This is a genomic window from Nocardia asiatica NBRC 100129 (assembly GCF_000308415.1).
In the GTDB taxonomy this organism is placed as follows: Bacteria; Actinomycetota; Actinomycetes; order Mycobacteriales; family Mycobacteriaceae; genus Nocardia; species Nocardia asiatica.
This window is the reverse complement of sequence record NZ_BAFS01000023.1, coordinates 1-51,580: the sequence shown is the minus strand read 5'-3', so window position 1 is coordinate 51,580 and position 51,580 is coordinate 1. Positions and strand designations below refer to the sequence as shown.

The 51,580-nt window shown below is 68.3% G+C and carries 53 protein-coding genes and 1 pseudogene; 36 read left to right on the top strand and 18 right to left on the bottom strand.

Going from position 1 to position 51,580, the window contains the following annotated elements; all coding sequences use genetic code 11:
* The first annotated feature begins 342 nt into the window (after nt 1-342).
* Complete coding sequence (locus tag ON27_RS44260; protein WP_218002952.1) at nt 343-492, top strand: hypothetical protein; 150 nt, start codon at nt 343-345, stop codon at nt 490-492.
* A 66-nt stretch (nt 493-558) separates the two neighbouring features.
* Here ON27_RS44260 and ON27_RS02850 read toward each other — a convergent pair whose 3' ends face one another.
* Nucleotides 559-2,208, bottom strand: a complete 1,650-nt coding sequence (locus ON27_RS02850) for an acyl-CoA synthetase (RefSeq protein ID WP_043718849.1) — start codon at nt 2,206-2,208, stop codon at nt 559-561.
* A gap of 60 nt (nt 2,209-2,268) precedes the next feature.
* On the opposite strand from ON27_RS02850, the gene ON27_RS02845 reads away from it, so the two are divergent.
* Entirely contained in the window at nt 2,269-3,051 is a 783-nt protein-coding gene (locus tag ON27_RS02845; protein WP_043718846.1) for a crotonase/enoyl-CoA hydratase family protein, read from the top strand.
* A 76-nt stretch (nt 3,052-3,127) separates the two neighbouring features.
* Here ON27_RS02845 and ON27_RS02840 read toward each other — a convergent pair whose 3' ends face one another.
* Nucleotides 3,128-3,547: a VOC family protein gene (locus tag ON27_RS02840; RefSeq protein WP_043718843.1), complete on the bottom strand. Its 420-nt coding sequence runs from the start codon at nt 3,545-3,547 to the stop codon at nt 3,128-3,130.
* A 180-nt stretch (nt 3,548-3,727) separates the two neighbouring features.
* Between ON27_RS02840 and ON27_RS02835 the strand changes: the two genes are divergently transcribed.
* Nucleotides 3,728-4,729, top strand: coding sequence for a sigma-70 family RNA polymerase sigma factor (locus tag ON27_RS02835; protein WP_043718840.1), 1,002 nt, complete (start codon nt 3,728-3,730; stop codon nt 4,727-4,729).
* Nucleotides 4,730-4,935: 206 nt separating this feature from the next.
* On the opposite strand, the gene ON27_RS02830 is transcribed toward ON27_RS02835, so the two are convergent.
* Nucleotides 4,936-6,474: an acyl-CoA synthetase gene (locus ON27_RS02830; protein ID WP_245559761.1), complete on the bottom strand. Its 1,539-nt coding sequence runs from the start codon at nt 6,472-6,474 to the stop codon at nt 4,936-4,938.
* A gap of 40 nt (nt 6,475-6,514) precedes the next feature.
* Nucleotides 6,515-7,552 (bottom strand): LLM class F420-dependent oxidoreductase, encoded by a 1,038-nt coding sequence (locus ON27_RS02825; RefSeq protein ID WP_043718835.1) that lies wholly within the window; start codon nt 7,550-7,552, stop codon nt 6,515-6,517.
* A gap of 159 nt (nt 7,553-7,711) precedes the next feature.
* On the opposite strand from ON27_RS02825, the gene ON27_RS02820 reads away from it, so the two are divergent.
* The 5 genes from ON27_RS02820 to ON27_RS02800 are packed head-to-tail and all read left to right on the top strand — an operon-like array spanning nt 7,712 to nt 12,174.
* Nucleotides 7,712-8,632 (top strand): Zn-ribbon domain-containing OB-fold protein, encoded by a 921-nt coding sequence (locus ON27_RS02820; protein ID WP_051046155.1) that lies wholly within the window; start codon nt 7,712-7,714, stop codon nt 8,630-8,632.
* 12 nt (nt 8,633-8,644) lie between these two features.
* On the top strand, nt 8,645-9,673 hold the full coding sequence (locus tag ON27_RS02815; RefSeq protein WP_043718829.1) for a thiolase family protein: 1,029 nt from the start codon (nt 8,645-8,647) through the stop codon (nt 9,671-9,673).
* Nucleotides 9,670-10,836 carry a thiolase family protein gene (locus tag ON27_RS02810; protein ID WP_043718822.1) on the top strand — a complete coding sequence of 389 codons (1,167 nt, stop codon included), beginning with the start codon at nt 9,670-9,672 and terminating at the stop codon, nt 10,834-10,836. Before ON27_RS02815 ends, ON27_RS02810 begins: the two co-directional genes overlap by 4 nt.
* Nucleotides 10,837-10,841: 5 nt before the next feature.
* Entirely contained in the window at nt 10,842-11,726 is an 885-nt protein-coding gene (locus tag ON27_RS02805) for a TIGR03619 family F420-dependent LLM class oxidoreductase (protein ID WP_043718876.1), read from the top strand.
* Nucleotides 11,727-11,754: 28 nt separating this feature from the next.
* The gene (locus ON27_RS02800) at nt 11,755-12,174 is read left to right on the top strand and encodes a nuclear transport factor 2 family protein (RefSeq protein ID WP_043718821.1); all 420 of its coding nucleotides are present in this window, start codon (nt 11,755-11,757) and stop codon (nt 12,172-12,174) included.
* A 53-nt stretch (nt 12,175-12,227) separates the two neighbouring features.
* On the opposite strand, the gene ON27_RS02795 is transcribed toward ON27_RS02800, so the two are convergent.
* Nucleotides 12,228-13,529, bottom strand: coding sequence for a cytochrome P450 (locus ON27_RS02795; protein WP_051046154.1), 1,302 nt, complete (start codon nt 13,527-13,529; stop codon nt 12,228-12,230).
* 102 nt (nt 13,530-13,631) lie between these two features.
* On the opposite strand from ON27_RS02795, the gene ON27_RS02790 reads away from it, so the two are divergent.
* Both ON27_RS02790 and ON27_RS02785 read left to right on the top strand, forming a co-directional pair.
* Nucleotides 13,632-14,795 carry a steroid 3-ketoacyl-CoA thiolase gene (locus ON27_RS02790; protein ID WP_043718819.1) on the top strand — a complete coding sequence of 388 codons (1,164 nt, stop codon included), beginning with the start codon at nt 13,632-13,634 and terminating at the stop codon, nt 14,793-14,795.
* A gap of 359 nt (nt 14,796-15,154) precedes the next feature.
* Entirely contained in the window at nt 15,155-15,571 is a 417-nt protein-coding gene (locus tag ON27_RS02785) for a helix-turn-helix domain-containing protein (RefSeq protein ID WP_043718813.1), read from the top strand.
* A gap of 541 nt (nt 15,572-16,112) precedes the next feature.
* Here the strand turns inward: ON27_RS02785 and ON27_RS42655 are convergent.
* The 3 genes from ON27_RS42655 to ON27_RS02770 all read right to left on the bottom strand — a co-directional run bounded on the left by ON27_RS42655 (nt 16,113) and on the right by ON27_RS02770 (nt 19,400).
* The gene (locus ON27_RS42655; protein ID WP_051046153.1) at nt 16,113-16,454 is read right to left on the bottom strand and encodes a hypothetical protein; all 342 of its coding nucleotides are present in this window, start codon (nt 16,452-16,454) and stop codon (nt 16,113-16,115) included.
* A gap of 927 nt (nt 16,455-17,381) precedes the next feature.
* A complete protein-coding gene (locus ON27_RS02775; RefSeq protein ID WP_043718811.1) occupies nt 17,382-18,293 on the bottom strand; it encodes an SDR family oxidoreductase in 912 nt (303 codons plus the stop codon).
* Nucleotides 18,294-18,617: 324 nt separating this feature from the next.
* A complete protein-coding gene (locus ON27_RS02770; RefSeq protein ID WP_043718809.1) occupies nt 18,618-19,400 on the bottom strand; it encodes an SDR family oxidoreductase in 783 nt (260 codons plus the stop codon).
* Nucleotides 19,401-19,462: 62 nt separating this feature from the next.
* Here ON27_RS02770 and ON27_RS02765 point away from each other — a divergent pair, with 62 nt between their 5' ends.
* The 5 genes from ON27_RS02765 to ON27_RS02745 all read left to right on the top strand — a co-directional run bounded on the left by ON27_RS02765 (nt 19,463) and on the right by ON27_RS02745 (nt 23,944).
* Entirely contained in the window at nt 19,463-20,227 is a 765-nt protein-coding gene (locus ON27_RS02765; RefSeq protein WP_039794869.1) for an enoyl-CoA hydratase family protein, read from the top strand.
* Between the two features lie 80 nt (nt 20,228-20,307).
* Entirely contained in the window at nt 20,308-21,186 is an 879-nt protein-coding gene (locus ON27_RS02760; protein ID WP_218002951.1) for a CoA transferase subunit A, read from the top strand.
* The gene (locus ON27_RS02755; protein ID WP_043718807.1) at nt 21,183-21,941 is read left to right on the top strand and encodes a CoA-transferase subunit beta; all 759 of its coding nucleotides are present in this window, start codon (nt 21,183-21,185) and stop codon (nt 21,939-21,941) included. The genes ON27_RS02760 and ON27_RS02755 overlap by 4 nt, the downstream gene beginning before the upstream one ends.
* On the top strand, nt 21,938-23,032 hold the full coding sequence (locus ON27_RS02750) for an NAD(P)H-dependent flavin oxidoreductase (protein WP_043718800.1): 1,095 nt from the start codon (nt 21,938-21,940) through the stop codon (nt 23,030-23,032). Before ON27_RS02755 ends, ON27_RS02750 begins: the two co-directional genes overlap by 4 nt.
* A gap of 450 nt (nt 23,033-23,482) precedes the next feature.
* Entirely contained in the window at nt 23,483-23,944 is a 462-nt protein-coding gene (locus ON27_RS02745) for a YbhB/YbcL family Raf kinase inhibitor-like protein (RefSeq protein WP_051046151.1), read from the top strand.
* A 94-nt stretch (nt 23,945-24,038) separates the two neighbouring features.
* Here the strand turns inward: ON27_RS02745 and ON27_RS02740 are convergent, their stop codons facing one another.
* Nucleotides 24,039-24,515, bottom strand: coding sequence for a MarR family winged helix-turn-helix transcriptional regulator (locus tag ON27_RS02740; protein ID WP_083887346.1), 477 nt, complete (start codon nt 24,513-24,515; stop codon nt 24,039-24,041).
* A 105-nt stretch (nt 24,516-24,620) separates the two neighbouring features.
* Between ON27_RS02740 and ON27_RS02735 the strand changes: the two genes are divergently transcribed.
* Entirely contained in the window at nt 24,621-24,992 is a 372-nt protein-coding gene (locus ON27_RS02735) for a VOC family protein (protein ID WP_043718866.1), read from the top strand.
* Nucleotides 24,993-25,101: 109 nt separating this feature from the next.
* Here ON27_RS02735 and ON27_RS02730 read toward each other — a convergent pair whose 3' ends face one another.
* From ON27_RS02730 to ON27_RS02725, 3 genes are all read right to left on the bottom strand, one after another.
* Nucleotides 25,102-25,920, bottom strand: a complete 819-nt coding sequence (locus ON27_RS02730; protein WP_043718794.1) for an alpha/beta fold hydrolase — start codon at nt 25,918-25,920, stop codon at nt 25,102-25,104.
* A gap of 258 nt (nt 25,921-26,178) precedes the next feature.
* On the bottom strand, nt 26,179-26,382 hold the full coding sequence (locus tag ON27_RS41060; RefSeq protein ID WP_083887345.1) for a DUF397 domain-containing protein: 204 nt from the start codon (nt 26,380-26,382) through the stop codon (nt 26,179-26,181).
* Complete coding sequence (locus tag ON27_RS02725; protein ID WP_043718791.1) at nt 26,379-27,260, bottom strand: helix-turn-helix domain-containing protein; 882 nt, start codon at nt 27,258-27,260, stop codon at nt 26,379-26,381. Before ON27_RS02725 ends, ON27_RS41060 begins: the two co-directional genes overlap by 4 nt.
* Nucleotides 27,261-27,518: 258 nt before the next feature.
* Between ON27_RS02725 and ON27_RS02720 the strand changes: the two genes are divergently transcribed.
* The 7 genes from ON27_RS02720 (at nt 27,519) to ON27_RS42650 (ending at nt 32,278) form a co-directional block, all read left to right on the top strand.
* Complete coding sequence (locus ON27_RS02720; RefSeq protein ID WP_063711268.1) at nt 27,519-28,055, top strand: hypothetical protein; 537 nt, start codon at nt 27,519-27,521, stop codon at nt 28,053-28,055.
* Nucleotides 28,056-28,125: 70 nt separating this feature from the next.
* The gene (locus ON27_RS02715; RefSeq protein WP_043718788.1) at nt 28,126-28,548 is read left to right on the top strand and encodes a DUF4254 domain-containing protein; all 423 of its coding nucleotides are present in this window, start codon (nt 28,126-28,128) and stop codon (nt 28,546-28,548) included.
* A 237-nt stretch (nt 28,549-28,785) separates the two neighbouring features.
* Nucleotides 28,786-29,397 carry a DUF3558 domain-containing protein gene (locus tag ON27_RS41055; protein ID WP_157227069.1) on the top strand — a complete coding sequence of 204 codons (612 nt, stop codon included), beginning with the start codon at nt 28,786-28,788 and terminating at the stop codon, nt 29,395-29,397.
* 9 nt (nt 29,398-29,406) lie between these two features.
* A complete protein-coding gene (locus ON27_RS02705; protein WP_043718782.1) occupies nt 29,407-29,787 on the top strand; it encodes a hypothetical protein in 381 nt (126 codons plus the stop codon).
* On the top strand, nt 29,784-31,073 hold the full coding sequence (locus ON27_RS02700; RefSeq protein WP_043718780.1) for a hypothetical protein: 1,290 nt from the start codon (nt 29,784-29,786) through the stop codon (nt 31,071-31,073). The genes ON27_RS02705 and ON27_RS02700 overlap by 4 nt, the downstream gene beginning before the upstream one ends.
* Nucleotides 31,066-31,845 carry an ESX secretion-associated protein EspG gene (locus ON27_RS02695; RefSeq protein WP_043718779.1) on the top strand — a complete coding sequence of 260 codons (780 nt, stop codon included), beginning with the start codon at nt 31,066-31,068 and terminating at the stop codon, nt 31,843-31,845. Before ON27_RS02700 ends, ON27_RS02695 begins: the two co-directional genes overlap by 8 nt.
* Before the next feature lie 154 nt (nt 31,846-31,999).
* Nucleotides 32,000-32,278, top strand: coding sequence for a hypothetical protein (locus tag ON27_RS42650; protein ID WP_157227068.1), 279 nt, complete (start codon nt 32,000-32,002; stop codon nt 32,276-32,278).
* A gap of 90 nt (nt 32,279-32,368) precedes the next feature.
* On the opposite strand, the gene ON27_RS02685 is transcribed toward ON27_RS42650, so the two are convergent.
* The 5 genes from ON27_RS02685 to ON27_RS02665 all read right to left on the bottom strand — a co-directional run bounded on the left by ON27_RS02685 (nt 32,369) and on the right by ON27_RS02665 (nt 37,210).
* Nucleotides 32,369-33,562 carry an acetyl-CoA C-acetyltransferase gene (locus tag ON27_RS02685; RefSeq protein ID WP_373282725.1) on the bottom strand — a complete coding sequence of 398 codons (1,194 nt, stop codon included), beginning with the start codon at nt 33,560-33,562 and terminating at the stop codon, nt 32,369-32,371.
* Nucleotides 33,563-33,572: 10 nt separating this feature from the next.
* Nucleotides 33,573-34,130, bottom strand: coding sequence for a TetR/AcrR family transcriptional regulator (locus ON27_RS02680; RefSeq protein WP_245559763.1), 558 nt, complete (start codon nt 34,128-34,130; stop codon nt 33,573-33,575).
* A 96-nt stretch (nt 34,131-34,226) separates the two neighbouring features.
* Nucleotides 34,227-34,955 (bottom strand): hypothetical protein, encoded by a 729-nt coding sequence (locus ON27_RS02675; protein ID WP_043718773.1) that lies wholly within the window; start codon nt 34,953-34,955, stop codon nt 34,227-34,229.
* Between the two features lie 243 nt (nt 34,956-35,198).
* The gene (locus tag ON27_RS02670; RefSeq protein ID WP_043718771.1) at nt 35,199-35,996 is read right to left on the bottom strand and encodes an SDR family oxidoreductase; all 798 of its coding nucleotides are present in this window, start codon (nt 35,994-35,996) and stop codon (nt 35,199-35,201) included.
* Nucleotides 35,993-37,210 carry an acyl-CoA dehydrogenase family protein gene (locus ON27_RS02665; RefSeq protein ID WP_043718768.1) on the bottom strand — a complete coding sequence of 406 codons (1,218 nt, stop codon included), beginning with the start codon at nt 37,208-37,210 and terminating at the stop codon, nt 35,993-35,995. Before ON27_RS02665 ends, ON27_RS02670 begins: the two co-directional genes overlap by 4 nt.
* 75 nt (nt 37,211-37,285) lie before the next feature.
* Here ON27_RS02665 and ON27_RS02660 point away from each other — a divergent pair, with 75 nt between their 5' ends.
* The 6 genes from ON27_RS02660 to ON27_RS02635 all read left to right on the top strand — a co-directional run bounded on the left by ON27_RS02660 (nt 37,286) and on the right by ON27_RS02635 (nt 44,617).
* A complete protein-coding gene (locus ON27_RS02660; RefSeq protein WP_043718762.1) occupies nt 37,286-38,839 on the top strand; it encodes a FadD3 family acyl-CoA ligase in 1,554 nt (517 codons plus the stop codon).
* On the top strand, nt 38,839-39,744 hold the full coding sequence (locus ON27_RS02655; protein ID WP_051046150.1) for an enoyl-CoA hydratase: 906 nt from the start codon (nt 38,839-38,841) through the stop codon (nt 39,742-39,744). Before ON27_RS02660 ends, ON27_RS02655 begins: the two co-directional genes overlap by 1 nt.
* Nucleotides 39,744-40,886: an acyl-CoA dehydrogenase family protein gene (locus ON27_RS02650; protein WP_043718759.1), complete on the top strand. Its 1,143-nt coding sequence runs from the start codon at nt 39,744-39,746 to the stop codon at nt 40,884-40,886. The genes ON27_RS02655 and ON27_RS02650 overlap by 1 nt, the downstream gene beginning before the upstream one ends.
* Nucleotides 40,883-41,914: an acyl-CoA dehydrogenase family protein gene (locus ON27_RS02645; RefSeq protein ID WP_043718757.1), complete on the top strand. Its 1,032-nt coding sequence runs from the start codon at nt 40,883-40,885 to the stop codon at nt 41,912-41,914. The genes ON27_RS02650 and ON27_RS02645 overlap by 4 nt, the downstream gene beginning before the upstream one ends.
* 31 nt (nt 41,915-41,945) lie before the next feature.
* The gene (locus ON27_RS02640) at nt 41,946-43,001 is read left to right on the top strand and encodes an acyl-CoA dehydrogenase family protein (RefSeq protein WP_043718754.1); all 1,056 of its coding nucleotides are present in this window, start codon (nt 41,946-41,948) and stop codon (nt 42,999-43,001) included.
* 218 nt (nt 43,002-43,219) lie between these two features.
* The gene (locus ON27_RS02635; protein ID WP_043718751.1) at nt 43,220-44,617 is read left to right on the top strand and encodes an FAD-binding oxidoreductase; all 1,398 of its coding nucleotides are present in this window, start codon (nt 43,220-43,222) and stop codon (nt 44,615-44,617) included.
* A 10-nt stretch (nt 44,618-44,627) separates the two neighbouring features.
* Here the strand turns inward: ON27_RS02635 and ON27_RS45715 are convergent, their stop codons facing one another.
* A complete protein-coding gene (locus ON27_RS45715) occupies nt 44,628-44,909 on the bottom strand; it encodes an SbtR family transcriptional regulator (protein WP_342213726.1) in 282 nt (93 codons plus the stop codon).
* On the opposite strand from ON27_RS45715, the gene ON27_RS39620 reads away from it, so the two are divergent.
* The 7 genes and pseudogenes from ON27_RS39620 to ON27_RS42635 form a co-directional block, all read left to right on the top strand.
* Complete coding sequence (locus ON27_RS39620) at nt 44,839-45,078, top strand: hypothetical protein (protein WP_157227065.1); 240 nt, start codon at nt 44,839-44,841, stop codon at nt 45,076-45,078. The two genes, ON27_RS45715 and ON27_RS39620, sit on opposite strands and share 71 nt — an antisense overlap.
* A gap of 259 nt (nt 45,079-45,337) precedes the next feature.
* Nucleotides 45,338-46,584 (top strand): annotated as a pseudogene (locus ON27_RS02625) (MFS transporter).
* Between the two features lie 85 nt (nt 46,585-46,669).
* Entirely contained in the window at nt 46,670-47,422 is a 753-nt protein-coding gene (locus ON27_RS02620) for a DUF427 domain-containing protein (RefSeq protein WP_043718750.1), read from the top strand.
* A gap of 185 nt (nt 47,423-47,607) precedes the next feature.
* Nucleotides 47,608-48,021 (top strand): YbaB/EbfC family nucleoid-associated protein, encoded by a 414-nt coding sequence (locus ON27_RS39615; protein WP_051046148.1) that lies wholly within the window; start codon nt 47,608-47,610, stop codon nt 48,019-48,021.
* An 86-nt stretch (nt 48,022-48,107) separates the two neighbouring features.
* A complete protein-coding gene (locus ON27_RS02610; RefSeq protein WP_157227064.1) occupies nt 48,108-49,823 on the top strand; it encodes a hypothetical protein in 1,716 nt (571 codons plus the stop codon).
* A complete protein-coding gene (locus ON27_RS02605; protein ID WP_043718748.1) occupies nt 49,820-50,098 on the top strand; it encodes a hypothetical protein in 279 nt (92 codons plus the stop codon). The genes ON27_RS02610 and ON27_RS02605 overlap by 4 nt, the downstream gene beginning before the upstream one ends.
* The coding region (locus tag ON27_RS42635) for a WXG100-like domain-containing protein (RefSeq protein WP_444543650.1) at nt 50,095-51,580 on the top strand (1,486 nt) is incomplete at its 3' end. The genes ON27_RS02605 and ON27_RS42635, both read left to right, overlap by 4 nt.

Below are 51,580 nucleotides of genomic sequence, written 5' to 3'. Positions count from 1 at the left end.
TGTTCATCCCGTTCGCCCGTGACCTGGTGGCATGGCGGAGTACGGCCGAAATCTACGCCCAACCGGAACTAGCACGCCGATTGGCGGGGCCGTTCGACCCAGCCGAATTCAGCGAGGTGTCCCGCCCCGGACCAGTGGAATGAAGCTGCACCGCGGTGACGAGGTACCGCGACCCAATCCATGGCGCGTCGTCGTACACAGCCTGCATGCCGCGCGAGGTGGGCCGAGCTACTCGCTCAGGCGCCCGGAAACCTCGATCGTGCATGGGTCGATATCACCAGCGACCCTCGGAGCACCGCGAATCCATCCCGTCAGCATCGACTGAAACTCGAGCTGAAGTCGGTGAAGCTCGGCGGCGTCGAATTGGAGCAGTGGCAGTACGAGATCACCGGCGGCGGCCGAATCTGGTACGCGATCGATGACGCCGACCGGATCCTGTACCTGACACTCGCCGGCACCGGGCATCCACGGCAGACCGAACGACGGCGCTGACATCCGCGACAATGGCCGCGCGGTCGGCCACCGCCGGAGCGCGGCGGCCGACCATGCGCAGAGCTGTTACTTCGCGCTCGCCTCGGCGTGATCGTCGGCCGGGCGGGCCTGGGTCTGCTCCTTGGCCCAGCGGTAGTCGGGCTTGCCCGCCGGGGAGCGCTTGATCTCGTCGACGAACCACAGGCTGCGGGGCAGCTTGTACGGCGCGATCTCCTGGGTGAGCATGGGGCGCAGTTCCTCCAGGGTGGGGCGGGCCGCACCGCGGCACTGCACGACGGCGACCACCCGCTGGCCCCAGCGCTCGTCATCGATGCCGACCACGAGCGCGTCGAAGATCTCGGGGTGCGTCTTGAGCGCGCCCTCGACCTCCTCGGGATAGATCTTCTCGCCGCCGCTGTTGATGCTGACCGACCCGCGGCCGAGCATGGTGACCGTGCCGTCCTCCTCGACCCGGGCGAAGTCACCGGGAATGGCGTAGCGAATCCCGTTGAACTCCTTGAACGTCGCCGCGGTCTTCACCTCGTCCTTGTAGTAGCCGAGCGGGATGTGCCCGCGCCGGGCCAGGATGCCGACCGCCCCGGAGCCGGGCTGCACCGGATTGCCGTCCTCGTCGAGCACGTCGGTGGAGGCGTCGATCTTCACGCGGGGGCCTCCGGTGTGCGTCGCGCCCTTGGCCACGATGGAGATACCGCCGAAACCGGTCTCCGAGGAGCCGATCGAATCGGAGATCATCCGGTTGGGCAGCAGTTCGAGGAACTGGTCCTTGAGCGCGGGTGAGAACAGCGCCGCGCTGCTGGCCATCACGTAGAGGCTGGAAAGGTCATAGGGCTGACCGGTTTCCGGGTTCCCCTCGATCAGCGCGTCGAGCATCGGGCGCGCCATCGCGTCACCGGTGATGAAGATCAGGTTGATCTTGTGCTTGTCGACGGCCCGCCACACGCCGTGCCCGGAGAACTCCGGGATCATCACGGCCTTGCCGCCGCCGAACAGGCTGTGGAACGTGGCCCACTGCGCGCCGCCGTGGATCATCGGCGGAATCGGGAACCGCACCATCGCCGGGCTGCCCGCGCCGACCTTGGCCAGTTCCCACTCGTCCTGGACGTATTCGCCGGTGATGAAGTTGATGCCCGCGCCGAGCACGCGCCACACGTCCTCCTGACGCCACATCACGCCCTTGGGCATGCCGGTGGTGCCGCCGGTGTAGACCATGTACAGGTCGTCCGGGGAGCGTTCGCCGAAATCGCGCTCGCCCGAGGACTGCGCGAGCACCGTCTCGTAATCCGCCGAATCCGCTGCGGTGGGAATCGTGCCGGTCGTATCGTCGTCGACGACGATGACGGTGCGCAGCTGCGGGGTCTTCGGCCGGACGGCAGCGACCTTGTCGCTGTAGCGCCGCTCGTGGATCAGCGCGACCATGTCCGAGTTGTCGAAAATGTATTGCAACTCGTTCTCGATGTATCGGAAGTTCACGTTGATCATCACGGCGCGCGCCTTGAAGATCGCGACCATGGCCTCGACGGCCTCGATCGTGTTCCGTGAGTAGATACCCACCTTGTCGCCCGGCTGTACTCCCTGTTCTTGCAGGTAGTGAGCGAGTTTATTGGCCCGCTCCTCCAACTGGGCGTAGGTGACCTCGCGGCCGTCGTCGGCCAGCGCGACGCGGTCGGGCATCAGGTCGACGGCATGTTCGACAAGGTCCGCTATGTTGTAGCTCACAGCCTTAAAAATAGAACGTGTTACTGTTTCTGACAAGGCTCGAAGTCAGGAGAATCAGCGATGCCGCACTGCCTCGTCGAGAAGCGCGACCATGTCCTCATCGTCACCATGAACCGGCCGGAGGCGCGCAACGCGCTGTCCGGGGAGATGATGGCGATCATGAAGGATGCCTGGAACCAGGTGGACGAGGATCCGGACATCCGGGTGGCGATCCTGACCGGCGCGGGCGGCGCGTTCTGCGCGGGCGCCGATCTCAAGGGCATGACCTCCGAGCACCCCGGCGACACCATCGACGGCGGCGGCTGGAATCCGGCCAAGCTGGAGGCGCTGCTCAAGGGCCGCAGGCTGACCAAGCCGCTGATCGCGGCGGTCGAGGGCCCGGCCATCGCGGGCGGCACCGAGATCCTGCAGGGCACCGACATCCGGGTCGCCGGGGAGAGCGCGAAATTCGGCGTCTCCGAAGCGCGGTGGGGATTGTTTCCGCTGGGCGGTTCTGCGGTGCGGCTGGTCCGGCAGATCCCTTACACCGTCGCCGCGGAGATCCTGCTCACCGGCAGGCACGTCACGGCGGCCGAAGCCAAGGAGATCGGCCTGATCGGGCACGTGGTGCCGGACGGCACGGCACTGGACAAAGCGCTGGAGATCGCCGGGCAGATCGCCGCCAACGGACCGCTGGCGGTGCGGGCGATCCTGCGCACCATCCGGGAGACCGAGGCCATGCCCGAGGAGGACGCCTTCCAGATCGACGCCAAGCTCGGGATGTCGGTATTCCGCTCGGCCGACGCCAAGGAGGGCCCGCGGGCGTTCGCGGAAAAGCGCAAGCCCTCTTTCACCGGCAACTGAAGATTCGACGAGAGCCCTACGCCCCCGATGCGCGCACCGAGTCGGTGCGCGCATCGGGGGCGACCCCTCGCCGGGCTCAGTTCGCGCCCGGGTAATCCATCCAGAACGGCTCCCACTGGTGGCCGTCCGGGTCGATGAAGGTGCGGCCGTGCATGCCGACCTGCGCCTCCTGCGCGCGCTTGTCCTCGTTGACCTCTTCGGTCGCGCCCGCGGCGAGCGCGGCGACGGTCAGGCTGTCGACCTCTTCGGCGCTGCCGAGCGCGAGCGCGTACGCGGCGTTGATCGCCGCCGCGGTGTCGGCCACCGGCCGCTTGCTGAAGGTGGTGAAGAAGTCCTTGGTGAGCAGCATCAGGCAGATGTTGTCGTCGACCACGATGCAGGCGGCGTTGTCGTCGGTGAACTCCTGGTTGACCTTCCAGCCCAGCGCTTCGTAGAACGCCTTCGACCGGTTCAGATCGGCGACCGGGAGATTGATGAAGATCATCTTGCTGCTCATGGCCTCTTCCTCTCGAGCAAGTCCGTTGTGTCACCGGATATGACGGTCCGCACCCGGAGAACTCATCGCGCCGGGCCGTGACAGGTCCCACAGGCCGGGCAGGTTTAACGATCTTGATCAGCGCAGCCCTCGAGTTCCAGGACCTGTTTTGTGTCGGTGGCCTGTGGCAGGGTGACTCCCATGAACGACTCGTCCGGCTCCCCTACCGGCCTCGCTCCCGATGTGCTGGCCGCGTTCGAGACCCATCGCCGGGAACTGTGCGCGTATGCCTACCGCATGCTCGGCTCCTCCTTCGAAGCGGAAGACGCCGTGCAGGAGACCTTGACCCGGGCGTGGAAGTCCTATGACTCGTTCGAGGGCCGCGCCAGCCTGCGCTCCTGGCTGTACAAGATCACCACGAACGTCTGCCTGGACATGCTCGACGGCCCGCAGCGCCGGGCCCGGCCGATGGATCTGTCCGGTCCGTCGCGGCCGGATTCGCCGCTGCCCGCGCCCCAGCCGGACTACGTCTGGATCGAGCCCATCCCGAACGCGCTGGCCTTCGGCGCCGATCCGGCCGAGCACGCCAGCGCCAAGGACACGCTGCGCCTGGCCTTCGTCGCCGCCTGCCAGCACCTGCCCGCCACGCAGCGCGCGATCCTGATCATGCGCGAGGTGCTGCGGTTCTCCGCCAACGAGACCGCCGAGGCGCTCACCATGTCACCCGCGTCGGTCAACAGCGCGCTGCAACGGGCGCGCGCCACCATGTCCAAGGTCCAGCCCGCGGCCACCGACACCTATGACGAGACCGACGAAGATCAGCGCAAGCTGGTGGACGATTTCGTCAAGGCGTTCGAGGCCTACGACATGGACACGCTCACCTCACTGCTGAAAGCCGATGTGGCGCTGTCCATGCCGCCGATCGAGCTGTGGGTCTCCGGCCCGCAGAACGTGGCCGCGTTCATGCTCGGGCACGGAAGCGCTTGCCGGGATTCGCGAATGGTCCGCCTGCAGGGCGCCAACGGCTTGCCTGCTTTCGGCCATTACAAGCCGAGCGAGGAGCCGGGCGTGTGGGTGCCGTGGTCGATCACGGTGCTGGAGCTCGACGGCGACACCATCGCCGGGCTGAACTTCTTCCTCGACACCGAAAAACTCTTTCCCCTCTTCGGCCTGGCCCCCGAACTCCGCGAGCCGGTCAACTGAGGGCGAGAACAGATCCCGCAACGCAATTACAGCCGGTCGACCAGGCCGGAACAGCGGGCCGCTGTACCCGGCTCATCTCCCGCAGCCAGGCGAGCGCCCACTGTCCCAGCCCGGTCGGCCGGCTGTGGTCCCACTATGCGTCTCAGGCGTCGAGCGGAGTCGAATGGCGGTAGTCGGTCGACTTCCGGCGACCATTCGACTCTCGATCAGGTCGCCGGAATGTAGCGCTCGCGGAGTTTGCGCTTGTAGAGCTTGCCGTTGGGGTCGCGCGGCAGTTCGGGAAGATAGTCGATCGACTTGGGCATCTTGTATTTCGCCAATTGCGTGGCGGCGAAGGCGAGGAGTTCTTCGGTGAGCGCGTCGCCCGCGGCCGAGCCGTCGGCGGGCTGCACGACCGCCTTCACCTCCTGGCCCCAATCCGGGTGCGGGATGCCGAAAACCGCTACGTCGGCGACCTTCGGGTGCGTGATCAGAACGTTCTCGACTTCCGCCGGGTAGATGTTCACCCCGCCGGACAGGATCAGGTCCGAGCGGCGGTCGTGCAGGTAGAGATAGCCGTCCTCGTCGAGGTGCCCGATGTCGCCGACGGTGAACAGGTCACCGACGCGCGAGTCCTCGGTCTTCGCCTTGTCGTGGTGGTACTCGAAACTCGAAGCGCCCATGCGCATGTAGACCAGGCCGGGCTCACCGACCGGGACTTCGGAGCCGTCTTCCTCGCTGAGCACCTTGATCACCGACCACGGCCACGCCTTGCCGACCGAGCCGGGCTTGCGCAACCAATCGGTGCCGTTGATCACCGTGCCGCCGCCTTCGGTGGCCGCGTAGTACTCGGTGACCGTCGGCCCCCACCACTCGAGCATCTGCCGCTTGGTCTCCTGCGGGCAGGGCGCGGCGCCGTGCACCATGCTGCGCAGCGAGGACACGTCGTACTTGGCGCGCACCTCCTCCGGCAGCGCGAGCAGGCGGTGGAACTGGGTGGGCACCATGTGGCTGTGCGTCACCCGGTGCTTGTCGATCAACCGCAGCATGTCCTCGGCGTCCCAGCGATCCATCAGAACGAGCTTGTGGCCCAACTGGATCGAGATGGTGGCGAAGTTCAGCACCGCTGTGTGGTAGAGCGGCGACCCGCAGATATGCACGTGGTCGTCGTAGGGCGCGAGTTCGAACAGGCCGAAGAACGCGGTGGTGTGCGGCGGAACCACATCGGGGTCGGCTCCCGTCAGCGGCCGCCGGACACCCTTGGGCCGTCCGGTGGTTCCCGAGGTGTACAGCATCGGCGCGCCCGTGCTGCGGTCGGACGGGCGACCGGTGTCCGCGGCGCCGAGCCAGGCCACCGACTTGAAACCCTCGATCTCGCCCACCGCGAAGCGCGCCGTCGCGGGCAGTCCCGCTTCGTCGGCGGCGGCCTTCGCGGTGGCGGCGAAACGATCGCTGGCGATGAACGCCTTGGCCTCGCTGTCACCCAGGATGTAGGCGACCTCCGGACCGGTGAGATGCCAGTTGACCGCCACGATGTACAACCCGGACTGGTAGGCCGCGAAATAGGCCGCGATCGCCTCCACGCAGTTGTGCACCATGCTCACCAGCACGTCACCGGTTTTCAGGCCGAGCCCGCGCAGGCCGGTGGCGTACCGATTGGCGAGCGTGGCCAATTCGCGATACGTCACCTCCCGGCCCCAGGGATCGACCATCGCGATCCGATCGGGTTCGGCTTCGGCGATGTTCCACAGACCGAGAATTCTCACTGACTCCTGCGTCGTCACAGCATTGAATCTAGAACGCGTTCTACTGTTCGACAAGGGGTGCGAGCCGATGCAATTGCGCGACATCGGGAACCGACACCAGCATCATCGTGACGCCCGCGGCCTCCCAGACCCGCAGTTGCTTGCGGACATGCTCCTCGTCGCCGATGATCGCGGTGTCCAGGATCAGCTCGTCCGGCACCATCGCCGCCGCCTCGGCCTTCTTGCCCGACTGGAACAACCGGCCGATCTCGTCGACCTCACGGTCGTACCCCATCCGCCGGTACACCTGGGCGTGGAAGTTCAGCTCGGGCGCGCCCATGCCGCCGATGTAGAGCGCCATGATCCAGCGCATCCGCTCCAGCTCGCTCGCCGGGTCGTCGGTGATCACCACCTGGCAACTCGCGGCGATCTCGAAATCGTCCCTGCTGCGCCGCGCGCCGGCCCGCGCGAACCCCTCGTCGAGCCAGTCGTCGTACATCCCGGCCAGCCGTGGCGCGTAATAGATTGCCAGCCAGCCGTCGGCGATCTCCGCGGTGAGCGCGACGTTCTTCGGCCCCTCCGCACCCAGCCAGATCGGCAAATCCGCACGTAGCGGATGCACGATCGGCTTCAGCGGCTTACCGAGGCCGATCGACCCCGGCCCGGTGTAGGGCAGTGGATAGTGCGGGCCGTCGTTGGTGACCGGCGCCTGGCGCGCCAGCACCTGGCGCACGATCCCGACGTACTCGCGGGTGCGCTGCAAGGGCTTGGCGAACGGCTGGCCGTACCAGCCTTCGACCACCTGCGGACCCGAGACGCCCAAGCCGAGCACGGCGCGCCCGCCGCTGAGATGGTCGAGGGTGAGCGCGTGCATGGCGGTCGCGGCGGGCGTGCGCGCCGACATCTGCACCACCGACGTACCGAGACGGACCCGCCGCGTGGACGAGCCCCACCAGGTGAGCGGGCCGAAAGCGTCCGACCCCCAGGATTCGGCGGCGAACACGGCATCGAATCCGGCTTCCTCGGCCGCCACCACCAGCTCCCCCGCGTTGGCGGGCGGCTGGGCCATCCAATACCCGAGTTGCAATCCGAACTTCACGCCGGACCCCTTTCGATCAACTGCTTGCCACCAGAGTTAGAACCTGTTCTACTCGATATCGTGACTCAGGGGAATACTGCATCCACGGCAATCGCTGGTGGTAGCGGCACGGCATTGAACACAGCCGCCGTGCCCGATGTACTCAGCGCGCCCCTACGGATGCGTTTCGATTACACCCGCTCCGTCGGACCCATCATCGGAACTTTTCTGAACCGGTTGCGCGACCGCGAGATCGTCGGCGCGCGCGGCTCGGACGGCCGGGTGATCGTGCCGCCACCGGAATACGACCCGATCACCGCCGAACCGCTGACCGAATTCGTCGACGTCGCCGCCACCGGCACCGTCGAATCGTGGACCTGGGTGCGCGAGCCGCTGCCCGGCCAGCCGTTCGACCGCCCGTTCGCCTGGGCGCTGATCCGGCTGGACGGCGCGGACACCACCCTGCTGCACGCGGTCGACGTCGCCGCGCCGGAGGACATCAGCACCGGCTTGCGGGTGACCGCGCGGTGGGCCGAGCAGACCGAGGGCAGCATTCGCGACATCGTCTGCTTCGAGCCGGGCGAGAAGTCCGCCGAGCCGGTGGAATCCGCGACCGCCGACCCGGTCACGGTGATCACCACGCCGGTCGACATGTCCTACAAGCACACCGCGTCCCCGCAGGAGACCGTCTACCTGCGCGGACTCGCCGAGGGCAAACTGATCGGCGCGCGCACGGACGCCGCGGGCAAGGTGTACTTCCCGCCGCGCGGCGCGAACCCGACCGACGGCAGGCCGACCGACGAGTTCATCGAGCTGTCCGACCGCGGCACGGTGACCACCTTCTGCATCGTCAACGTGCCGTTCCTCGGGCAGCGGATCAAGCCGCCGTACGTCGCGGCGTACGTGCTGCTCGACGGCGCCGACATTCCGGTGCTGCACCTGGTGCTCGGCTGCGACGCGAGCGAGGTGCGCATGGGCATGCGGGTGGAGGCGGTGTGGAAGCCGCGCGAGGAGTGGGGCTACGGCCTGGAGAACGTGGACCATTTCCGCCCCACCGGTGAGCCCGACGCCGACTACGAGACCTACAAGCATCACCTCTGAGAGAGGCGCACGTTGACTGACAACGCCACCGACATCGCGGTCGTGGGGTTCGCCCACGCGCCGCACGTGCCGGAGACCTTCGGCACCACCAACGGTGTCGAGATGCTGGTGCCCTGCTTCCAGCAGCTCTACGACCGACTCGGCATCACCAAGGCCGATATCGATTTCTGGTGCTCGGGCTCCTCCGATTACCTTGCCGGACGCGCGTTCTCGTTCATCTCGGCGATCGACGCCATCGGCGCGGTGCCGCCGATCAACGAGTCGCACGTGGAGATGGACGCGGCATGGGCGCTGTACGAGGCGTGGGTGAAACTGCGCTCGGGGCAGGCCACGACAGCGCTGGTCTACGGCTTCGGCAAGTCCTCCGCGGGCACGCTGCGCCAGCTGCTCACCATGCAATTGGACCCGTACCTGGTCGCGCCGCTGTGGCCGGACGCGTGGTCCATCGCGGGCTTGCAGGCGCGCGCCGGTCTGGACGCGGGCCGCTGGACCGAGCGGGACATGGCGGCCGTGGCCGCCGGTGACGGCGACGTGGACAGCCTGCTCGACCAGCCCTATGTCGCCGATCCGCTGCGCGCGCACGATATCGCGCCGGTCACCGACGGCGCGGCCGCCATCGTGCTCGCCGTGGGCGACCGCGCCCGCGAACTGTGCGAGCGTCCGGCCTGGATCACCGGCATGGCGCACCGGGTCGACACTCCGGTGCTCGGCGCCCGTGACCTGACGGTATCGCCCTCCACGGCCGCCGCCGCCCAGGCGGTCACCGGCGGGGACGTCAGCGGTTTCGACGTCGCCGAGCTGCACGCCCCGTTCAGTCACCAGCAGTTGATCCTCGCCGAGGCGATCGGGCTGAAGAACGGCACGAAGGTGAATCCGTCCGGGGGCGCGCTCGCGGCCAACCCGATGTTCGCCGCGGGCCTCGAGCGCATCGGCTTCGCGGCCGAGGCGATCATCGCGGGCTCGGCGAATCGAGCGCTGGCCCATGCCACCAGCGGCCCCGCCCTGCAGCAGAACCTTGTGACCGTTTTGGAGACCCGATGACCTTGCCAGCGGCGGTGCTCGGCACCGGACAAACCCATCACGTGACGAAACGGACCGATGTGTCCATGGCGGGCATGTGCCGTGAGGCGATCGATCGCGCGCTCGCCGACGCCGGTCTCACCATCGCCGACATCGACGCGGTCGTGGTCGGCAAGGCGCCCGACCTGTTCGAGGGCGTCATGATGCCCGAGTTGTTCATGGCCGACGCCTTGGGCGCCACAGGAAAGCCGCTGCTGCGCGTGCACACCGCGGGATCGGTGGGCGGCTCCACCGGCATCGTGGCGACCAACCTGGTGCAGGCGGGCGTGCACAAGCGCGTACTCGCGGTGGCCTGGGAAAAGCAGTCGGAGTCCAACGCCATGTGGGCACTGTCGATTCCGGTGCCGTTCACCATGCCGGTCGGCGCGGGCGCGGGCGGGTACTTCGCGCCGCACGTGCGCTCCTATATCCGGCGCTCCAACGCACCGGGCCACATCGGCGCCATGGTCGCGGTGAAGGATCGCCGCAACGGCGCCAAGAACCCGCTGGCCCACCTGCGGCAGCCCGATATCACGCTGGAATCGGTGCTGGCCTCCCAAATGCTGTGGGACCCGATTCGCTTCGACGAGACCTGCCCCTCCTCCGACGGCGCGTGCGCGATCGTTCTCGGCGACGCGGACGCGGCGGCCGAGGTGGAGGCCACCGGCCGGAAGGTCGCCTGGGTGCACGCCACCGCGATGCGCACCGAGCCGACCACCTACGCCGGGCGCGACCAGGTCAACCCGCAGGCGGGCCGGGACGCGGCCGCGGCGCTGTGGGAGGCGGCGGGCATCACCAATCCGCTCGAGGAGATCGACGTGGCCGAGATCTACGTCCCGTTCTCCTGGTTCGAACCGATGTGGCTGGAGAACCTCGGTTTCGTGCCGCAGGGTGACGGCTGGAAGCTCACCGACAAGGGCGAGACCGAGATCGGCGGCACCCTCCCGGTCAACCCGTCCGGTGGCGTGCTGTCGTCCAATCCGATCGGCGCGTCCGGGCTGATCCGGTTCGCCGAGGCCGCCAAACAAGTCATGCAGCGGGCCGGGGACTATCAGGTCGAGGGCGCGCGCAAAGCGCTCGGCCACGCGTACGGCGGCGGTTCGCAATACTTCTCGATGTGGGTTGTCGGATCGGAGCGGCGGTGACCGCGCTGCAGTTCACCGTCGGCATCGCGCTGAGTCCACTGGACCAGCTGCCCGAGCTGGCCAAGACCGCCGAGGAGTGCGGCTACGCCTCCATCGCGCTGCCGGACTCGCTGTTCTACATGAAGTCGGCGTCGGCGAAGTACCCCTACACCGCCGACGGCAGCCGGTTCTGGGGACCGGACACGCCGTGGGTCGACCCGCTCATCGGCGCGACCGCGATGGCGGCCGTCACCAGCCGCATCCGCTTCTACACCAACGTGCTCAAGCTGGGCTCGCGCAATCCGCTGCTGCTGGCCCGGCAGGTCGGCTCGGTGGCCAACCTGTCCGGCAACCGCTTCGGGTTCGGTGTCGGAATCGGCTGGGCGCCAGAGGAATTCGAGTGGTGCGGCGTGCCGTTCGCCCGCCGCGGCGCTCGGGTGGACGAGATGATCGAAGTGATCAAACTGGTGCTGGCCGGCGGCATGGTCGAGTACCACGGCGAGTTCTTCGACTTCGAGCCGTTGCAGATCAGCCCGGCGCCGAGCGCGCCGGTGCCGTTCTACATCGGCGGGCACACCGACGCGGCGCTGCGCCGCGCCGCACGGGTGGGCGACGGCTGGACCTCGGCCATGATGACCTACGACGAACTGCGGCGCACCATCGGCAAGCTCGACACCCTGCGCGCCGAGTTCGGCCGGGCCGACGAGCCGTTCGAGATCCAGGCGGTGTGCGTCGACCGGTTCGGCCGGTCCGGCTATCAGGACCTCGCCGACGCGGGCGTCACCGACGCGATCGTGGTGCCCTGGCTGGCCGACGGCATCGGGTTCGACGGCGAGCTGTCCGCCAAACAGGACTCACTGCGCAAGTTCGCGCAGCAGTACATAGCCGAACCAGTTCTCGCCGCGCGGTGAGGAAAACCCGCTGGCCGAGGGAGGCCGTATGACCACCACCACCGAGCATCCGGCCAGGGTCGCCGGCCTGGCATCGCAGGCCGCCGTGCAGGCGCGGGACAAGCAGGCCTGGGTCGCGCTGTTCGCCGCGGACGGCATCGTGGAGGACCCCATCGGCCCGTCCGGCTTCGATCCGGAGGGCAAGGGTCATCGCGGCACGGAGGCCATCGCCGCGTTCTGGGACAAGGCGATCGCGAAGACCGACCTGATCGAGTTCCTGTTCGGCGACTCCTTCGCGTGCGGCAACGAGGTCGCCTTCACCGGCACCATCCGCAGCACCATCGGCGGTCACCGGATCGACGCCGACGGCGTGTTCACCTACCGTGTGGACGACGCGGGCAAGATCACCGCGCTGCGCGCGTTCTGGGAGGTCGATCGCGCCATGAAGACCGCGCGACCGGTCGACTGAGCGGGCCTACGAAAAGGGGCTCTCGCACCGCGGTGCGAGAGCCCTTTCGTGTCTCAGTGTGCGACCGGGCAGGTCTTGTAGTCGACCGGGAACTCCTTGATCCCGTTGAGCCAGCCCGAACGCAGGCGCTTCGCGTCGGCGATCTTCGTGATGTCGGGCAGATGGTCGGCGATGGCGTTGAAAATCAGGTCGATCTCCAGCCGGGCCAGGTTCGCCCCGATGCAGAAGTGCGCGCCGGTGCCGCCGAAGGCCAGGTGCGGGTTGTCCTTGCGCATGATGTCGAACTTCTCCGGGTGGTCGAAGACCTCCTCGTCGAAGTTGGCCGAGCGGTACAGCATGACCACCCGATCGCCCTTCTTGATCCGCACACCGCCGAGCTCGGTGTCCTCCAGCGCGGTCCTCTGGAACGAGGTGACCGGCGTGGCCCACCGGATGATCTCGTCGGCGGCCGTGGCGGGGCGTTCCTTCTTGAACAGCTCCCACTGGTCCGGATTCTCCAGGAACGCCATCATGCCGTGCGAGATGGCGTTGCGGGTGGTCTCGTTGCCCGCGACGGCGAGCATGATCACGAAGAAGCCGAACTCCTCCTCGCTGAGCTTGTCACCGTCGACGTCGGCCTCGATCAGCGTGGTCACGATGTCGTCGGCCGGGCACTGTTTGCGGGAGGCCGCCATCTGATAGGCGTAACCCAGGATCTCGGCGGAGGCCGCGACCGGGTCGGCGGTGCTCTCCGGGTCGTCGTAGCCGGTCATGTCGTTGGACCAGGTGAAGACCTTCATCCGGTCCTCCTGCGGGACGCCGATCAGCTCGGCGATGGCCTGCAGCGGCAGTTCGCAGGCGATCTGGGTGACGAAGTCCCCGGAGCCGGCTTCGGCCGCCGCCTTCACGATCGATTCGGCACGGGCGGACAGCTCCGCGCGCAGGCCGTTGATGGCGCGGGGGGTGAACCCGCGGGAGATGATCTTGCGCAGCTTGGTGTGCTCGGGCGCGTCCATGTTGAGCAGGACGATCCGCTGCAGCTCGATCTGCTCGCGGGCGATGTCGTCGTTGAATCGCGGGATGGCGGTGTTCTCGTAGCTGGAGAACACGTCGCTGCGCCGCGAGACCTCCTTGACGTCGACGTGCTTGCTGACCACCCAGAAGCCGTCGTCGTGGAAGCCGCTGACGTCGGGCGACTGCGGATTCCACCAGATCGGCGCGGTCCGGCGCAGTTCGGCGAACTCCTCGACCGGAACACGCTCGGCGTAGATGTCCGGGTCCGTGACGTCGAACCCGTCCGGAAGATTCGGCCGGGCATTCCGAGTGTCTACCACCAGATGTCTCCTTCGACAAACTGAAACACGTTCTATAATCATTGAAGCACAGGCGCGAGTATGAGGAAAGAAACCGGACAGATCCGCCCCCGACAAGTGCTATGAACGCGTTTCAGTTTTCTGTCCCTTAACGAGAGGTTGGACATGGGCACACCCGTGATCGTCGAGGCCGCACGAACCCCGATCGGCAAGCGCGGCGGCTGGCTGGCGGGCCTGCACGCGGCTGAACTGCTCGGCGCGGCCCAGCGCGGACTGCTCGAGCGCGCACACCTGGACCCCGCACAGGTCGAACAGGTCATCGGCGGCTGCGTCACACAGGCGGGCGAGCAGTCCAACAACGTCACCCGGGTCGCGTGGCTGCACGCCGGCCTGCCGTGGCAGGTCGGCGCCACCACGATCGACACCCAGTGCGGCTCGGCCCAGCAGGCCAACCATCTGATCGCAGGGCTGATCGCGGCCGACGCCATCGAGATCGGCATGGCTTGCGGCGTGGAGGCGATGAGCCGGGTTCCCCTCGGCGCCAACGTGGGTGAGCACGCCGGGCCGCGCAGGCCCGCGTCGTGGAACATCGACCTGCCCAACCAGTTCGAGGCGGCCGAGCGAATCGCCAAGCGGCGCGGCATCACTCGCGCGGACGTGGACGCGTTCGGCGCGCGCTCGCAGCGCTTGGCGGGACAGGCGTGGGCGGAGGGCCGATTCGATCGCGAAGTGCTCACCGTCACCGCGCCCGCGGTCGACAAAGAGGGCAATCTCACCGGCGAGAAGCTCGACGTGTCACGCGACCAGGGCCTGCGCGAGACCACCGTGGAGGGCCTGGCGAAGTTGAAGCCCGTACTGGAAGGCGGCGTGCACACCGCGGGGTCGTCCTCGCAGATCTCCGACGGCGCGGCCGCGGTGCTGCTGATGGACGAAAAGGCCGCTCAGCGGGCCGGTTTGCGGCCGCGGGCGCGGATCGTCACCCAGGCGGTGGTCGGCGCCGAGCCCGAGTTCCACCTCGACGGCCCGGTGCAGGCGTGCAGCAGGCTGCTGGAGCGGTCCGGCATGAGCATCGGGGACATCGACCTGTTCGAGATCAACGAGGCGTTCGCCTCGGTCGCGCTCTCCTGGGCCTCCATCCATCAGCCGGACATGGACCGGGTCAATGTCAACGGCGGCGCCATCGCCCTCGGGCATCCGGTCGGCTCCACCGGATCGCGCCTCATCACAACGGCTTTGCACGAACTCGAGCGCTCCGATCGCTCCACCGCAATGGTTCTCATGTGCGCCGGTGGCGCACTGGCGACAGGAACCATCATCGAACGTTTGTGACTTCAACCATTCCGTACGCGTTGGTTGAACGTTCATCCCCCAGGGGCACAAACGTGTCGTACGCCACACAAACTCATGTACCGTCGAGTCCATGAGACGTCAGCTATCTTGGGGCTATCAAGATCCCTTGCGCCGAGACCGCAGCGACGGGCCAGAACCGGTTCGTACTGCGGCTTCTCGAGAGGCCTTGGCGTGACCCGCAAACGCGACCGTCCCAGTGCCTTCGCCGCCATCCGACCTAGAAGCTTCAAGGAAATCCGGAATCAGGCGTAGGTTTTCAGTTACTGAGCCGCTAATATCAATGATACGTATCCGAGATAACGACTGTTAGTACAGCGAAGGGAATTGGGCGGCTCACAATGGCTGATTTCGCGGCGCGGCTGAACAAGCTGTTCGAAACCGTGCATCCCCCGGGGCGTAAGCCGCACACCAACGCGGAGGTTGCGGCGGCGCTGACGGCCTCCGGACATCCGATCTCGAAACCGTACCTGTCGCAGTTGCGGTCGGGACAACGGACGAACCCGTCGGATGAGACGGTGGCCGCCCTGGCGAAGTTCTTCAAGGTCAAGCCGGACTACTTCTTCAACGACATCTATGCCGCCAAGATCGATCACGATCTGGAGCTGCTGTCCCAGCTGCAGGGCTACGGACTGCGGCGGCCGTCGAGTAGAGCGTTCGACTTGTCCGAAGAATCACAGAACCTGCTCACGTCCATGGCGGAGAAGTTGCGGGCCAGCGAAGGCTTGCCCGAAATTCCTCCGGACGGTACCGAATAGGTTCTACCGCACGGCAGCACAGTGCGACCCACCGGGTCGCACTGTGCTGTGTTATGCACGTGCAAATGTGCGCGCAGCACACTACCGGCGCGTGTGCGTGCCCCGATAATTACGGGCGCGCACACGCGCCGGTCTTCGTTGTGGTGCGGATCACTCGCCCGCATAACCGCTTTCAGTTCGATAGAGCGGTCTACGTTCAGACCACACGAGACAGCCGATCCAACCGGTCTGTCCGATAAGTCCGATCAGTCCCGCTATTGCGTCGGATTGATCGTATTCGCGCGAAGCTGCTCAATTTCGCGCGGGGTCCCCACCTCAGTGGCCCGATAGGCCTGTGCGATGGCCGGAACCGATCCCCGAGGACTAATGCCTTCGGGCGGAGCAATCCACCGTGAACATCCCCGTGGGATCGCGCGCCCACCGCGCGACCCGATCGGCCCGGTCCGGCACCGAGGTGGGCGGCTGTGCGAGTTCCGGCAGTACGAGTCCCTTGCCTGACCACAGACACAACCCATCGATGCTGCGCGACCCGGTCGGAAGCTTAGGACTGCGTGCAGAATCCAGATTGTTCGCGCGCCACTACTTCGGGGAAGCGACCGATCGTGACCTGGTGCAGCGGGGCAGCGGGACCTGTGCGCGCACCTGACGTTTCACCACGGTCCACACCGCAGGCGATGACCAGGCTCGTGAACTCCCGACGGGCCACGCTCGAGTCGCCCTCGGCGACGGCGAACGCCGATAGTGGATTTCCAGGCGAATCGCGTGGCGTGCGCCGGATCTGGCCCGCGGCCAGAAGCATTCCCGCCGTGTAGAGCACGATGTCGCGGCCGATCGCGGTCCAGTCCACATCGCGCAGACCGGTGACGACGAAAGCGCATCCCACGGCCCCGAACAGCCGCCCTGAAGGCGCGCGGCCAGGTCAGCGTGACCGCGACCGCGAACAGACATGCGACGATGGCGGCCCATGCCGTGGTCGCGAACTCGACCAGCACGCGCCCCACCCACGCGCCGGCAGCCAACCAGACCGGCAGAGCCGACACGGCGGAACCGGCGCCGCGCACGATGGCAGAGCTGGTTCCCAACGCGGTGAAGCTCGTCTCGTGCGACGCAGATCCGACTGCGACGGCGCGAACAGGCGAACCAGAACCGAGTTCCAGCCCGCGACCGGCCGAACCGGAACCGAGCACGACCCCAGCCCCAGCCGAACCGGAACCGAGCACGACCCCAGCCCCAGCCGAACCAGAACCGAGCACGACCCCAGCCCCAGCCGAACCGGAACCGAGCACGACCCCAGCCCCAGCCGAACCAGAGCCGAGCACCATCGAGCGATCAGCCGAACCGGAGCTGGGGACCACATCCGATCCGGACGAACCGGCATCGGAGCTCGCAGCCGCCAAATTCTTTGTGGTCGAACATGTTTCGGCGGTCGCACAGGCCGGGGCCGCGCTGATCTTCGAGTGCTGCCCCGACATGGTCAGCGGGTGCCGGGGATCGCCACTGTCGTAGGGCGGCGGAGCGGGGTCTGCGCGCGAGGGGCGGGGAGGTTGCGCGGCGGCGGAGGCCCAACTCGTCACTGTCGAGGAGGGCGAACCGCGCACCCCAACGCGGCCGAGCAGCGCCGAGCGCGCGACAGCGCGGGCTGCCGCCGGCACTTGGAATGCGCGACCTCCCGCCATGCGCCGAGCCTTCCCCTCATCAGTCGAAGCGCAGTTCTGTGCCCGGTCGCCACTCTCACACGGGACTTTCCCAACAGGTGGGTGCCCATACTAAACCCCGGTCGGGGAATGCGCCCCAGAACGGGCGAGGCGAATCAGGCGCCGTAGACCGGCTCCGGCGGAGCGGCCTTGGCGATCAGATCGGCGACCACGGGTCCGAGTTCGGCCGGATCCCAGCGCGCGCCGCGATCGACGGCCACCCCGTGCCGCCACCCGTCGGCCAGCGCCACCTTGCCGCCCTCGACCTCGAACACCCGCCCCGTCACCGCCGCCGATTGCGGGCTGCCCAGCCACACCACCAGCGGAGAAACGTTCTCCGGGGCCATCGCGTCGAAGCCGTTCTCCGGTTTGGCCATCATGTCCGCGAACACCGTCTCGGTCATCCTGGTGCGCGCGGACGGGGCGATCGCGTTCACCGTCACGCCGTAGCGGGCGAACTCGGCGGCGGCGGTCAGCGTCAGCCCCGCGATGCCCGCCTTGGCCGCGCCGTAATTGCCCTGGCCGACGCTGCCCTGCAGACCGGCGCCGGAGCTGGTGTTGATGATCCGGCCGTCGACCGGGCGGCCCGCTTTGGCTTCCGCACGCCAGTATTCGATCGCGTGCCGCATGGTGGCGAAGTGGCCCTTCAAGTGCACGCGGACCACCGCGTCCCACTCGTCCTCGCTGAGGTTGACCAGCATCCGGTCGCGCACGAAACCGGCGTTGTTGACCAGCACGTCCAGCCTGCCGAAGGTGTCGACGGCCTGGCGGACGAGGTTGCGGGCGCCTGCCCAGTCGGCGACGTCGTCGCCGTTGGCCACGGCCTGGCCGCCGAGCGCCTCGATCTCCGCGACCACCTGCGCGGCAGGCGTTTCCGCGGTGGCCGCGCCGTCGAGCGTCGAACCGATGTCGTTGACCACCACGCGGGCGCCCGCCGCGGCGAAGGCTCGGGCGTGCGCCCGGCCGATGCCCCGGCCGGCGCCGGTCACGATGACGACGCGTCCGGCGCAGATCTGCTCGGTGTCCATACTGTGTCCCTTTCCGATACGAGCGGTGGCCTCCGTGGTCACGCTCCGCTGCCACCCCGGGCGCGACCGCTCATGCCCGGTGTGCCCTTCTGACCTGAGCGGTGGTCTCCATGGTCACGCTCCGCTGCGGTCCCCGGGCGCGACCGCTCATGCCCGGCGTCCCTTCCGACCTGACCCATGACCTCCGTGGTCACGCTCCACGGCCGCCTTCGGGTCTGATCGCTCTTGCCCGGCGTCCCCATTCGATACGAGCGCGGCTCTCCATGGTCACCTCTCCGCCGCGCCGAACCGCTCATGCCTTGTGCTTCTCCCCGTCCGGTGTGTTCAGGACGGCTGGTCGGCGGTGGAGGCGGCGAGGAAGGCGGGCCGCTCACCACCGCCGTGCACCAGCAGCGTCGCGCCGCTTACGTAGGCGGCCAGCGGCGAGGCCAGGAACACCGCACAGCGGCCGACATCCTCGGGGCGGGCCATGCGGCCCAGCGGAATGGTCCGGCCCACCGCGTCGACGCCGTCTTGGTCGCCGTAGTGCAGTCGGCTCAACTCGGTGTCCACCGGGCCGACCACCAGCGAGTTGACCCGCACTTTCGGCGCCCACTCGACGGCGAGCGAGCCGGTGAGACTGTCCATCCCCGCCTTGGCCGCGCCGTAGGCCGCGGTCCCCGGCGACGGGCGGTGCCCGCTGACGCTGGAGACGTTCACGATCGAGCCGCCCTCGTCCTGCCGCTGCATCACCGCGTTGGCGGCCTGCGCCAGCAGTAGCGGAGCGAGCAGGTTCAGCTCGACGATCTTGGCGTGGAAGTTCTTGCTCGCGTCGGCGGCGAGCGCGAAAGGAGCGCCGCCCGCGTTGTTGACCAGATGGTCGAGACGGCCGTGACGCTCGGTGATCGTGTCGATCAGCGCGCGCACCGCGTTCTCGTCCCGGACGTCGCAGGGCAGGTAGTCGATCGCGCGTCCGTCGACTTCGACCGGCGCGTCGGCGGGTCGCCGCGCGCACGCCACGACGGTCGCGCCCGCGGCGAGGAACGCCTTGCTCACGCCCGCGCCGACGCCGCGAACGCCGCCCGTCACCAGAACGACGCGCCCGGCCAGATCGATTTCGAGTGCCACCGTGCTAACCTACCAAGCAACTGCTTGCTTTGCCAATGCGTTCACACAGGACGGGACTTGCCATGGGGATCAACCGCCACTCCGAATCGACCGGCATCAGCGTGGTCACGGTGGACTATCCGCCGGTCAACGCCATCCCTACCGACGGCTGGTTCGCCATCGCCGACGAAGTGCGCGCGGCGGGCCGCGATCCCGACACCAAGGTGGTGGTGCTACGCGCGGAGAACCGCGGGTTCAACGCGGGCGTGGACATCAAGGAGATCCAGAGCAAGCCCGGCCACCAGGCGCTGATCGACGCCAACCACGGCTGCTTCGAGGCGTTCGCTGCGGTGTACGAGTGCCAGGTGCCGGTGATCGCCGTGGTGCAGGGCTTCTGCCTGGGCGGCGGTATCGGGTTGGTGGGCAACGCGGACGTCGTGATTGCCTCCGACGACGCCACCTTCGGGCTGCCCGAGGTCGACCGCGGTGCGCTCGGCGCGGCGACGCACCTCGCACGGCTGGTACCCCAGCACCTGATGCGCGCGCTGTTCTATACCGCGAGCACCATCACCGCACAGCAGTTGCACCACTACGGCTCGGTCTACCAGGTGGTGCCGCGCGCCGAGCTGGACGCCGCCGCCTTGGAGCTGGCCAAGAACATCGCGGCCAAGGACGGCCGGGTGATCCGGGCGGCCAAGCGGGCCTTGAACGGCATCGACGTGCAGGACGTGCACCGCAGCTACCGGTACGAGCAGGGCTTCACCTTCGAACTCAACCTCGCCGGCGTCGCCGACGAGATCCGCGCCCGGTTCGACGACGACCTCGCGGCGCGCAAAAGCGGGCAGTGAGACGCGGCGCGAACGACGGGCCCGGAGCACGCGAGACCACGCAGGGCCCCGAAAGCGCCGTCAACAGGAGAGGAATACCCATGCGAGACAAGCGGATGTCGCTCGACGAGGTCGTCGGCGAGCTGCGCAGCGGGATGACCATCGGCATCGGCGGCTGGGGGTCGCGGCGCAAGCCGATGGCGCTGGTGCGGGCCATCCTGCGTTCGGACATCACAGACCTGACCGTCGTCAGCTACGGCGGACCCGACCTCGGACTGCTGTGCTCGGCGGGCAAGGTGCGCAAGGCGTACTACGGCTTCGTTTCGCTGGATTCGGCGCCGTTCTACGACCCGTGGTTCGCCCACGCGCGTACCTCGGGCGCACTGACGGCCCGCGAGATGGACGAGGGAATGCTCAAATGCGGGCTGGAAGCGGCCGCGGCGCGACTGCCTTTCCTGCCGATCCGCGCCGGTCTCGGCTCCGACGTGCCGAACTTCTGGGAAGGCGAGCTGAAGACGATCGAATCGCCCTACCCCGTCGACGGCGCGCCCGAGACGCTGATCGCCATGCCCGCCCTGAATCTCGACGCGGCGCTGGTGCACCTGAACCTCGGCGACGCGCACGGCAACGCCGCCTACACCGGCGTCGACCCGTACTTCGATGACCTGTTCTGCCTGGCGGCGCAGCGCCGCTACGTCTCCGTCGAGCGGGTGGTGGAGACCGACCAGCTGGTGAAAACCGTTCCCCTGCAGGCACTATTGCTCAACCGCATGATGGTGGACGGCGTGGTCGAGGCCCCCAACGGCGCGCACTTCACCCTGGCCGGCGACGACTACGGCCGCGACGAGAAGTTCCAGAAGCATTACGTGGCAGCGGCGAAGACGCCGCAGATGTGGCAGCAGTTCGTCGACACCTACCTGGCCGGCTCCGAGGAGCAGTACCAGGCCGCCGTCCGCCGATTCGCCGAGGAGGCGCGATGACCAGCACCGAAACGATCACCCGCGCCGAGATCTGCGCGGTCGCCTGCGCGGAGATCTTCAGCGGCGCGGGCGAGATCATGGCCAGCCCGATGTCGCCGATGTCGATCATCGGCGCGCGCCTGGCCAAGCTCACCACCGAGCCGGACCTGCTGCTGTCCGACGGCGAGGCGCTGCTGCTCGCCGAGACTCCCCCACTGGGTGGCAAAGCGCCGATCGAAGGCTGGATTCCGTTCCGGAAGGTCTTCGACGTGGTGGCCTCCGGGCGGCGGCACGTGGTGATGGGGGCAAATCAGATCGACCGGTTCGGCAACCAGAACCTCTCGGCGTTCGGCCCGTTGCAGCAGCCGACCCGGCAGATGTTCGGTGTGCGTGGCGCGCCGGGCAACACGATCAACCACGCCACCAGCTACTGGGTCGCGCGGCACACGAAGCGCGTGTTCACCGACGGTGTCGACATCGTCTCCGGGGTGGGATACGACAAAGTGGACTCCGCGAACCCCGCCTACCGCTTCCACCACCTGCATCGCGTGGTGACCAACCTGGGCGTCTTCGACTTCGAAGGCCCGGGCCACACCATGCGCGCCCGTAGTCTGCATCCCGGCGTCACCGCCGAGGAGGTCGCCGAGAACACGTCGTTCGAGATCGCCGGTCTCGCCGAGGCGGGTGCGACGCGGCAGCCCACCCCCGAGGAGCTGCGGCTGATCCGGGAGGTGCTCGATCCCAAGAAGATTCGCGAAACCGAGGTCCCGTCATGAGCCCGCGCCTGCGCACCGCGCTGACCGATCTGGTCGGCATCGAACACCCGATCGTGCAAACCGGTATGGGTTGGGTCGCGGGCCCGAGCTTGGTGTCGGCCACCGCCGAGGCGGGCGGCCTCGGCATTCTCGCTTCGGCCACGATGACTTTCGCGGAACTGGAAGCGGCCATCGCGAAAACCAAAGCGCACACCGCGAAACCTTTCGGCGTGAACATCCGCGCCGACGCCGCCGATGCCCCGGAGCGGATCGATCTGCTGATCCGGGAGAAGGTGGCGGTCGCGTCGTTCGCGCTCGCGCCGAGGCAGGACCTGATCGCCAAGTTGAAAGACGCCGGCGTAGTGGTGATCCCGTCCATCGGCGCGGCCAAGCACGCGGTCAAAGTCGCGTCCTGGGGCGCGGACGCGGTGATCGTGCAGGGCGGCGAGGGCGGCGGGCACACCGGCCCGGTGGCCACGACCCTGCTGCTGCCCTCCGTGCTGGACGCGGTGGACATTCCCGTGGTCGCGGCGGGCGGGTTCTTCGACGGGCGTGGCCTGGCCGCCGCCCTGGCCTACGGCGCGGCGGGCGTCGCGATGGGCACCCGGTTCCTGCTCACCCAGGAGAGCACCGTTCCCGACGCCGTCAAGCAGGAGTACCTGCGGCGGCAGCTGCAGGACACGGTGGTGTCGCTCAAGGTCGACGGCATGCCGCACCGTGTGCTGAACACCGAACTGGTGCAGCGGCTGGAGCATTCGGGCCGCTGGCGCGGCCTCGCCGCCGCGGTCGGCAACGCCGCCCGGTTCAAGAGCATGACGGGCATGAAGTGGTCCACCATGGTCCGCGACGGCCTCGCCATGCGAAAAGCCAAAGATCTCAGCTGGTCCCAGGTCGTGATGGCCGCGAACACGCCGATGCTGCTGCGCGCCGGACTGGTCGAGGGCAACACCGAGGCGGGCGTGCTCGCCGCGGGACAGGTCACGGGCATCATCGACGACCTGCCCACGTGCAGGGAGCTGATCGAGCGGATCGTCACCGACGCGGTGGCGCGGATCGAGACGATCGCGGCGCTTACCGGGCAGAAGTCGTCGGCGGCCGCGGGAGCGGACTGAGCAGCGACAGGAGCGACTGAACGGCGACGGGAGCGACTGGGCAGCGACGGGAAGCGACTGAGGGATGGCGGCCGCGATAGGCGGCCGCCGTCAACCCCATCGGCATCGTATCGGCATCGCAGCGGCATCGACGGCATCAGCGGCACCGCGGCACCGGCGGCATCGGCTGCATCTGCGGCACCGGCAGCACCCGCAGCACCCGCAGCACCCGCAGCACCCGCAGCATCGGGAAGTGCTACACCGGGCGGTAGCCCCGGACGCCCCCGCCGGTCACGGCGCGTTCTCGGGCCGAGCCTGGTTGCCCGGACTTCGTCGGCTTACGCTGGGCTGATAACGACATACCGGGTTCGCCTGGTATCCGCCGCCGTCGCGCGCCGGGCTCGTCCGCAGGACCGAGACAGGCGAATCGTTGGACTCGACCACTGTCCCTCGACCCGAGCGGAGGCCGCGATGCCCGCGAAGACCGAGATCTCGGTGCGTAGTACCGCTTTCAACCATGGCGATCCGATCCCGACCGTCTACACCTGCAACGGCAGGAACCAGCCACCGCCCCTGACCTGGACCGCCCCACCCACAGCCACCAACTTCGCACTCATCGTGGACGACCCCGACGCTCCCAGCGGCCTGTTCACCCACTGGGTCGTCAGCAATATCCCGCCGACCACCACCTCCACCGAGGAGGGGCAAACACCGGCGGGCGGAGTGGTCAGCCTGAACAGCGCCAACCGAGCCGAATACTTCGGCCCGTGCCCACCAGCCGGTACCGGCGTCCACCACTACCGGTTCATCGTGTACGCGCTCTCGGACACCGTGCCCGTGAACGCGGAGACCCCCGCGAACGACGCGAGATCCGCGATCGTCGCTGCGAGCCTCGGAGACGGACAACTGATCGGCACCTGTACCGCCGACTAGCGCGAGCCCTGATTCCCGGCCATACCTACCGTCGTGCTCATTGCGCACCCGGATATCCGCCGGGATCCCCGATTACGCCGAGATGACCGGACGTTCAGAAGGTCGCTTCGTCGGCCAGGCGTTGCAGGTAGGCGGCGAATCGGCGGCGGTCGGGTTCGTCCCAGGTGGCGGTGAGGTGGTCGAAGCAGCGGCGCTGCCAGTCACGGGATGCGGTGAGAAGTTGGTGACCGGCATCGGTGAGGCGGAGGACCACCCGGCGGCGGTCGTGTGCGGACTCGGCGCGGGCGAGGTAGCCCGCCGCAACGGCGTCGCGGACCATGCGGCTGGCTCCCGAGTGGTCGAGGCCGAGTTGCGTGGCGACGGTGGTGACGGTCGCCTCCTCGGCGGTGTGCAGCGCGGCCGCGACCGCTTCGATGACTTGGACGTACTGGACTTGGCGCTGATCGCCAGCCGATTCCGCCGGTACGCCGGTCAGCGCCTGGTTGACCCAGCGGCGTGACCAGAAGCGGACCAGTCGGAACAGTGCGGGTCCGCCGTCCGCCTCCGGTATGTCGGCGCTGGAGCGGTTCACGGCCAGTCAACCTACCAGGACTCGGCTGATCGCACGGCTCGACAATATGTGCGATGCGCATATATATTTGCATGCGTATCGCACGCATATTGAGTGGAGACAGCGGTGCCCATCGTCCTGAATCACACGATCGTGCCTGCGGCAGACAAAGAGGCGGCGGCGAACTTCTTCGCCGAGTTGTTCGGTCTGGAGGTCGCCGCGCCAGCCGGGCCGTTCACGCCGGTGCAGGTCAACGACGACCTGACCTTCGACTTCGACGAACGCGGACAGGTCGAACCGGGCCACTACGCGTTCCTGGTCGACGATGGCATTTTCGACGCGGTGTTGCGGCGCCTGACCGACTGGGCCGATGTCGACTATGGGTCCGGCCCGGAAAACGGCTGGGACCGGCAGATCAATCACCTCGGCGGAGGACGAGGCGTCTACGTCCGCGACCCCAACGGACACAGTTACGAGTTGTTCACCGCTGCGCCGTGAACGCACTCCCGCGCCACCTACCGCGAAGGCGTTGTGGCCGGACTACTCAAAGCGGTTCGACGTATGTCGTGGCCCCGAGAAACGCCGCGTCGGCCCATCGGTCCTCAGCTCAATGAACTCGCTGCGCGTGGGCGGCCGCGGTCTTGCGTACGGCTTGGGCGACGGCTCGGAAGTCCTTGCGCAGGATGTGGGAGTGATTGCTCGCGACCTTCGCGCTCAGCTCCACGTTCGGGTTCGCGGCGAAGACCGGATCGAGTGAAAGCCGCAACTGTTCCATCTCCCCGTCCTCGCTCCCGAGGCTGTTACCGGTAGCCAGGACGAACCGCACCGGGCAGGTCAGGCGCTCGAGGACCGGCACACTGGCGGCGGCGACCTCGTTGGCATCAATGCCGACCTCGGCGTGCTCAGCGGCGGTCATCCGCGCGGCCAAGCCGAACGGGCGCGCCAGCGGCAGCACGAACCGCATCCGGTGGAACAGCTTGCGGATCCGCTCACGCCCCTCCTCGCCGGTCAATCCGTACGGCGCGGAGTCCACGGTCACCACCCCGAGGACGCGGTCCGGGTTCCGGTCGGCCCAGTGCCACGCGAGGATGCCGCCGTAGGACCAGCCCACCAGCAACGGCCGTTCCACGCCCCTCGCCGCGAGGACGGCATCGACATCTCGCAAGGCTGCCTCGAAGGAGTAATCCGCCGACCGCTTCGACTTGCCGCGAGCCCGCCCGTCGAACGTGATGTGCCGGTAGTCGCCGCCGAGTTCGGCGATCACGGGCCGCCAGGGCCGCTGGCTGGCGTAGGCGCCGTTCAGATAGACGATGGGGCGGCCCGGCCCGCCGGTGTCGGTCACGGCCAGGGCCGTGTCGTCCACCGGCACCATGCCGGTCCAGGTCTCGTCGCTCGCTGTGCTGTGCATGTTGGCTGCGCTGTTCATGTGAATACTGTCGCCAGACCGGCTGACACCGAGCTGACACCTGACTGACACCACCACTGACAAGGCGTTCGCGCTGGTCACAGGCCGGAATTTCGCCGCGATCGGCCCGCAGAACGCCACCGGACCGGCGGACCCACCTCGGCGGGAGTCGAGATTCATGTCGCCCACCCCGCGCGCAGCCGATGCCCCAGAATGATCCAGAATCCGGGGCATCGCTCCGCTGACCGAAGTCCACGCAGGACTATCCATTCGAGCTTGCTATGAAGCGAACTCCCCTGACTGGATTGCCGCGGTGAAGGCGTCCCACTCGCTGGGTGCGAATACGAGCGCGGAGCCGGTGGGGTTTTTGGAGTCTCGCACGCCGACTTGCCCGCCATTCAGGAAAGCGACTTCGACGCAGTCAGCCTGTGTGCCGCTGTGGCTGCTCTTGAACCACACGACTCGGGATAGGTCAGCACTCATGCTGATAACTCCTTCAGTACTTGCCTGATCAAGCCCCTGCTGGCTGCCTCGTCCAGCGATGCTTGCTGGAGACTGTCGTGCACTCGATAGTAACGCTGGACATCGCTGGCCCTCTCCAAATACATACACGCGGTGAAGGTTTCGAGGTAGACGATCGGCGGCTCGATAGCCTTACCTTTGGCGTCCACCCCGAACTCCAAGATGGCGAACTGCCCAACGGGATGCCCCACGGGGGCCGCAGCCGAGAATGGGAGGACACGGATCGAGACGTTCGGCAGCTTGCCGACCTCCGCCAGATGCCGAAGCTGACCCTCCAGAACAGAGTGTCCGCCCACCATCGTGCGCAAAGCTGACTCATGAAGTACAACCTCGAGCGTGAGCGGCTGGTACCGCCTTGTGACAAGGGTCTGTCGCTTCGTTCGGAGTTCCGTCCGCCGATCGTGCTCCGCACTGGTCTCGTCCACGTTCGCCTTCTGGATGAGTACTCGTGCGTAGTCGACCGTTTGAAGCAAGCCTGGCACCAGTGACGGCTGGTACATGGTCAGCTTCCGCGCAGCTGTCTCCAGCCCGACATACACGTCGAAGGTTGCATGTATCAGGTCACCGTATTCATGCCACCAGCTCTTCTCTGCGCCCAGCCGCAGTAATCCGACCATCGCGGAGGTCATCTGATCCGATATTTCCAGTACCGCGCAGATGGCCTCGATGTCACGGATTTTCAGTCGCGTCGCTTCCCCCTTCTCCAAGCGCTGCAATACCGATGAACTCAGATCGGTCATCCCCGCCAACCGTTCCAGCGATATATTCAGCGCCGTCCGCGCCTCCCGCAGATAGCGCCCGAGCTGGCGCCTCGGCAGGGTCGAGCCGGTATCGGTCACAGTAGTCCCCTTCCCTCTTGCGAATTCGACCCGTACTGGGTGACGGCTGCAACCCGGCACGGGATTTGCTCTGGACCTTCGGCCGAGTTGGTCTGGGAAACCCAAACTTCTGACTACGCGCAGGTCAAAGGTGTTTTGCTGACTCCGCGCCCAGAGGGGGGCCACCCCCGATTCCCACCACGCCCCCCCGCTCCTGGGTTCTGCCGACTTCCAGGGCTGGGCGCACCCTAGCTCACCGACTCGCGAAGAGGTCTGGAAATGAACCAATCGGAGTTCGGGAACACGCCTGTGTCCCGCTGCCAGTACTACCGGCAGGTGTGCGGTCTGCCCGCGATCGTCGACCCACCCCAATTGGGCCGCATCGTCGTCCGGGCCGGAATCGTCTGGGCGCTGATGATGCCGGCCCACTTAGGACAGCTCGTAAAGGGCGACCTGCAACGCCGTGGGCACGGCATAGGGCCGATCATGTCGCACCCGCGCTCGCGTCGCTGGAGCTATTTGGTGCGACCGGATCTGCCCAACGACGACAGCCTGTTGGCGGAGATGTTCCGTTTGGATGTCTCCGTGGTGCGGGCGGGCGGCGAGATCGCGCTCCCCTCCCCTGCCGACAAGTGCGCCCGCTTCCGCCAGTGGATCGAGCCCCCGCGCGGCGCATACCGCGCCTCCGGACAGTTGATCGTCGCATCCATCCGCCACCTGACGCGGGATACGTCCGCGCCGCATCTGCGCCGACCGCGTCCCCAGTCCTCCACAGGAGACACCGAAGAAGATGGACGAAAAGGTTTGACGGCGTGAGCTTTCCATCCCGCCATCACACGCTCTCCCTGATTCGCCGCACCGGAACCGGCGAAGCGCGGTGACCCAGATGGAGCCCTTCCCCACGAAACACCGACTTCTGGCCGCCTGCCGTGGCGAGGCCCACGACGACCACCCCATACTGAGTGCGGCGCGGGACCTCGCGGCACTGCACGAACGCCGCCTCTCCGCAGGACCGGAACAAGCCGCATCGATCGATCAATGCCGCGCCCGCCTGGTCCGCGATATCGACCGGTGGGTCACCGCCCGACTACGGCCATCCCTCGGCGCGGCACGAGTGCACACCGAAACCGTCGGCTCGGTGGTCGACCGCCTCGCCCAGTACACCGCCTGTGCCTATGCCGCACTCGCCAGCGGCTCCACATGGTCTCTCGGCGACGCATGGGAGCGACTGGCAGAACTGGCCGTCGGCTACGACGACCTGACGGACGAAGTGGGCACCGGACAACGCCGCCTACCCGGCGGGCCGTAGCGCGACATCGGGTCGACCTCGTGCGGGCGGTCCCGAGCCGCCCAACTCGCGCGGAGCTGCCTGCGCTGCGGGCGTGAGACCGTCACCGTCGCACACGATCGTGGCAGGTGAGGTGCGGTGCACAACTTCACGATCCGGAAGTGCTGATCAGCCCCGAGCTTATTGCACCGGTGGGGACCGGGCAGTAGCGTCGATGCCAGCTTGCAGGGGGCGGAGAAGCCGGTCCGACCCCCGTCGATGCGTTACGGCACCGGCGGTGAGGTACCGATGACGAGCTGGGGAAAGGTTCTGCGCGGTGCCGTGCTCACGTTCGCTGCCGCTTTCACTGTCGCCGGATGCGATGACGCCACTGATACGCCAACGACAACTACGACCACTGCCGTGGCCTCGCCCTCCTCATCGGCATCAAAGTCGGGTGACCCCGAAGCCGCTTTGTGGGATCCGTGCACGTTGCCGGAATCAGCAATCTCCGGAACCGGTCTCAATCAGGCGACTAAGGAGAGAGACGTTGCCGGAGTCGACTTCACCGGGTGGAAGGTTTGTGGCTGGCAGGCCGCAGCGCGATGGTACGACCTCGGTGTCCTGTCCGGAGCTTTTGTTCTGGACGAGGTTCGTCAACGTCAGGACAAGGAATCGTTTACTTCCTTGACGGTCGGTCCGCACCGCGCCCTGCAATATCTGGACGTCGGTGATAGCAAGCGGCTCAAATGCAGCGTCGCGGTCGAAAATGCGCGTGGAACGGTCATTTTCAAGGTGACGACGCGCTATTCGATCGGAAAACAAGGCGAGCCGTGCCAGGAGGCAGGTCGTCACGCCGACGACCTGGTGCGGTACCTGCCGACGAACTGAGGAGAGGCGATGGCCATAGGGGTCGATCCAGCGGAATGGCGCAGGCTGCTGGACCAAGCGAACGCTGGTGAGCTGATGCTGCATCCGGATGTCGGCCGTGGCCTGGATACAGCTTGCGACAACTACCTCGATCGTCTGGATGGCATCATGCGGATGACCGACCGGATCATCGAGGTTACCGGGTTCGGGCCGTTTCCGTCGGGGGTTGCGTTGCAAGAGAAGTTCAGACTGAAGTCGAGCGGAACAGCCCAATCCCTGGACGCCGTCCTCATGCAGCACATCGATGCGGTGAAGATCGCGAAAGAAGTTGTCGCCAAAGCTATTGCGAACTTCGTAGAACTGGACCGGACCAGAGCCGATCAGTTCACCGGTCTGGACGCTCGACCATGACCTACGAGGAGTACCGGGAGCGGATCATCGCCGCGCAGGAGCAGTGGAATCGGGAGCGCGACACGATCTACGACTTCACCGATCGGTTGGGCACGGCGTTCCAGGGGGAATACGAGCCGCCGCGAATTCCGGGGCCGGACAACTACGACAGTATGACGTTGGCGCAGATGGTCGAGGCCGTGAACGCGATGCGGCCGGGGACGGTGCGGGAGGCGTCCGAGGCGTGGCTGAACATCGGGATGAACCTGACCGGCGCGATTCAGGCGTTCAACGAGCAGTTCGGCCGCACGGTGACCGGTGACGGCACCAATCCGGGCTGGACGGGGCAATCGGGCAAGGCGGCCGCTGACGCGGTGACGAACTATCGCAATCAGTCGGGGAATCTGGCTGATGCCGCCGCCCTGGTGAGTTTCAAACTCTCCGAGATGCACACCGGCCTCGAGCAGACCCAGGCGTTGATGCCGCAGGCCACCGAGCGCCCGGACCTTGTGGGTAAGACGTTGCCTCAGGACGGCGTCATGAAGGCGGGCGATTACACCGAAGAGGAGGCCACGCAGGAAGCGCGGCGGGTCCTGCGCACGGTGTACGGGCAAGTCGCCAACCAGACCGACCATGGTGTGCCCGTCCTTCCCACTGCTCCACAGATCGTGGCGGATTCCGGGCCGCAGCCAGGTACGTCGTCGCCTGGTACGTCGAATTCCCCGGCTCCGCAGGCAACGTCCGAGTCCGTCAGCCCGGAGGGCGCGCAACCGGAGTCCACGGAACAATCGGACGGCGACCCGCAGCAATCGCCCGGGACCGACCCGGCCGCCACCACACCGCAAGCGGTCACCCCGGCGAGTGTGGACCAGCCGACCAGCGTGCAGCCGACCACCTCGACAACGCCGAGCAGCGCCAATACACCGAGTCCGGCCCCCACCGCCGCCGCTCCGACCGCGCCGGGCCGCCCCGGTGTGACGAGCCCGAACAGTCCCCGCCGTCTCGGCGCCCCCGGCACCCCGCACACCACCGGAACTCCCGCCCCCGGCGGCAATATCCCGGTCGGTCCGCAGCAACCGAGCGCGGTGCCCGCCGCCACGGCCACGGCCGGCCCGGCAGCTCGAACCGGCGCGGCAGGCACGTCCGGCATCGCCCCGGGAATGGGGGCTCGCGGCAAGGACGACGAGCGGGAGACCTCCGGGGTCAAGGACTACCTGGTCAATCAGCACAACGGCGAGGAACTCACCGGTCTGGACTCGTTGCCGAAATCGGTTCCTCCGGTCATCGGAGACAACCCGAATGGCTGACTGGCGATTCACCGGGCAAGAATTCGAGATCCTCTGGGCCGCCTATGGTCGCGACCGCCTGCCCTACCCGCTGCGATATCGGCCGGAAGAGATGGATTTCGCCGACCTGAAGCGTCAGCGTGAGGAAGCGGTCGACGCACTACTCGGACGATATGCCGTCGATCTGGAACGGGCGCTCGACGTATTGCTGGAGCCGGAGGTTCGGGTCGAGTCCAAAGGGATGGGCGGACCGGACATGTCGATCGTCTTCCGTTTCCACGGTGCCGTGCGCGGGCAGATCGGCGCCACCCTGGTCCAGCTTCCCGGTACGGCGCCGGACACCGGCGGTGACGTGATCGTGAGTTACTGCGCCGCCCAACGAGTCGCCGCGAAGGCCGTCGCCGCGCTGCCCAAGATGCCCGCGGGCACTCACCCCCCGATCGAAGTGCGCCGCGAAGAGGTGACCGCCGACCGGGAAAGGCACGTCCGCAAGCCGTACGAGGTCGGTATCGTCGCGCAGCTGGACCGGGTGTTCAAACGCGAACGCCTCGGCCTCGGCGAGATCACCGTGCTCGCGGGCCCGGCCGTCGATGCCCGGCCGGGCTTCGGGCGCGGGTTCTGGTGGATGGACTACGCCGACGGCCGCTACTACGTCAAAACCGGCGACCCCATCGTCGCCAAGCCCTTGGAGCCCGCCGCCATGGCCGCCGAGATCAACCGCCTCGCCGTTCTGACCCAGCGCTATTACCGCGAGGACCGCGAACACGACGAGTATCTGCGCTCACAGCGATAACCGACGAATTCGTACATTCGCCGGGTGCGTCACAGCGGGATGTCGACCTCGTCACGACGCTGATCGCACGCGGCGAGCCCGGCAGTGGGCCTTATACCCGGTGTTAGTTTCGCGCTGCTCCACCAACGAAACCGAGCACCAGGGAGGGTTGGTAGTGGGAAAGTCATCCGTTCGATCCGCCGTGGCGGTGGCGGCGGTCGCCGCGGGCGCGTTGACCGTGGGACTCGTCGCGCAGCCTGCCGCGAGCGAGACGATCGGCGGCGGGCCGGTCGCATATCTAGCGCAAGACGAATCGCAGGAACAATCCTCCGACGCGAGTAACGCCGACGACGGCGAAGGCAAGGGAAAAGGAAAAGGAAAAGGGAAGGGCAAAGGAAAAGGGAAAGGCAAGGGAAAGGGTAAAGGCGAAGACGGCGAGGCGCAGTCCGACTGAACCGGGTTCGTCCGCGCCGCCGAGGCCGGCGACGCGCATCCGAGCGGCGCGTCGGGCGACTCGATCTCCCGACGTGCCGCTCGCCGCCGGTCAGCGAGGCAGGCGCTCGATGATGGTCGCGTTCGCGGTGCCGCCGCCCTCGCAGATGGTGAGCAGGCCGTAGCGGCCTTCCACTCGCTCGAGCTCGTTGAGCAAGGTCGCGAAGAGCTTCGCGCCGGTGGCCCCGAGCGGGTGGCCCAGCGCGATCGCGCCGCCGTTGACGTTGACGCGTTCCGGGTCGGCCCCGGTCTCCTTCAGCCAGGCCAGCACCACGGGCGCGAATGCCTCGTTGATCTCGATGACGTCCATGTCGTCGATGGTGAGACCGGTCTTCTCCAGCGCCCACCTGGTCGCCGGAATCGGCGCGGTGAGCATGAAGATCGGGTCCGCGCCGCGCGCGCTCACGTGGTGGATGCGCGCTCGCGGGGTCAGGCCGTATTCCCGCACCGCCCACTCCGATGCGAGCAGGGTGGCGCTGGCGCCGTCGGAGATCTGGCTGGCCACAGCGGCGGTCAGCGGGCTGCCCTCGGCCAGCGGCGGCAGTGACGCCATTTTCTCCAGGCTGGTCTCGCGCGGACCCTGGTCGATCCCGAAGTCGCCGACCGGCACGATCTCGTTGTCGAAGCGGCCGTTCTTGATCGCGTCGCGGGCCCGCTCGTGGCTGCGCAGCGCCCAGCGCTCCATCTCTTCCCTGCTGATGCCCCACTTCTCGGCGATCAGCTGGGCCGCGCGGAACTGCGTCACCTCACCGGTGCCATAGCGGTGGTCCCAGCCCTGGGCGCCGACGAACGGGGACTCGAAGCCGTATTCCCGGCCCGCGAACATGGCCGCGGAGATCGGGATCGCGCTCATGTTCTGCACGCCGCCCGCGACGATCACCTCGGCGGTGCCGCTCATGATGGCCTGGGCGCCGAAATTGATGGCCTGCTGGCTGGATCCGCACTGCCGGTCCACCGTGACGCCGGGGACCTCTTCGGGGTATCCGGCGGTGAGCCACATGGTGCGCCCGATGTTGCCGGCCTGCGGGCCGACGTTGTCGACGCAACCGACGATGACGTCGTCCACGACGCCCGGGTCGATCGGGCTGCGGTCCAAGAGGCCGCGCAGTGCGGCCGCGCCCAAGTCGGCCGGGTGCACGGCCGCCAGCGCACCGCCGCGCTTGCCGACCGGTGTGCGTACCGCATCGATCACGTAGGCGTCCCGCAGCGGGGCATACGGACGGCGGGACGTGGAAGGTGCTGACATGTAAGGACTCCTACGTGGTGCGCTCGCCGGCGGTGAGCCCGTCGAGCACGATGGTCAGGTACTGCTTGGCGAGGTTCTCGACGGTGATGGGGCCGCCCGGCTGGTACCACCGCACCGCTACCCACACTGTGTCGCGCAGGAAGCGGTAGGCCAGTTCGACGTCGAGTTCCGCACGGAAGCTGCCGTCCTGGACGCCATTGGTGAGCACCCGGTGCCACAGCTCGCGGAATTCGCGGTTGTAGTCGGCGATGTAGCCGAACCGTTCCGAGGCGCGCAGCCGCTTCGCCTCGGCCTGGTAGATCGCCACCGCGGCGTGCCAGCGGTCGAACGACTCGTAGGACGCGAGCACCAAGGCTTCCAAGGTGTCTCGCGAACTCAGACCGGAGGCGACGATCTCGCGGTAGCGGCCGAACAGGTCGTCGAGGAATCCGCGCAGGATCTCGTCCACCATCGACTCTTTGGAGTCGAAGTGGTGATAGAGGCTCCCCGAGAGGATTCCCGCCGCGTCGGCGATGTCACGCACTGTGGTGGCGCGTAATCCCCGCTCGGCGAACAATTCGGCCGCCATGGCGAGCAACTCGCTGCGCCGTGCTGATTTCGAGGCGTCTGGTGCGGTCACAGGGCCATCATACAACCAAGCATTTGCTTGGTCGAGTGGTCTCGCTCAACGGGCCGAGTACCGCAGCGGCGAGGAGACCGAAAGGTCGGCGAGCAAGCGATCACAGATGACGACGGGCGAGACCCCCGCCCGCGCCATCCGCGCGACGAGCGCGAGACGACGTTCGCAGCTGTCCCACTCGACGGTGAGTTGACCGCGGTCCGGGCCCGCGTCCACCGTGGCCATCACCCGCGGCGGCCCGCCCCGCACCGGTTCCTCGATCAGCTTGAGCACCATGCCACGCTGCCAAGCGTGGTAGGTGTCCATATCGGCGCCGATCACCAGTTTGTCGGTGGCCGCGCACAGTCCCTGCGCGATCTCGTCGGCGAAAGTCACGCGGTCGAAGCGGAATTTCCGGCATTTCGCCACCACCGCGAGCAAGTCGGCGCGCACCTCGCACAGCAGAGCCGTCCGGCGCTGCCTGCGCCGCTCCTGTTCGGCGTCGGCGCCCTCGGCCCTGAGGCCGATGCGATGGGCGCGGTCGCGGTCGCGCGCCAGATCGGCCCGTAGCGCGCCGCGCGGGTCGCGGGCGACCTCGCCCTCGTCGACGGCGTGCTGCTCGAGAATGCGCACGGCGGCCGTGGCGACCGTGCGTACCGAGGTGTGCTCGATGAGCTCGGCGCCGAGGGTGAGCGCCGAGAGTACGAGGCTGTCCAGGCGTCGCCGGGCCAGCACGACTTCGCGCACGACGTCGAGTTCCAGTTGTTCGCGGGCAGGTGGGCGATCCAGGCCCATAGCCATCGCCCCCTTGGAGAGCGCCGATCAGATCTCATCCAGCATGGCACACCTCGGCGCCCTCCTGCTCGCGCTTTTTCAGCTGATCAGCCGCCCATTTCGGGCGGTGTGCGCGATGCGAGAAGGCGATCGCAATAGGGCGCGCGAAGTCCGTCTCGAAGATCCGAACAAGCGGCTGCTCGGCGGTCGCCAGGTGGGCTCGTCCGCCCGCCGCGCAGCGGACGATCCCGGAAGCGGTGCGGCTCAGGCGCGCTGGCTGCTGATCGAGACCACCTCGCCGGTCAGGTAGGTGGTGTAGTCGCTGGCCAGCATGGCGATCGTCGCGGCGACCTCCCACGGCTCGGCCGCGCGGCCGAACGCCTCCCGTTCCGAGAGCCGGTCCAGCAACTCGGTCGAGCTGACCTTGTCCAGGAAGGCGTGCCTGGCGATGCTGGGCGCCACCGCGTTGATCCGGACGCCGAGTTCGGCGGCCTCGACCGCACTGCACCTGGTCAGGGCCATCACGCCCGCCTTCGCGGCGGCATAGTGCGCCTGGCCGTACTGCGCGCGCCAGCCGAGCACGCTGGCGTTGTTCACGATGACGCCACCGTGGCCCGCCGCGCGGAAATAGCCGAGCGCGGCGCGGGTGCAGCGGAAGGTGCCGTTGAGGGTGATGTCGAGAACGCGGTCCCACTGGTCGTCGGTCATGTCGACCACGGGCGTCTCGCCGCCGAGCCCGGCGTTGTTCACCATGACGTCGATCCGGCCGACGGCCTCGGCAGCGCCGCGCACCAGGGCGTTCACCTGCTCGGTGCTCTGCACGTCACACGCGATCGAGGCGACCCGCCGGTCCGGGAACTCGGCGGCCAGCTCGGTCGCGGTCTCCGCCAGCCTGCGCTCGTGCCAGTCGGAGACCACCACGTCGGCGCCCTCGGCCAGCAGCCTGCGCGCGGTGGCCGAGCCGATGCCGGTGCCCGCGGCCGCGGTGATCACGGCGGTGCGCCCGGTCAGCAGGCCGTGCCCGGCCACGGGCTCGGGGGCGACCGACAGCGGGCCGGTCACGGGCGGGCCTCGCGCGGCAGGCCGAGCACGCGCTCGGCGATGATGTTGCGCTGCACTTCGTTCGAACCTCCGTAGATGGTGTCGGCGCGGGTGAACAGATACAGCCGCTGCCATTCGTCGAGATCGTCCTCGCCCGCCACCAGGCCGCGGGCGCCGAGCACCGCCATCGCCAGCTCGCCGAGCCCGCGATGCCAGTTGGCCCACAGCAGTTTCGCCACCGAGGCCTGGCCCGCTCCGTCGTCCACGCCCGCGCCCTCCATCGTGCGCATGGCGTGCGCGCGCAGCACGCGCAGCCCGACCCAGGCCCGGTCGATCCGGTCGGCGATCAGCGGGTCGTCGGCCGCGCCGGTGCGGCGGGCCAGCGCCTCGATGTCGGCCAGCTCGCGGGCGAAACGGATCTGCTGGCCCAGGGTGGAGATGCCGCGCTCGAAGGTGAGCGTGCCCATGGCGATGCGCCACCCGTCGCCCGGCTCGCCGACCACCAGGTCGGCCGCGGTGCGGGCGTTGTCGAAGAAGACTTCGTTGAACTCCGACGTGCCGGTCAGCTGGATGATCGGGCGCACGTCGACGCCCGGCTGCTTCATCGGAACCAGCAGGTAGGACAGGCCCTTGTGCCGGACGGAACCGCGCTCGGTGCGGGCGACGACGAAGCACCAGTCCGCCACGTGGGCCAGCGAGGTCCAGATCTTCTGCCCGTTGATCGACCACTCGTCGCCGTCCAGGTGGGCCGCGGTGGTGATCGCGGCCAGATCGGAGCCGGCGCCCGGTTCCGAATAGCCCTGACACCACAGCTCGCCGACCGTGCGGATGCCGGGCAGGAACCGGTCTTTCTGAGCCTGCGTGCCGAAGGCGAGCAAGGTGGGGCCGAGCAGTTCCTCGCCGACGTGCGACACCCGCGCGGGCGCGTTCGCCTTGGCGTACTCCTCGTGGAAGATCACCTGCTGGCGCACCGTGGCCGCGCGGCCGCCGTACTCCTTGGGCCAGCCGAGGCAGGTCCACCCCGCCGCGGCCAGGTGCCGGTCCCAGGCCAGGCGCTCGTCGAAGGCCTCGTGTTCGCGGCCGGGACCGCCGAGGCCGCGCAACTCGCGGAATTCGCCGTTGAGGTTCTCCTCCAGCCACTCGCGCACGTCGGCGGCGAAGCGCTCGTCCCCCGCGGCGGAAAACCGCCCGTCCGGAGCGGCGGTGTCGGATTCTGAGGTCTGGATCGCACCCACGCCGGTAGGATAACCTACCAAGCACTTGCTTTGTAGAGCACTCGCATAAGTGACTCGCCGACGGTAAGGAAAACCGTGAAAACCGCTGCACAGACGACCCCGATGGCACTGCACCACGCCGCTCGGACCTTCGGCGACGCCCCCGCGATCGCCGACGGCGAGGTCCGGTTGGACTGGGCCGGACTGCTCGAGGCGGTCCAGGAAGTGGCGCGGGCGCTCATCGCGCGCGGCGTGCGGACGGGCGACCGCGTGGCCATGTGGGCGCCCAATACCCACCACTGGGTGATCGCCGCGCTGGCCGCGCACTACGCGGGCGCGGCCCTGGTGCCGCTGAACACCCGCTACGTGGCCGACGAGGCCGCCGATGTGCTCGGGCGGGTGCACGCGAAGGCGCTGTTCATCGCCGGCCCCTTCCTCGGCCGCGACCGGCTCGCCGAACTGCGCACAGCCGCGCCGGAGCTGGCCATCGACACGGTGGTGGTGATCCCGGCCGAGCCGGGCACGGAGAACACCGACATCGCCGCGCTGGACTGGTCGGAACTGGCGACCGTCGCCGCCCCGGTGACCGTGGCGGACGCCGAGCAACGCGCCGAGTCGGTGCGCCCGGAGGACCTGTCGGACATCCTGTTCACCTCCGGCACCACCGGCCGCAGCAAGGGCACCCTGGTCGCGCACCGGCAGGCGCTGTCGGTGGTGCGCGCCTGGGTCGAGTGCGCCACCTTGCGCGGCGACGACCGATACCTGGTGGTGAACCCGTTCTTCCACAACTTCGGTTACAAGGCGGGCATCCTCGCCTGCCTGGTCGCCGGCGCCACGATCATCCCGCAGGCCACCTTCGACGTGCCGGAGACGATGCGGCTGATCGGCGCGGAGCAGGTCACCGTGCTACCTGGGCCGCCGACCATCTACCAGACCATCCTGGACTTCCCCAGCCGCAACGAGTTCGACCTGAGTTCGCTGCGGGTGGCCGTCACCGGCGCGGCGACGGTGCCGGTGGTGCTGATCGAGCGGATGCGCTCGGAACTGGCCTTCGACGTCGTGATCACCGCCTACGGCCTGTCCGAAAGCGCCGGTTTCGGCACCATGTGCCGCGTCGACGACGACGCCGAGACCATCGCGAACACCTGCGGCAGGCCGATCGCGGACTTCGAACTGCGCATCGGCGAGGCGGGCGAGGTCCTGCTGCGCGGGCCGAACGTGATGCTCGGGTACCTGGACGATCCGGACAGCACCGCGGAGACGATCGACGCCGAGGGCTGGCTGCACACCGGCGACATCGGCACGGTCGACGACCGCGGGTACCTGAAGATCACCGACCGGCTCAAGGACATGTACATCTGCGGCGGCTTCAACGTCTATCCCGCCGAGGTCGAACAGGCGCTGGCCCGGCTGGACGGTGTGGCGGAGTCGGCGGTGGTCGGCGTGCCCGACACCAGGATGGGCGAGGTGGGCAAGGCGTACGTAGTGCGCAAGCCCGGCTCGGCCCTCACCGAGGAGCAGGTGCTCGCCCACGCCGGCACCGTGCTGGCCAACTTCAAGGTGCCGCGCTTCGTCGAATTCCGCGATCAGCTGCCCTACAGCGCCGCCGGGAAAGTGCTCAAGCGTCAACTACGTGAGGAGAAGTCGTAATGTCGGAACCGGCAAACCCGGACCAGGGCCCGGCGATCCCGGACGAAGGTTCGGTCGTCACCTACGAGCGGCGCGGACGCGTCGCGATCGTCACGCTCAACCGGCCGGACTACCGCAACGCGCAGAACTCGGTGATGACCTACGCGCTCGACGCGGCGTTCGAGCGCGCCGTGGAGGACCCCGAGGTCGGGGTGATCGTGCTGGCGGGCAACGGAAAGCACTTCAGCGCCGGGCACGATATCGGCACGCCCGGCCGCGACCACCACGTGCGGTACCAGAACAAGGCCGCGCTTTGGTGGGACCACGTGGACCGGGTCGGCGGCGATCAGCGCTTCGCCCGGGAACTCGAGGTCTACCTCGGCATGTGCAGGCGCTGGCGGGAGATTCCCAAACCGACCATCGCGATGGTGCAGGGCGCCTGCATCGCGGGCGGGCTCATGCTGGCCTGGGTGTGCGATCTGATCATCGCCTCCGACGACGCGTTCTTCTCCGATCCGGTGGTGCGCATGGGTATCCCGGGCGTCGAGTACTTCGCGCACCCGTGGGTGATGGGCCCGCGCGCGGCCAAGGAGTTCCTCTTCACCGGCGACCGGTTCGGCGCGGCGCAGGCCAAGGAGTGGGGCATGGTCAACCGGGTGGTGCCGCGCGCCGAACTGGAGTCCGAGACGCTGGCGCTGGCCGAGAAGATCGCCACCATGCCGCAATTCGGTCTCGCGCTGACGAAGAAGGCGGTCAACCAGGCCGAGGACCTGATGGGCATGCGGTCGGGCATGGACTCGGTCTTCGGCCTGCACCACTTCGCGCACGCGCACAACGCCGAAGTCGGCGCGGACTCGCTCGGCGGCATGAACGCCAAGTCGATGAAGGCCTCCGCGAGCACCGCAGAACAGAACGGAACGACGTAGTGGATCTGGATCTCGACCAGGCGACCCAGGAATTCCAGCGGGAGGTCCGCGAATTCCTGGCCGCGAACAAACCCGCGAAACCGCTGCCCTCGATGGACACGAAAGCGGGATTCGAAGCGCACCGCGCGTGGGAACGCACCCTCGCCGATGCCCGGCTCTCGGTGGTCTCCTGGCCGCGGGAGTTCGGCGGGCGCGACGCATCCCTGCTGGAGTGGGTGCTGTTCGAGCAGGAGTACTACGCCGCGGGCGCGCCGGGGCGGGTCAGCCAGAACGGCATCTTCCTGCTGGCGCCCACGCTGTTCGAACACGGCACGCCCGAGCAGCTGGAGCGGATCATGCCGCGGATGGCGCGCGGCGACGACATCTGGGCGCAGGCGTGGTCGGAGCCGGAAGCGGGCAGCGACCTCGCCGGTATCCGCTCGACCGCCCGGCGCACCAACGGCGGCTGGGTGCTCAGCGGCCAGAAGACGTGGAGTTCGCGCGCCGCCTTCGCCGACTGGGCCTTCGGCCTGTTCCGCAGCGACCCCGAGGCCGAGCGGCACAAAGGCCTCACCTACGTGATGTTCCCGTTGACCGCCGACGGCGTGTCGGTGCGCCCGATCCCGCAGCTGGACGGCGAACCCGGTTTCGCGGAGATCTTCCTCGACGACGTGTTCGTGCCCGACCGCGACGTGATCGGCGCACCCGGCGAAGGCTGGCGCGTGGCGATGAGCACGTCCAGCAACGAACGCGGCCTCTCGCTGCGCAGCCCCGGCCGGTTCAGCGCCACCGCGCAGCGGCTGATCGATCTGTGGCGGGAGACGGGCGACGAGGGCAACACCACGCAGCGCGACGCGGTGGTGGATGCCTGGATCGGCAGCGAGGCCTACCGGCTGCACACCTTCGGCACGGTCACGCGGTTGAACGAGGGCGGCAAGCTGGGCGCGGAATCCTCGATCACCAAGGTGTTCTGGTCCGAGCTCGACATCGCCGTGCACGAGACCGCGCTCGAGGTGCTCGGCGCGTCGGCGGAGCGTTCCGGACCGTGGACCGACGGCTACCTGTTCGCCCTGTCCGGCCCGATCTACGCGGGCACCAACGAGATCCAGCGCAACATCATCGCCGAGCGGCTGCTCGGACTACCGAGAGGAAGCAGCCGATGAGATTCGCGCTCAGCCCCGAACAACTCGATTTCGGCGTCAGCCTGCGCAAGCTGCTGGAGGCGGGGCGCACACCCGCCGCCGTGCGCGCGTGGGCCTCGGGCGACAGCGGGCCCGGCCGCGCGCTGATCCGGCAGCTGGCCGAGGCCGGTGTGCTCGGTCTGGCCGTCGCCGAGCAGCACGGCGGCATCGGCGCCGAGCCGATCGACCTGGTCGTGGCGTTCCAGGAGATCGGCCGGGCAGCCGTGCCGGGACCGCTGGTGGAGACCGCCGCGGCGATTCCGGCTCTGCTGCAAGCGTTTCCGGACCAGGAGCCGGCCGCGCGATGGCTGCCCGGCTTCGCGGAGGGCGCGGCGCTGGGCACCGTGGCCTTCGCCGCGCCCGGCCTCGGCGGCGTCGCGCTGGACGCCGACACCGCCGAGGTGGTCCTGCTGGCCGATGCGAACCAGCTGGCCACCGCGCACCGCGCCGGTCTGGTGCGGTCGGTCGATCCCGCACGCCGCCTGTTCGCGGTCACGGCGGGCGAAAGCGTCGCCGAGGGCGAGCAGGTCCGCGCGGCCGGGGCCGCCGGATTCGACACCGGCGCGCTGGCCTGCGCGGCCCAGCTGCTCGGTGCGGGAAGGGCACTGCTGCACGCGTCGACCGAATACGCCAAGCAGCGCAAGCAGTTCGGCAAGCCGATCGGGGAGTTCCAGGCCGTGAAGCAGAAGCTCGCGGACGTGCTGATCGCCCTGGATCTGGCCGAGCCACTGCTGTACCGGGCAGCGCTGACCATGACCGGCCCCACCCGCGGCCGGGATGTCTCGGCGGCGGTGATCGCCTGCGGCGACGCGGCTTATCGGGCTGCTCGCGCCGCTCTCCAGGTGCACGGCGCGATCGGCTACACCGCCGAGTACGACCTCTCGCTGTGGCTGACCAAGGTGACCGCACTGCGTTCGGCGTGGGGCACGCCGGATCTGCACCGCTCCCGGGTCGCGGCGGCGCTGCGCGAGGACACCGACCGGGATCGCGCCGAGCGGGGCATCGCATGAGCATCGCACGGCCCGCGCAGGAGGGCATCGCATGAGCACCGCCGAACACCAGGAATTCCTCGCTTCGGTCCGGGCGCTGCTGACCAAGCACGCGGGATCGGCGGCGGTGCGTGCGGCGATGGACACCGAACTCGGCTACGACCCGGCGCTGTGGCGGCTGCTGTGCGAGCAGGTCGGCGTCGCCGCGCTGGCGGTCCCCGAGGAATACGGCGGCTTCGGGGCGAACCAGGTCGAATCCTCGCTCGTAATGGGCGAATTGGGCCGCACCCTGGCCGGGGTGCCGATGCTCGGCTCCGCCGTCCTCGGCGGCCAGGCCCTACTGCTGTCCGGTGATGAGCAGGCGTGCGCGCGACTGCTGCCCGAAGTGGCGGAGGGCGCGCGCACGGTCGCGGTCTGCTGGGCGGGCGAGCGCGGCTGGGACGAGCCGGGCGTGCGCGAGAGCGACGGCGCGCTCACCGGAACCGCGCATTACGTGCTCGACGGGATGTCGGCGGACACCTTCGTCGTGGTCACCCCGACCGGTCTGTTCGAGATCGAGCCCACCGCGCCGGGCGTCACCCGGCGTTCCACGCCCACCATGGACCCCACCCGCAAACTGGCCGAAGTCGGCTTCGCGGGCGTGCCCGCGCGGCGGCTCGGCTCGGGCGACCCGGCGGCGGCCACAGCCCGGCTGCGGGAGATCGCGTGGGCAGCGCTGGCCGCCGAGCAGGTCGGCGCGGCGGACCGCTGCCTCGAGATGACGGTGGACTATGCCAAGTCCCGCGTGCAGTTCGGCCGGGTGATCGGCAGCTTCCAGGCGCTCAAGCACCGCATGGCGGACATGTACGTGCTGCTGGAGTCGGCCAGGTCCGCGTCCGTCGCGGCCACCGCGGCGGTGGCGGCGAACCGCCCGTCGGCCGCCGAGGACGTCTGGGTCGCCCGGGTGCACTGCTCGGAGGCGCTCACCGCGATCGCGGCCGAGACCGTTCAGCTGCACGGCGGCATCGCGATCACCTGGGAACACGACGCGCATCTGTTCTTCAAGCGCGCCCACGGAGACGCTCAGCTGTTCGGCGCCGCCCACCGTCCGGCAACACAGCCCGCGTGAGCCGGGGCAGCGGCGCACCGCTCGGATCGGCGGTGCGCCCTGTCCTGGAATCCGCCGGGGCCGGACACGATGAACTATGATGTGACACGCGCCACACTCAGCACGGTCGGGGGGTGCGTTTTCGAGTGGCACCGCAGGTCGGGATCGGTGCCGTAGCGAGTCGAGATGCCGGCTCGTCTCCCAACAAGTCGTCGGGGCCTACCAGCCGGGAGGATGCCATGACGCGAACAGTGAATTCCGATCTCGAGGTATTGCGGTCCACCATGGACGGGCCGGTCTACGGCCCCGCTGACGTCGGTTACGACCAGGCCCGCGCGGTCTGGAACGCGGACATCGATAGGCGCCCCGCGGTGATCGCCCAGTGCCTGTCGCCCCGTGACGTGGCCGCGGCGCTGGCCTTCGCCAAGGACCGCGGGCTGGAGATATCCGTTCGCGGCGGCGCCCACTCCTACAGCGGTGCCGCGGTCGGCGAGGGCGGCCTGATGATCAACCTCGGCGCGCTGAACGGCGTCGCGGTGGAACCGGAGACCGAGCGCGCCCGCGTCGGCGGCGGCGCGACGGTGGCCGACCTGGACGCCGCGACCCAGGCGCACGGGCTGGCGGTGACCGGCGGGGTGATCAGCGACACCGGCGTCGGCGGCCTCACCCTCGGCGGCGGCATGGGCTGGCTGACCCGGATGGCCGGGCTGGCCATCGACAATCTCGTCTCGGCGCAGGTGGTGCTCGCCGACGGTCAGGTGGTGCGGGCGTCGGAGACCGAGAACGCGGATTTGTTCTGGGCGCTACGCGGGGGCGGCGGGAACTTCGGCGTCGTCACCGAATTCGAGTATCGCCTGCATCGCGTCGGGCCGGAAGTACATCTGGGCCTGTTGTTCTGGGACATGCCGGACGGTACCGCCGCACTCCGGCTGATTCGCGAATTCATTCCCACTCTGCCGCGCCGGTCGGGAGCGCTGATAGCGCTGGCGATGTCGGCGCCGCCCGCGCCTTTCGTCCCGGAGCGATACCACGGCCGAGCGGGCCATGCCCTGATCGTCGTGGGTTTCGGCACCGCGGAGGAGCACGCCGCCGCGGTGGCGCCCATCCGGGACGCGATGCCGCCGCTGTTCGAATTCCTCAGCCCGATGCCGTATACCGAGTTGCAGCGGATGCTCGATGCAGCGGCGCCGTGGGGCAACCACGGGTACGAGAAGGCGCTCGACCTGGACGATTTCTCGAACGACATCATCGCGGTGCTCTCCGCGAACGCCGCCGAGAAGACCGCTCCGCTGTCGTTCATGCCGATCTTCCCGCTCAACGGGGCGTTCAGCACTGTCGGCGAGTCCGACACCGCTTTCGGCGGCGCGCGCACTCCGCACTACGGGTGCAATATCACCGCGATCACTCCCGACGCCGAGACACTCGCCCTCGACCGGGAGTGGGTGCGCAGGACGTGGGAAGCGCTGCTGCCCATGGCGTCCAACCGCGGCGGCTACGTGAACTTCATGGCCGACGCGGAGCACGACCGGGTCCGCGAATCCTACGGAGGCGCCAAGTACGCGAAGTTGGCCGAGATCAAGTCACGTTACGACCCGGGCAACGTCTTCCACCGCAACGCCAACATCGTCCCCGGCTGACCGGGGCGGATCAGCTTCGTTCGCGGGCCGCCTCGCCGTCCCGCGGGCGCAGGCCGTCGAGCACGATGTCCACGAGTCGACGCCAGTCGCCGCTACCAGCGCGGATGGTCGCGGACATCGCGCCCACGATCAGGTAGACGTCCGCCACTGCGCAGTCGTCGCGCAACGTGCCCGCGGCGCGGTCCCGCTCGAGGAGTTCGCCGATCGCGGCCTCCAGTCCGGTGCGGGATGCGCCTCTCGGTTCGCTGCCCGACGACTGCCGCGCCCGCCTCGATCGCCGCCGAGAGTCCACGATCGGCCGCCAGCACCGCGCCGACGTGGTGCAGATAGCGGGCCAGCCCCGCACCGGGTTCGGCTCGCAGGCATTCGGTGCGGGCGAACTGCTCGATCTCGGCGAAGCGCTGCTCGGCGGCTGCCTCGTTGAGGTCGGCGTGGGTGGGGGAAATGAGGAAACGGCATAGCTTCCCCTGCACAACGGTGCGATGGCCCCCGGACCACACCGCTCGCCGGACCACCGGGCCGAATCGTGAGGCCGACTTCAGCACAGGTAGATAGTTAGCCTATGTAATAATATTCTGGCATCCGCCGCCGCGTGCTCGGCGGACATCTCCCCGGCTTCGACACCGAACGCCCGACTCGGCTGGACGCCGAATTACACGACCTGCTGGAGGCCCTGAAAACGGCTACACCACAGCCCGATCCGATATCGAGGGGACATCGATGAGCACTTCGGCTCCCACCCGCGCCGCCGCACCGGCCGCCGACGACAGCAAGCAACCGAAGGCCGTCTGGGCGGTCGCGTTCGCGAGCGTGATCGCGTTCATGGGCATCGGCTTGGTCGATCCCATCCTCAAACCGATCGGCGAACAGCTGCACGCTTCGCCTTCCCAGGTGTCGCTGCTGTTCACCAGCTACATGCTGGTGACGGGCGTGGCCATGCTGATCACCGGCGTGGTGTCCAGCCGGTTCGGCGCCAAGAAGACACTGGTGGCCGGCTTGGCGATCATCATCGTGTTCGCGGCGCTGGCGGGTATGTCCGGCACGGTGGGGCAGATCGTCGGCTTCCGCGCGGGCTGGGGTCTGGGCAACGCCCTGTTCATCGCCACGGCGCTGGCCACCATCGTGGGCGCGGCCAGCGGCGGGGTGGCTCGCGCGATCATCCTTTACGAGGCGGCGCTGGGCATCGGCATCGCGACCGGTCCGCTGCTCGGCGGCCTGCTGGGCGGAATCAGCTGGCGCGGGCCGTTCTTCGGCGTCTCGGTGCTGATGGCCGTCGCGCTGGTCAGCATCGTCGTCCTGCTGCCGGAAGGCCCGAAGCCGACGCACCGCACTTCGATCGCCGCGCCCTTCCGCGCGTTGCGCCACCGCGGACTGCTGATCGTGAGCAGCACCGCCCTGCTGTACAACTTCGGCTTCTTCACCCTGCTCGCCTACACACCGTTCCCGCTGGACCTGGGCACCTACGCGATCGGCTTCATCTTCTGCGGCTGGGGCGTGCTGCTGGCCGTCGCGTCGGTGTTCCTGGCTCCCCCGTTGCAGCGCCGATTCGGTTCACTGCCGATGATGGGGCTCGCACTGGGGCTGTTCGCGGCGGATCTGGCGGCGATGGCCGCGTTCGCCGGGCACAAGCCGGTGCTGATCATCGGCACCGTGCTGGCGGGCCTGTTCCTCGGCGTGAACAACACGCTGATCACCGAGGCCGTAATGGCCTCGGCGCCGGTGGAGCGATCCACCGCGTCGGCGGCGTACAGCTTCGTCCGTTTCGCGGGCGGCGCCGCCGCGCCCTACCTCGCGGGCAAACTCGGTAACACAGCATCTCGCTGCCGTTCTGGGTCGGCGCGGCGTGCACCGCCGCCGCGGTCGCCGTCCTGCTGGCGGGGCGCACCGCCCTCGTCCACCTCGACCAGCACGATCCCGCACCGCACAGCGTCGAGGAAGCCCAGGCCGTCACGCTCGGCGACGACTGAGCCGCACCACACGCAGCCGCGAGCGTGGCCGCCTGCGCCGATTCCGCCCGTGCGCGCGCCGGTGCGAGGAGTACGGTCGACAGATATGACCGAAGCGAAGCGGGGCCGCGTCAGCGTCGAGACCAGCCAGAAGCGGGTACGCGTCTACCTGGGCGGACACCTGGTGGCCGACAGCGCGCGGCCGGTGCTCGTCTGGGAGAACCCGCACTACCCGTCCTACTATCTGCCGGTCGCGGATGTGCGCGCGAAGCTCGAGCCGAACGGGCATACCCAGCACTCCACCAGCCGCGGCGACGCGACCGTCTACGACGTCATGGTCGACGGCACCACGGCGGGCGGGGCGGCGCTGCGATACCACGACTCGCCGCTGACCGCATTGCGCGATCTGGTGCGGCTGGAGTGGAACGCGATGGACGAGTGGTTCGAGGAAGACGAACCGATCTACGTCCATCCCCGTGACCCGTACTCGCGCGTCGACATCCTGGCCAGTTCACGGCATGTGCGGGTGGAGATCGACGGCGTCACCGTCGCCGACTCGCGAGCGCCGCGCATCCTCTTCGAAACGGGTCTGCCCGCGCGGTACTACCTCCCGATGACCGATGTCCGCATGGACTTGCTGCATCCGTCGGCCACGCACACCAGCTGCCCGTACAAAGGCACCGCCGACTATTGGACCGTCCGCGTAGCAGGCAAGGAGTACCCCGACTACGTATGGGGCTACCGCACTCCGCTTCCGGAGAGCCAGAAGGTCGCCGGGCTGGTGTGCTTCTACAACGAGAAGGTCGACATCTACGTGGACGGCGACCTCCAGGAACGTCCCCGATCACCGTTCAGCTGAACGAAAGCACCGCCGCTTTCCAGCGACCACGCCCCGCATTCCCAACACGGGGAATCCTCCTGTCCAGCAGAGCTCCACTGTTCCGATAATTAGCTGACGCGACGCGTCCGTCGACCAGCGAGCGGATTCCCGCGCTTCGGCGGCGTGTGCGCCGACCGATGAGAACACACACCAGGGAGCCGCCCGTGGATCGATGGGAACGGGACGGCCTGCGGTCGGCCAACAGCGGACTGCGCAGCCAAGTCCACTACATCCTGGACATCTACGAGCGGCAACAGGCTCAGCTCACCGAAGTGCGGGAAAACCTGGAGACCTTGCGGGTGCGAGCCTCCTCGGCGGACGAGCTGGCGGAAGTGACGGTGGACAGCGCGGGGGTGGTCACGGAGGTGCGTTTGGCGGCGGCCGCGACCCGGGGGACTGCGGAACGCCTGGGCCTATCGATCACCGAAGCGGCGCAGGCGGCGGCGCGGCAGGCGCAGTCGGAGCGCGACGCGCTGATCGCCGCGATCAAGGACGCAGCCGACGCCATGCCCGACCTACCCGACATGGTGTCCGGGGCACCGAGCTGGCGTGCGACGCCGGAATCCATCGACAACTAGACAGCGGGCCGACGAACGCGTTGCCCACCCGGGAGCAGGCGTCGGACGAGCGAGAATTCGCCGCAGGCAGGCGTGAGGAGGCGTGTGTGGCGCAGTCGTTGCGGGTCGATCAGGAACGGCTTCGGGCACTGGTTCCGGAATTCGAGGACATCGGTGCGGATGCTCAACGCGTACTGAACGAGCTGAAGGCCGCGATCGAGCGGGAAGGCGACTGCTGGGGAGACGATCCCGCGGGCAAAGCATTCGAGCGCACCTATCTTCCGGACGCGGAGAAAGGCGTCGCGAGTCTGACCAAGACGGTGGAGAGCCTGCGCGAAGAGGGCAAGATCGTCGCAGGCTTGGTCGACGACTTCGATCAGCAGGATCTCGACGGTGTTCGCCGGATCAAGGCCGCCGACCCGTCGGCGCAAGAAAGCCCGAACCCGGATCTCACCATGCCGCTTCATGCGATCCCGCCCAGTTCGCAGAGTCCGATCACCATGAGCGCCACGCCCGAGTCCGCACCGCCGACGGCCGGGCCGGACGCCGCACCCAGCTCCGATAGCCGGCGCGCGTCCTCCCCGTCGAATGGGACCGATATTCCGAGCGATTCCGCACCGCTCTCATCTCCCGCTCGATCAGCCCAACCGAGTCAACCGAACGCCCCAGCCAACCAACTCCCCAACAGCAGTCCCGGACTGGGCGATCCATTCGGCGCCTTCCCGCCCGAGCGCGGCAACAGCGACGATTCCCGGTTCCCACCGCCGGCCACAGCACCGGTGAACACGCGCTCTACCGGTCCGGCGGCCACTCCTGCGCGAGCGGACGCCACCGGAGATCCGGCGACGAACCGCAAGAAGGCAAGCACTCCATGGTCGAGGGGTTCCTCTGGGACCGCGCCTTCGTCGAACACGCCCGCGCCGAAGGCCGCGAGCCCACAGATATCGGCGCCTCCCAGCACTCCACCGCGAGTAGCGGCGCCCACACCGAACGTCTCTCCGCGCATGCCTTCGCCCCAATTCCCCGATCAGCAGGCTGCCCGGCCCGCGGCCAAGGTGGCCGGGAAAGCATTCGGCGCCGAGTCCAAATCCGGCGCGCGTCACCCCTGGGCGGTCGATGGCATGGCCGCTGACGACCCAGTTCGGATCGCGCGAGAACTGGCCCAGCGCCATGACCTGCAACTCGTCGGCTTCGACGATCCCGGCGTCGACGGTTACGCGATCCGCGAACTGGCGGCGGCGATCGACGACGTCCTCACGCAATACCCCTACCTCGACTTGCGCCAGATCGCGATCATGGAGTCCCGCGACGCGGCCACCCGCCTGGAGTGGGACTGGGTCGCGGGAAGAGCGGGTCCTGAGCCCTACACGCGCCGGATCGTGCTCGACACAGTGCTCGCTCGCAATCCGGGCGCCTTCGCCGAGTTTGTCCGCACGGCAACCGAATCGGGAAACCTCGCACGCAGCTCGGACCGGCGTCCGGTCTATTCGACAATGGTACGTGAACTCGGGCACGCGCTGGATGTCGCCGGTGGGTTCCGCGCGAGGGAGTCGGCCCACGACACGCTGATCGCCGAGTTCACCAGAACCCGCGGCACAGGTACCCGCGAACTGCCGGCGGCCTCGTCCACCTCGGATTACGAGCAATGGCGAGCTCAGCTGAGCGGTTACGCGTTCCACAACGGCCGTTTCGATCCGGGCATGGCATTGGCCGACGCGTTCACCGAGGTCCAACTCAACGGTCCCGAAGCAGGGCCACCCGCGAAGGTCTTGCACCGATTGCTGGTCGAGACCGCGAGGAAGACCTGGACGGCGCTGCCGTGAACTCAGGCGGTGGCCGGACCGCCGACGACCGGCAGCACACTACGTTCGAGACCGAGCTGGCGGCAGCGGTCGCGGGCAGGCCCTTGCGGATGCACGTGGGATTGGGCCCGGACACGGACGCGGCCTTGATCACCATCGCGCTCGCGCATCCGGACGTCACGCACGACATGATCGAGGCGGCGCGGCGCGCATTCGTCGCGGAGTCGGTCGCCGGTGACTCCGGCGCTGCGGACGTCCCGGCGGAACCGGTCCTGTCACCGGAAGCCGCACCATGACCCTGCAAATCCCGGAGGAATTCCCCGACTGGTTGGTCACCTGCGTCGCAGGGCATTTTCCCGTCGGCGACGAGGACGCCGCACGCCGTCTCGGCGACCAATGGTCGGAAACGGCCGAGAATTGCAGGGCGCTCGCCGAGCGGCACGACGTCGCCGCGTCGTCGGAGCGGGCAGCGATCGCCGGCACGACGAGCGATGCCAAGACAGACCGGAATCTGCAACTCGGCGACGACCTCCGCAATCAAGCCGCATACGCCGACTCGATGGCCGAACAGTGCTACAAGGGCGCCAACGACATCGAGTTCAACAAATTGCTGGTCATCGGCACCGGATTCGCCCTGCTGGCACAACTGGCACTGGATGCCGCCCTGATGGCGCCCGGCGTCATCAAGGCCGCCCAGGACCGGGCCGCGGCGGAGGCGAGCTGGGCAGCCGCAGGACGGCAACGGCTGCTCAGCATCAAAGGGGTCGGAGCCCAATGCGCGGTACAGCGCGCGGGTATCCCGCTGGCCAAGGCAACCGCGATCGGCGCCGCGATCGGCGCGGGCACCGGCGCACTCGTGCACGGCGGCGCTCAATGGTGGCAGAAGGAAGTGCTGCATCACCGCGACAAGATCGAGTGGGACGATGTCCGAGATGCCGCCATCATCGGTGGTGCGGGCGGAGCCCTGGGAGCACGTTTCGCCTCCCGCTTCGCTCCCGGCATCAACCGGGTGATCGGCAAGGCCACCGAGAGATCTCAGTCGAATCTGGTGCGGTACGGCGCCCACATCACCAGCGGTGTGCTGATCGGCGGGGTGGGTGGCGTCGCCGGCACGGTCGGCGGCGTGGTAGCGCAGATACCGCTGACCGGGCACATCCCGAACGGCCAGGAGCTGCAAACCGCGTTGATCACGGGATTCGTCGGCGGCTTCGTCGGTTCCGCCACCATCTTCGCCCAGCCGTTGCCGCCCCGTCCCGTAACTACCCGCCCCGAGCCCGCGAACCGGTCCGGGTCCCAACCGACCCCAGATCCGTCGCCCCCGCCTTCCGGTGGCAACGATCCCGCACCCAGGGCGGCTAGCGACGAGAACCCGCCCGCACCGACCGCGCCCCCGGGCGGGAACCCGCCACCGCCCGACACACACGTCCGCCCACCGGACACACCCGTCCGCCCACCCGAAACACCCACGCGGCCACCCGAAACACCCGTCCGCCCACCGGACACACCCGAACGCCCCACACCGAAACCCAACGAACCCGAACCCACCACACCCAAGCCCAACGAACCCGAACCCACCACACCGAAACCCAACGAACCCGAACCCACCACACCGAAACCCAACGAACCCGAACCCACCACACCGAAACCCAACGAACCCGAACCCACCACACCGAAACCCAACGAACCCGAACCCACCACACCGAAACCCAACGAACCCGAACCCACCACACCCAAGCCCAACGAACCCGAACCCACCACACCGAAACCCAACGAACCCG

Bases quoted from the DNA above. Each gene is read 5' to 3' on its own strand.
- ON27_RS02765 (WP_039794869.1), top strand. From the start codon at position 19,463: ATGGGGATCAACCGCCACTCCGAATCGACCGGCATCAGCGTGGTCACG.
- ON27_RS02700 (WP_043718780.1), top strand. From the start codon at position 29,784: ATGACCTACGAGGAGTACCGGGAGCGGATCATCGCCGCGCAGGAGCAG.
- ON27_RS02655 (WP_051046150.1), top strand. From the start codon at position 38,839: ATGTCGGAACCGGCAAACCCGGACCAGGGCCCGGCGATCCCGGACGAA.
- ON27_RS41055 (WP_157227069.1), top strand. From the start codon at position 28,786: ATGCGTTACGGCACCGGCGGTGAGGTACCGATGACGAGCTGGGGAAAG.
- ON27_RS02750 (WP_043718800.1), top strand. From the start codon at position 21,938: ATGAGCCCGCGCCTGCGCACCGCGCTGACCGATCTGGTCGGCATCGAA.
- ON27_RS02705 (WP_043718782.1), top strand. From the start codon at position 29,407: ATGGCCATAGGGGTCGATCCAGCGGAATGGCGCAGGCTGCTGGACCAA.
- ON27_RS02755 (WP_043718807.1), top strand. From the start codon at position 21,183: ATGACCAGCACCGAAACGATCACCCGCGCCGAGATCTGCGCGGTCGCC.
- ON27_RS02795 (WP_051046154.1), bottom strand. From the start codon at position 13,529: ATGATTATAGAACGTGTTTCAGTTTGTCGAAGGAGACATCTGGTGGTA.
- ON27_RS02720 (WP_063711268.1), top strand. From the start codon at position 27,519: ATGAACCAATCGGAGTTCGGGAACACGCCTGTGTCCCGCTGCCAGTAC.
- ON27_RS41060 (WP_083887345.1), bottom strand. From the start codon at position 26,382: ATGAGTGCTGACCTATCCCGAGTCGTGTGGTTCAAGAGCAGCCACAGC.
- ON27_RS02645 (WP_043718757.1), top strand. From the start codon at position 40,883: ATGAGATTCGCGCTCAGCCCCGAACAACTCGATTTCGGCGTCAGCCTG.
- ON27_RS02675 (WP_043718773.1), bottom strand. From the start codon at position 34,955: ATGGGCCTGGATCGCCCACCTGCCCGCGAACAACTGGAACTCGACGTC.
- ON27_RS02620 (WP_043718750.1), top strand. From the start codon at position 46,670: ATGACCGAAGCGAAGCGGGGCCGCGTCAGCGTCGAGACCAGCCAGAAG.
- ON27_RS02635 (WP_043718751.1), top strand. From the start codon at position 43,220: ATGACGCGAACAGTGAATTCCGATCTCGAGGTATTGCGGTCCACCATG.
- ON27_RS02790 (WP_043718819.1), top strand. From the start codon at position 13,632: ATGGGCACACCCGTGATCGTCGAGGCCGCACGAACCCCGATCGGCAAG.
- ON27_RS02785 (WP_043718813.1), top strand. From the start codon at position 15,155: ATGGCTGATTTCGCGGCGCGGCTGAACAAGCTGTTCGAAACCGTGCAT.
- ON27_RS02800 (WP_043718821.1), top strand. From the start codon at position 11,755: ATGACCACCACCACCGAGCATCCGGCCAGGGTCGCCGGCCTGGCATCG.
- ON27_RS02820 (WP_051046155.1), top strand. From the start codon at position 7,712: ATGCGTTTCGATTACACCCGCTCCGTCGGACCCATCATCGGAACTTTT.
- ON27_RS02845 (WP_043718846.1), top strand. From the start codon at position 2,269: ATGCCGCACTGCCTCGTCGAGAAGCGCGACCATGTCCTCATCGTCACC.
- ON27_RS02680 (WP_245559763.1), bottom strand. From the start codon at position 34,130: ATGGCGGCCGAATTGTTCGCCGAGCGGGGATTACGCGCCACCACAGTG.
- ON27_RS02745 (WP_051046151.1), top strand. From the start codon at position 23,483: ATGCCCGCGAAGACCGAGATCTCGGTGCGTAGTACCGCTTTCAACCAT.
- ON27_RS02810 (WP_043718822.1), top strand. From the start codon at position 9,670: ATGACCTTGCCAGCGGCGGTGCTCGGCACCGGACAAACCCATCACGTG.
- ON27_RS02685 (WP_373282725.1), bottom strand. From the start codon at position 33,562: ATGTCAGCACCTTCCACGTCCCGCCGTCCGTATGCCCCGCTGCGGGAC.
- ON27_RS02640 (WP_043718754.1), top strand. From the start codon at position 41,946: ATGAGCACCGCCGAACACCAGGAATTCCTCGCTTCGGTCCGGGCGCTG.
- ON27_RS02775 (WP_043718811.1), bottom strand. From the start codon at position 18,293: ATGGACACCGAGCAGATCTGCGCCGGACGCGTCGTCATCGTGACCGGC.
- ON27_RS02715 (WP_043718788.1), top strand. From the start codon at position 28,126: ATGGAGCCCTTCCCCACGAAACACCGACTTCTGGCCGCCTGCCGTGGC.
- ON27_RS02760 (WP_218002951.1), top strand. From the start codon at position 20,308: ATGCGAGACAAGCGGATGTCGCTCGACGAGGTCGTCGGCGAGCTGCGC.
- ON27_RS02730 (WP_043718794.1), bottom strand. From the start codon at position 25,920: ATGAACAGCGCAGCCAACATGCACAGCACAGCGAGCGACGAGACCTGG.
- ON27_RS02835 (WP_043718840.1), top strand. From the start codon at position 3,728: ATGAACGACTCGTCCGGCTCCCCTACCGGCCTCGCTCCCGATGTGCTG.
- ON27_RS02695 (WP_043718779.1), top strand. From the start codon at position 31,066: ATGGCTGACTGGCGATTCACCGGGCAAGAATTCGAGATCCTCTGGGCC.
- ON27_RS02840 (WP_043718843.1), bottom strand. From the start codon at position 3,547: ATGAGCAGCAAGATGATCTTCATCAATCTCCCGGTCGCCGATCTGAAC.